The organism is Bradyrhizobium sp. WSM4874, assembly GCF_055811835.1.
In genome coordinates, this window is the sequence record NZ_JBVVPR010000006.1 from 124,191 (window position 1) to 180,232 (window position 56,042).

At 64.3% G+C, this 56,042-nt stretch carries 55 protein-coding genes and 1 riboswitch (2 of these 56 cut by a window edge); of the genes, 29 read left to right on the plus strand and 26 right to left on the minus strand.

What is annotated here, in order from left to right:
• From murI to AC0L3P_RS08685, 6 genes are all read left to right on the plus strand, one after another.
• Positions 1-688, plus strand: the 3' portion of a protein-coding gene (murI, locus tag AC0L3P_RS08660; protein WP_354208504.1) for a glutamate racemase. The gene continues 110 nt to the left of window position 1, outside the view; the window shows 688 of its 798 coding nt (coding positions 111-798); the start codon falls outside the window, past its left edge; its stop codon occupies positions 686-688.
• A gap of 61 nt (positions 689-749) precedes the next feature.
• The gene (locus AC0L3P_RS08665) at positions 750-1,523 is read left to right on the plus strand and encodes an HpcH/HpaI aldolase family protein (RefSeq protein WP_354208503.1); all 774 of its coding nucleotides are present in this window, start codon (positions 750-752) and stop codon (positions 1,521-1,523) included.
• Between the two features lie 74 nt (positions 1,524-1,597).
• Entirely contained in the window at positions 1,598-1,981 is a 384-nt protein-coding gene (locus AC0L3P_RS08670) for a cupin domain-containing protein (protein ID WP_354208502.1), read from the plus strand.
• Between the two features lie 105 nt (positions 1,982-2,086).
• Positions 2,087-2,854 (plus strand): acyltransferase, encoded by a 768-nt coding sequence (locus tag AC0L3P_RS08675; protein ID WP_354058271.1) that lies wholly within the window; start codon positions 2,087-2,089, stop codon positions 2,852-2,854.
• A 196-nt stretch (positions 2,855-3,050) separates the two neighbouring features.
• A complete protein-coding gene (rpsD, locus tag AC0L3P_RS08680) occupies positions 3,051-3,668 on the plus strand; it encodes a 30S ribosomal protein S4 (protein WP_007612106.1) in 618 nt (205 codons plus the stop codon).
• A gap of 88 nt (positions 3,669-3,756) precedes the next feature.
• The gene (locus AC0L3P_RS08685) at positions 3,757-4,824 is read left to right on the plus strand and encodes a threonine aldolase family protein (protein WP_354208501.1); all 1,068 of its coding nucleotides are present in this window, start codon (positions 3,757-3,759) and stop codon (positions 4,822-4,824) included.
• Between the two features lie 114 nt (positions 4,825-4,938).
• On the opposite strand, the gene AC0L3P_RS08690 is transcribed toward AC0L3P_RS08685, so the two are convergent.
• Genes AC0L3P_RS08690 through grxD form a run of 4 tightly spaced genes read right to left on the minus strand, consistent with a single transcriptional unit; the run spans position 4,939 to position 8,417 of the window.
• Positions 4,939-6,201 carry a serine hydrolase domain-containing protein gene (locus AC0L3P_RS08690; protein WP_275170079.1) on the minus strand — a complete coding sequence of 421 codons (1,263 nt, stop codon included), beginning with the start codon at positions 6,199-6,201 and terminating at the stop codon, positions 4,939-4,941.
• A 1-nt stretch (position 6,202) separates the two neighbouring features.
• On the minus strand, positions 6,203-7,489 hold the full coding sequence (locus AC0L3P_RS08695; RefSeq protein WP_275170078.1) for a serine hydrolase domain-containing protein: 1,287 nt from the start codon (positions 7,487-7,489) through the stop codon (positions 6,203-6,205).
• 43 nt (positions 7,490-7,532) lie between these two features.
• Positions 7,533-8,087 (minus strand): O-acetyl-ADP-ribose deacetylase, encoded by a 555-nt coding sequence (locus AC0L3P_RS08700; RefSeq protein ID WP_473301612.1) that lies wholly within the window; start codon positions 8,085-8,087, stop codon positions 7,533-7,535.
• A 3-nt stretch (positions 8,088-8,090) separates the two neighbouring features.
• Positions 8,091-8,417: a Grx4 family monothiol glutaredoxin gene (grxD, locus tag AC0L3P_RS08705; protein WP_063995769.1), complete on the minus strand. Its 327-nt coding sequence runs from the start codon at positions 8,415-8,417 to the stop codon at positions 8,091-8,093.
• Between the two features lie 241 nt (positions 8,418-8,658).
• Here grxD and egtB point away from each other — a divergent pair, with 241 nt between their 5' ends.
• Both egtB and egtD read left to right on the plus strand, forming a co-directional pair.
• Positions 8,659-9,951 (plus strand): ergothioneine biosynthesis protein EgtB, encoded by a 1,293-nt coding sequence (gene egtB / locus AC0L3P_RS08710; protein WP_473301613.1) that lies wholly within the window; start codon positions 8,659-8,661, stop codon positions 9,949-9,951.
• Positions 9,952-10,003: 52 nt separating this feature from the next.
• The gene (gene egtD / locus AC0L3P_RS08715) at positions 10,004-10,975 is read left to right on the plus strand and encodes an L-histidine N(alpha)-methyltransferase (RefSeq protein ID WP_275170075.1); all 972 of its coding nucleotides are present in this window, start codon (positions 10,004-10,006) and stop codon (positions 10,973-10,975) included.
• A gap of 25 nt (positions 10,976-11,000) precedes the next feature.
• Here egtD and AC0L3P_RS08720 read toward each other — a convergent pair whose 3' ends face one another.
• Together AC0L3P_RS08720 and AC0L3P_RS08725 are read right to left on the minus strand one after the other, a co-directional pair.
• The gene (locus AC0L3P_RS08720) at positions 11,001-12,194 is read right to left on the minus strand and encodes a low temperature requirement protein A (protein ID WP_473301614.1); all 1,194 of its coding nucleotides are present in this window, start codon (positions 12,192-12,194) and stop codon (positions 11,001-11,003) included.
• 24 nt (positions 12,195-12,218) lie between these two features.
• Complete coding sequence (locus AC0L3P_RS08725) at positions 12,219-12,455, minus strand: BolA family protein (protein ID WP_018316584.1); 237 nt, start codon at positions 12,453-12,455, stop codon at positions 12,219-12,221.
• A 210-nt stretch (positions 12,456-12,665) separates the two neighbouring features.
• Here AC0L3P_RS08725 and AC0L3P_RS08730 point away from each other — a divergent pair, with 210 nt between their 5' ends.
• Positions 12,666-13,025: a DUF427 domain-containing protein gene (locus AC0L3P_RS08730; RefSeq protein ID WP_275170074.1), complete on the plus strand. Its 360-nt coding sequence runs from the start codon at positions 12,666-12,668 to the stop codon at positions 13,023-13,025.
• A 161-nt stretch (positions 13,026-13,186) separates the two neighbouring features.
• Here AC0L3P_RS08730 and AC0L3P_RS08735 read toward each other — a convergent pair whose 3' ends face one another.
• The gene (locus tag AC0L3P_RS08735; RefSeq protein ID WP_007612121.1) at positions 13,187-13,360 is read right to left on the minus strand and encodes a DUF1328 domain-containing protein; all 174 of its coding nucleotides are present in this window, start codon (positions 13,358-13,360) and stop codon (positions 13,187-13,189) included.
• 190 nt (positions 13,361-13,550) lie between these two features.
• On the opposite strand from AC0L3P_RS08735, the gene AC0L3P_RS08740 reads away from it, so the two are divergent.
• The gene (locus AC0L3P_RS08740; RefSeq protein ID WP_473301671.1) at positions 13,551-14,729 is read left to right on the plus strand and encodes an acyltransferase family protein; all 1,179 of its coding nucleotides are present in this window, start codon (positions 13,551-13,553) and stop codon (positions 14,727-14,729) included.
• A gap of 121 nt (positions 14,730-14,850) precedes the next feature.
• On the opposite strand, the gene purL is transcribed toward AC0L3P_RS08740, so the two are convergent.
• Complete coding sequence (purL, locus tag AC0L3P_RS08745) at positions 14,851-17,061, minus strand: phosphoribosylformylglycinamidine synthase subunit PurL (protein WP_473301615.1); 2,211 nt, start codon at positions 17,059-17,061, stop codon at positions 14,851-14,853.
• A gap of 182 nt (positions 17,062-17,243) precedes the next feature.
• Here purL and AC0L3P_RS08750 point away from each other — a divergent pair, with 182 nt between their 5' ends.
• Positions 17,244-17,723: a PaaI family thioesterase gene (locus AC0L3P_RS08750; RefSeq protein ID WP_275170072.1), complete on the plus strand. Its 480-nt coding sequence runs from the start codon at positions 17,244-17,246 to the stop codon at positions 17,721-17,723.
• Positions 17,724-17,798: 75 nt separating this feature from the next.
• Positions 17,799-18,755, plus strand: coding sequence for a DMT family transporter (locus tag AC0L3P_RS08755; RefSeq protein WP_473301616.1), 957 nt, complete (start codon positions 17,799-17,801; stop codon positions 18,753-18,755).
• Here AC0L3P_RS08755 and AC0L3P_RS08760 read toward each other — a convergent pair whose 3' ends face one another.
• Complete coding sequence (locus AC0L3P_RS08760) at positions 18,756-19,730, minus strand: tripartite tricarboxylate transporter substrate binding protein BugD (RefSeq protein ID WP_473301617.1); 975 nt, start codon at positions 19,728-19,730, stop codon at positions 18,756-18,758. It lies immediately after the preceding gene.
• Positions 19,727-20,428 (minus strand): phosphoribosylformylglycinamidine synthase subunit PurQ, encoded by a 702-nt coding sequence (gene purQ, locus AC0L3P_RS08765; protein ID WP_247362452.1) that lies wholly within the window; start codon positions 20,426-20,428, stop codon positions 19,727-19,729. Before purQ ends, AC0L3P_RS08760 begins: the two co-directional genes overlap by 4 nt.
• A 164-nt stretch (positions 20,429-20,592) precedes the next feature.
• Here purQ and AC0L3P_RS08770 point away from each other — a divergent pair, with 164 nt between their 5' ends.
• Positions 20,593-21,609, plus strand: coding sequence for a magnesium and cobalt transport protein CorA (locus tag AC0L3P_RS08770; RefSeq protein WP_354208491.1), 1,017 nt, complete (start codon positions 20,593-20,595; stop codon positions 21,607-21,609).
• A gap of 10 nt (positions 21,610-21,619) precedes the next feature.
• Here AC0L3P_RS08770 and purS read toward each other — a convergent pair whose 3' ends face one another.
• The gene (purS, locus tag AC0L3P_RS08775; RefSeq protein ID WP_007602264.1) at positions 21,620-21,862 is read right to left on the minus strand and encodes a phosphoribosylformylglycinamidine synthase subunit PurS; all 243 of its coding nucleotides are present in this window, start codon (positions 21,860-21,862) and stop codon (positions 21,620-21,622) included.
• A gap of 12 nt (positions 21,863-21,874) precedes the next feature.
• Positions 21,875-22,642 (minus strand): phosphoribosylaminoimidazolesuccinocarboxamide synthase, encoded by a 768-nt coding sequence (gene purC, locus AC0L3P_RS08780; RefSeq protein ID WP_171944915.1) that lies wholly within the window; start codon positions 22,640-22,642, stop codon positions 21,875-21,877.
• Positions 22,643-22,951: 309 nt separating this feature from the next.
• Between purC and AC0L3P_RS08785 the strand changes: the two genes are divergently transcribed.
• Positions 22,952-23,275, plus strand: a complete 324-nt coding sequence (locus tag AC0L3P_RS08785; protein ID WP_007602260.1) for a DUF1476 domain-containing protein — start codon at positions 22,952-22,954, stop codon at positions 23,273-23,275.
• 114 nt (positions 23,276-23,389) lie between these two features.
• On the opposite strand, the gene cynS is transcribed toward AC0L3P_RS08785, so the two are convergent.
• From cynS to AC0L3P_RS08805, 4 genes are all read right to left on the minus strand, one after another.
• Complete coding sequence (gene cynS, locus AC0L3P_RS08790) at positions 23,390-23,872, minus strand: cyanase (RefSeq protein WP_007612142.1); 483 nt, start codon at positions 23,870-23,872, stop codon at positions 23,390-23,392.
• A 65-nt stretch (positions 23,873-23,937) separates the two neighbouring features.
• The gene (locus AC0L3P_RS08795) at positions 23,938-24,870 is read right to left on the minus strand and encodes an ABC transporter ATP-binding protein (RefSeq protein ID WP_473301618.1); all 933 of its coding nucleotides are present in this window, start codon (positions 24,868-24,870) and stop codon (positions 23,938-23,940) included.
• 4 nt (positions 24,871-24,874) lie between these two features.
• Positions 24,875-25,714 (minus strand): nitrate ABC transporter permease, encoded by an 840-nt coding sequence (ntrB, locus tag AC0L3P_RS08800; protein ID WP_354208489.1) that lies wholly within the window; start codon positions 25,712-25,714, stop codon positions 24,875-24,877.
• Positions 25,715-25,883: 169 nt separating this feature from the next.
• Positions 25,884-27,263, minus strand: coding sequence for a CmpA/NrtA family ABC transporter substrate-binding protein (locus AC0L3P_RS08805; RefSeq protein WP_473301619.1), 1,380 nt, complete (start codon positions 27,261-27,263; stop codon positions 25,884-25,886).
• Positions 27,264-27,423: 160 nt separating this feature from the next.
• Between AC0L3P_RS08805 and AC0L3P_RS08810 the strand changes: the two genes are divergently transcribed.
• Positions 27,424-29,352 carry a sigma-54 interaction domain-containing protein gene (locus AC0L3P_RS08810; protein ID WP_473301620.1) on the plus strand — a complete coding sequence of 643 codons (1,929 nt, stop codon included), beginning with the start codon at positions 27,424-27,426 and terminating at the stop codon, positions 29,350-29,352.
• A 6-nt stretch (positions 29,353-29,358) separates the two neighbouring features.
• On the opposite strand, the gene AC0L3P_RS08815 is transcribed toward AC0L3P_RS08810, so the two are convergent.
• The 3 genes from AC0L3P_RS08815 to AC0L3P_RS08825 are packed head-to-tail and all read right to left on the minus strand — an operon-like array spanning position 29,359 to position 31,994.
• A complete protein-coding gene (locus AC0L3P_RS08815) occupies positions 29,359-30,237 on the minus strand; it encodes a sulfurtransferase (protein ID WP_354058237.1) in 879 nt (292 codons plus the stop codon).
• Positions 30,238-30,283: 46 nt separating this feature from the next.
• Positions 30,284-31,417 (minus strand): acyl-CoA dehydrogenase family protein, encoded by a 1,134-nt coding sequence (locus tag AC0L3P_RS08820; protein ID WP_473301621.1) that lies wholly within the window; start codon positions 31,415-31,417, stop codon positions 30,284-30,286.
• 34 nt (positions 31,418-31,451) lie between these two features.
• Entirely contained in the window at positions 31,452-31,994 is a 543-nt protein-coding gene (locus AC0L3P_RS08825; protein ID WP_354058233.1) for an OsmC family protein, read from the minus strand.
• Positions 31,995-32,240: 246 nt separating this feature from the next.
• Here AC0L3P_RS08825 and AC0L3P_RS08830 point away from each other — a divergent pair, with 246 nt between their 5' ends.
• Positions 32,241-32,918, plus strand: a complete 678-nt coding sequence (locus AC0L3P_RS08830) for a TetR/AcrR family transcriptional regulator (RefSeq protein ID WP_473301622.1) — start codon at positions 32,241-32,243, stop codon at positions 32,916-32,918.
• Positions 32,919-32,988: 70 nt separating this feature from the next.
• Here the strand turns inward: AC0L3P_RS08830 and AC0L3P_RS08835 are convergent, their stop codons facing one another.
• Positions 32,989-34,557: a bifunctional AfsR/SARP family transcriptional regulator/alpha/beta hydrolase gene (locus AC0L3P_RS08835; protein ID WP_473301623.1), complete on the minus strand. Its 1,569-nt coding sequence runs from the start codon at positions 34,555-34,557 to the stop codon at positions 32,989-32,991.
• A gap of 148 nt (positions 34,558-34,705) precedes the next feature.
• Here AC0L3P_RS08835 and mddA point away from each other — a divergent pair, with 148 nt between their 5' ends.
• The 5 genes from mddA (at position 34,706) to AC0L3P_RS08860 (ending at position 39,807) form a co-directional block, all read left to right on the plus strand.
• Positions 34,706-35,497, plus strand: coding sequence for a methanethiol S-methyltransferase (gene mddA / locus AC0L3P_RS08840; protein ID WP_473301624.1), 792 nt, complete (start codon positions 34,706-34,708; stop codon positions 35,495-35,497).
• Positions 35,498-35,562: 65 nt separating this feature from the next.
• Positions 35,563-36,195 carry a helix-turn-helix transcriptional regulator gene (locus AC0L3P_RS08845; RefSeq protein WP_473301625.1) on the plus strand — a complete coding sequence of 211 codons (633 nt, stop codon included), beginning with the start codon at positions 35,563-35,565 and terminating at the stop codon, positions 36,193-36,195.
• Positions 36,192-37,169: an NADPH:quinone oxidoreductase family protein gene (locus AC0L3P_RS08850; protein WP_473301626.1), complete on the plus strand. Its 978-nt coding sequence runs from the start codon at positions 36,192-36,194 to the stop codon at positions 37,167-37,169. Before AC0L3P_RS08845 ends, AC0L3P_RS08850 begins: the two co-directional genes overlap by 4 nt.
• Before the next feature lie 28 nt (positions 37,170-37,197).
• Complete coding sequence (locus tag AC0L3P_RS08855; RefSeq protein WP_473301627.1) at positions 37,198-37,947, plus strand: PaaI family thioesterase; 750 nt, start codon at positions 37,198-37,200, stop codon at positions 37,945-37,947.
• A gap of 156 nt (positions 37,948-38,103) precedes the next feature.
• On the plus strand, positions 38,104-39,807 hold the full coding sequence (locus AC0L3P_RS08860) for an amidohydrolase (protein WP_473301672.1): 1,704 nt from the start codon (positions 38,104-38,106) through the stop codon (positions 39,805-39,807).
• Positions 39,808-39,867: 60 nt separating this feature from the next.
• Here the strand turns inward: AC0L3P_RS08860 and AC0L3P_RS08865 are convergent, their stop codons facing one another.
• Positions 39,868-41,067, minus strand: coding sequence for a TrmJ/YjtD family RNA methyltransferase (locus tag AC0L3P_RS08865; protein WP_473301628.1), 1,200 nt, complete (start codon positions 41,065-41,067; stop codon positions 39,868-39,870).
• A 356-nt stretch (positions 41,068-41,423) separates the two neighbouring features.
• On the opposite strand from AC0L3P_RS08865, the gene AC0L3P_RS08870 reads away from it, so the two are divergent.
• Both AC0L3P_RS08870 and AC0L3P_RS08875 read left to right on the plus strand, forming a co-directional pair.
• Entirely contained in the window at positions 41,424-42,638 is a 1,215-nt protein-coding gene (locus tag AC0L3P_RS08870; protein WP_473301629.1) for an NADP-dependent isocitrate dehydrogenase, read from the plus strand.
• Positions 42,639-42,737: 99 nt separating this feature from the next.
• Positions 42,738-43,232 (plus strand): DUF3455 domain-containing protein, encoded by a 495-nt coding sequence (locus AC0L3P_RS08875; protein WP_473301630.1) that lies wholly within the window; start codon positions 42,738-42,740, stop codon positions 43,230-43,232.
• 4 nt (positions 43,233-43,236) lie between these two features.
• Here the strand turns inward: AC0L3P_RS08875 and AC0L3P_RS08880 are convergent, their stop codons facing one another.
• Together AC0L3P_RS08880 and alaS are read right to left on the minus strand one after the other, a co-directional pair.
• A complete protein-coding gene (locus tag AC0L3P_RS08880; RefSeq protein ID WP_275170052.1) occupies positions 43,237-44,463 on the minus strand; it encodes a cyclic nucleotide-gated ion channel in 1,227 nt (408 codons plus the stop codon).
• 4 nt (positions 44,464-44,467) lie between these two features.
• On the minus strand, positions 44,468-47,161 hold the full coding sequence (gene alaS / locus AC0L3P_RS08885; protein ID WP_473301631.1) for an alanine--tRNA ligase: 2,694 nt from the start codon (positions 47,159-47,161) through the stop codon (positions 44,468-44,470).
• 222 nt (positions 47,162-47,383) lie between these two features.
• Positions 47,384-47,473: riboswitch (glycine riboswitch) on the plus strand.
• A gap of 144 nt (positions 47,474-47,617) precedes the next feature.
• Between alaS and gcvT the strand changes: the two genes are divergently transcribed.
• The 3 genes from gcvT (at position 47,618) to gcvP (ending at position 52,267) form a co-directional block, all read left to right on the plus strand.
• A complete protein-coding gene (gene gcvT / locus AC0L3P_RS08890; protein ID WP_473301632.1) occupies positions 47,618-48,766 on the plus strand; it encodes a glycine cleavage system aminomethyltransferase GcvT in 1,149 nt (382 codons plus the stop codon).
• 11 nt (positions 48,767-48,777) lie between these two features.
• Entirely contained in the window at positions 48,778-49,146 is a 369-nt protein-coding gene (gene gcvH, locus AC0L3P_RS08895) for a glycine cleavage system protein GcvH (protein ID WP_473301633.1), read from the plus strand.
• 256 nt (positions 49,147-49,402) lie between these two features.
• Positions 49,403-52,267: an aminomethyl-transferring glycine dehydrogenase gene (gene gcvP / locus AC0L3P_RS08900; RefSeq protein ID WP_473301673.1), complete on the plus strand. Its 2,865-nt coding sequence runs from the start codon at positions 49,403-49,405 to the stop codon at positions 52,265-52,267.
• 191 nt (positions 52,268-52,458) lie between these two features.
• Here gcvP and recA read toward each other — a convergent pair whose 3' ends face one another.
• Positions 52,459-53,547, minus strand: a complete 1,089-nt coding sequence (recA, locus tag AC0L3P_RS08905; RefSeq protein WP_026233157.1) for a recombinase RecA — start codon at positions 53,545-53,547, stop codon at positions 52,459-52,461.
• Between the two features lie 250 nt (positions 53,548-53,797).
• Between recA and AC0L3P_RS08910 the strand changes: the two genes are divergently transcribed.
• Positions 53,798-53,965, plus strand: a complete 168-nt coding sequence (locus AC0L3P_RS08910; RefSeq protein WP_354208471.1) for a hypothetical protein — start codon at positions 53,798-53,800, stop codon at positions 53,963-53,965.
• 702 nt (positions 53,966-54,667) lie between these two features.
• Here AC0L3P_RS08910 and AC0L3P_RS08915 read toward each other — a convergent pair.
• Positions 54,668-54,925, minus strand: a complete 258-nt coding sequence (locus AC0L3P_RS08915; RefSeq protein WP_354058206.1) for a DUF2798 domain-containing protein — start codon at positions 54,923-54,925, stop codon at positions 54,668-54,670.
• 268 nt (positions 54,926-55,193) lie between these two features.
• Between AC0L3P_RS08915 and AC0L3P_RS08920 the strand changes: the two genes are divergently transcribed.
• Together AC0L3P_RS08920 and AC0L3P_RS08925 are read left to right on the plus strand one after the other, a co-directional pair.
• Positions 55,194-55,400 (plus strand): hypothetical protein, encoded by a 207-nt coding sequence (locus tag AC0L3P_RS08920; protein WP_473301676.1) that lies wholly within the window; start codon positions 55,194-55,196, stop codon positions 55,398-55,400.
• A gap of 186 nt (positions 55,401-55,586) precedes the next feature.
• Complete coding sequence (locus AC0L3P_RS08925; protein ID WP_354208470.1) at positions 55,587-55,820, plus strand: DUF6894 family protein; 234 nt, start codon at positions 55,587-55,589, stop codon at positions 55,818-55,820.
• An 8-nt stretch (positions 55,821-55,828) separates the two neighbouring features.
• Here AC0L3P_RS08925 and AC0L3P_RS08930 read toward each other — a convergent pair whose 3' ends face one another.
• Positions 55,829-56,042, minus strand: the 3' portion of a protein-coding gene (locus AC0L3P_RS08930; RefSeq protein ID WP_354208469.1) for a hypothetical protein. The gene runs 41 nt beyond the window's last position; 214 of the gene's 255 nt are visible here — the last part of the coding sequence; its start codon lies beyond the right edge, outside the window; it ends in the stop codon at positions 55,829-55,831.

Below are 56,042 nucleotides of genomic sequence, written 5' to 3' on the forward strand. Positions count from 1 at the left end.
CGACGCCTTCTTCCCCTACGGCCACCATAGCGAGGACGCGATCATCGCCCGCGTGGTGCCGCTGATGGGGGAATTGATCGGCACGCACGATCCTGACCTCGTCGTCATCGCCTGCAACACGGCGTCCACCTTGGTCCTATCGCATCTGCGCGCCGCTTATTCCCTGCCCTTCGTCGGCACGGTGCCGGCGATCAAGCCAGCCTGCGCGCAGTCGAGGAGCCGGCGGGTGTCGGTGCTCGGCACCAAGGGCACGGTGAAGCGCGAATACACCAAGGCGCTGATCCGCGATTTCGCGCAAGGCTGCGAGGTGACGCTGGTCGGTTCGCCCGAGCTGGCGGCGCTGGCCGAAGCAGAGCTCAACGGCTCTCCCGTCAGCGACGACGCCATCCTCGCCGAGCTCGCCCCGTGTTTCGTCGGCGATGCCGGCGACGCAGGCGCACGCACCGACACCGTGGTGCTCGCCTGCACGCATTACCCGCTGCTGCTCGACCGGCTGAGAAAGCTGGCCCCCTGGCCGGTCGACTGGATCGATCCGGCGCCCGCGATCGCCCGCCGCGTCTCGGATCTGCTCGGCCCGCACACCGATGGTATCGCGCAATCCGGCGCCGAGATGATCTTCACCTCGAACCGCGTGCATGGCCTTTCGGCCGTGCTGATGCCGTTCTTCGGCGGCCGCATTCCAGCCTGACCTTGCGCCTCGACGGCGCGCTGCTAGGCTCCGCCGTCGTCGTTTCCTGCAGGTTCTTCCCATGTCGGTCTCCGCAACGCCGCTCAACCGTCTCCGCCAGCTCTGGCGCGAGGGTCGCCCCGCCTTCGGTGCGATCGCGACGATCCCGAGCGTGCAGACCGTGCAGATCATGGCGCGCTCGCTCGACTGGATCATCGTCGATCTCGAGCACGGCCCGATTGGACTGACCGAAGCACATGCGATGATCGCGGCCACCACCGGCACACCGTGCACGCCGCTGGTGCGGATCGCGGCGAACGAGCCATGGCTTGCGAAGGCACCGATGGACATCGGCGCCTTCGGCATCAATTTCCCGATGATCACCAATCGCGCGGAGGCTGAGAAAGCGGTGCGCAGCGTGCGCTATCCGCCACGCGGCGATCGGCTCTGGGGTCCGTTCCATGCGCCATTCCGCTGGGGCCAGTCGATGCCGGACTATATGGCGAGCGCGGATGACGAGATGATCTGCATGATCACCATCGAGCACGTCGACGCCGTCAACCGCATCGACGAGATCATGGCGACGCCCGGCATCGACGTCGCTGTGATCGGCCCCGGCGATCTCGCCACCTCCATCAACAAGCGCGGCCAGATGGACGATCCGGAATTGCTGGAGCTGGTGGCGCGGGCCGAGGCCGGCATCCTCAGAAGCGGCGTGCCGATTGGCGGCGTGGCGCGTACCGCAGACCAGGCCAACGCTCTGGTCGACCGCGGCTACCGCGCGATCGCGCTCGGCTTCGACTGGTCGTTGTTCCAGCGCGGCATCATGGCGGCGTTCGACGGAATCAAGGGCTAGCCATTGAGTCTTGCCGGGAGTTTTGCCGGGAACCACCGCGCTGCTAGGGTCGGTCGTTCCAGGGAGGAAAAACCATGTTCAAAAAGACTTTGCTCGCTCTTGCCTTCACCGGCCTTGCCGTTGCCGCCTTCGCCCAGCAGCCCGGCATCAAGCGCACCCCGCTCCAGAAGGTCGAATTTCCGGATGGCTACAACACCATCACGGCCATCGCGGAAGTCCCGGCGGGCGGCGCGGCCGGTCGCCATACCCATCCTGGCATCGAGACCGGCTACGTGCTCGAAGGCGAGCTCAATCTCCTCATCGACGGGCAGCCGGAAAAGACGCTGAAGGCCGGCGATTCCTACCAGATCCCGGCAGGTGTCGTGCATGACGCCAAAGCCCACGGCGACAAGGCTATGAAAGTGCTCGGAGTTTACGTCGTCGACAAGACCAAGCCGCTGGCCTCGCCGGCGCCCTGATGCGGCGAACCGACCGGCCCCACGCGGGTTGGTTCGTGCTAGAGCAGGCGGCGGGCGGGAACTCCGCTCGCTGCACAAACTTTAATCAGGGGAAACCAAAGAGCGATGCGCGGGACGTCCAAGACCATTTCGCTGCCGCGTCGCCTGATTGTCGACCTCATGCACGCCTCGATGGGCGTGCCCTTCGTGTCCCTGTCCCGTTCGCTCGATATCGGCCGCCTGCTGGAGGCCCGCGCGGGCGCGATGGCGCCAGCCGGCTGGGCGGCCATGTTCGTCAAGGCTTTTGCCCTCGTCGCCAGGGACGAGCCGGTCCTGCGTACCGTCTATGCCAAATGGCCCTGGCCGTCGCTCTACGAGCTGCCGAAGAGCGTCGCGTCGGTGGCCATTGCCCGGGTCGAGGGCGGCGAGGAATGCGTGATCCCGCAGCGAATCGTGGCTCCCGAGGCCATGACGCTGGCTGCGGTCGACGCCGAGATCCGGCGCGCCAAGACCGCCCCGATCGACGAAATTCCCATGTTCCGCAAGATCATGCGGGTGACCCGCCTGCCGCTGCCGCTGCGGCGGCTGTCCTGGGCTATCGGGCTGAAATTCGGCCGGCAGCGCGGCAATTGGTTCGGCAGCTTCGCGGTGAGCTCGGTGGCAGCCTATGGCGGCGGCGAGCTTCACCCCATCACGCCCGGCCCCTTCATCGTCAGCTATGGGGTGGTCGGGCCCGACCAGACCATCCATGTCGTGATTCGCTGGGATCACCGGGTGACCGACGCCGCCCCGATCGCCCGGGTCCTGACCCGGCTGGAACAGGTCCTGAACACTGAAATTGCTGCCGAATTACGGGCGGCCGGGTCGAAGCCGATCCGGGCAGTCGGGACGTGATTCCGGGCCATTCGCATTGACAGCGAGCCCCAAATCCTCCTAAAAGCCGCTTGCTCGCGGGCCGATTTCGGCCCGCGATGCGTTTCGCGACCCGTGGTCCTGTCCCTCAAGCTTTGGGATCGGACCTGTCAGTGCCGGCCTAGCCCGTCACACAGGAGGGCGCGTTTCCTCAAACCATGTACCTGAAGAGGACGCGATGACTAAGCGCAGTGAGGCGAAGTACAAGCTCGATCGCCGTATGGGCCAGAACATCTGGGGCCGCCCGAAGAGCCCCGTGAACCGCCGCGAATACGGCCCCGGCCAGCACGGCCAGCGCCGCAAGGGTAAGCTCTCCGACTTCGGCGTGCAGCTGCGCGCTAAGCAGAAGCTGAAGGGCTATTACGCCAACATCTCCGAGCGTCAGTTCCACAGCATCTATGTCGAGGCCAGCCGCCTCAAGGGTGATACCGGCGAGAACCTGATCGGCCTGCTCGAGCGCCGTCTCGACGCGGTTGTGTACCGCGCCAAGTTCGTCTCGACGATCTTCGCCGCGCGCCAGTTCATCAACCACGGCCACGTCAAGGTGAACGGCCGCAAGGTCAACATCTCGAGCTATCTGGTCAAGATCGGCGACGTGATCGAGGTCAAGGAAGCCTCCAAGCAGCTCGCCCACGTCCTCGAAGCCAGCCAGCTCTCCGAGCGTGACACCCCCGACTATCTCGAAGTCGACCACGGCAAGATGACCGCCAAATATATTCGCATCCCGCACCTCTCGGACGTGCCGTTCCCGGTGCAGATGGAGCCGCATCTGGTCGTCGAATTCTATTCGCGCTAAGATCTGAATATCGAAAGGCCCCGGTTCGCCGGGGCCTTTTTGCTTAAGAGCCACACTTCATTGGCCGTTTGCCTTCAGGAGGCGTCGCATGCTCTACACCCCTCCCCCGATCGACCCCAAGGCGCCGCCGGTGCGCATCAATCTGCTCTCGGACACGCAGACAAAGCCGACACCTGCGATGCGCGAGGCGATGGCGCGCGCGGAGGTCGGCGACGAGCAGGTCGGCGATGATCCGACCGTGAACGCGCTATGCGAGCGCGTCGCCGAGTTGCTCGGCAAGGAAGCCGCCGTGTACATGCCCTCCGGCACGATGTGCAACGTCACCGCGACGCTGGTGCATTGCCGTCCCGGGGACGAGATCCTCGCGCATGAGAGCGCCCACATTATCGCGCGCGAAGGCGGCGCGCATGCTGCGATCGGCGGCTTCCAGGTCACGCAGCTGAAGGGACCCGACGGCCAGTTCACGCCGGAGACGTTCCGCAAAGCGCTGCATCCACGCACCCGCTATCAGCCGCCGCAGACGGTGGTCAGCGTCGAGCAGACCGCCAATATCGGCGGCGGCACAATCTGGAAGAAAGCCGCGCTCGACGAGATCGTCGCGATCGCGAAACAACATGGCCTCGTCACTCACATGGACGGCGCGCGTCTGCTCAACGCCACTGTCGCGAGCGGCATCTCCCCGCGTGACATGACCGCGGGGTGGGATTCGGCCTGGATCGACTTCTCGAAAGGCTTGGGCGCGCCGATCGGCGGTGTGCTGGCGGGATCGCGCGCCTTCATCGATGCGGTCTGGCAGTGGAAGCAGCGGCTCGGCGGCTCGATGCGGCAGGCCGGAATTTGCGCGGCGGCCTGCATCTACGCGCTCGACCATCACGTCGACCGGCTCGCCGACGATCACGCCAACGCGCGCGCGCTCGCCCGCGGTCTGTCGCAGATCCCTGGCGTCGAAGTGCAGGAGCCCGAGACCAACCTGGTGTTCTTCAAGCCCGATGGAGCCGGCATTCCCGGCGACAAGATGGTCGCGGCACTGCGCCAGCGCGGCGTGACGCTTGCGATGATGGACGGCCGCATTCGCGCCTGCACGCATCTCGACGTCAATGCGAGCCAGATCGAGGAGACGATCGGCTACGTGCGCGAGATCGCGCGCGGAGCGTAAGTCCTGTAGCCCCGTAGCCCGGATGGAGCGCAGCGAAATCCGGGGCGACATCGGCAGCGGTCCGGATTGCGCTTCGCTCCATCCGGGCTACCACAGCGGGGCTAGACGAAAAGGCTACCGCCCCATCGCCTGGTAGATCAGCGTCTTCAGTGCCAGTTGAATCCGGCCGCGCTGCGTCGGGGTCTGCACCATGAAGATTCCGAACAGATCGTCCTCGGGATCGATGAAGAAGAACGTGCCGCCGACGCCGTCCCAGCGATATTCGCCGAGCGGCCACGCCGTTCCAGGGGGAACCGAGGTGCGCACGGCGAAGCCAAGACCGAAGCCGGAAGATCCGCCCGGATAATAGTTCTGGTCGCGCGCGATCTTCGTCTCCGACCCGATATGATCCGAGGCCATCAGCGCGATGGTCTCTGGCTTGAGATAGCGCCGGCCCTCATACGTGCCGCCGTTGAGCAGCATCTGGGCGAAGCGGGCGTAGTCGCCGACGGTACCGACCATGCCGCCGCCGCCCGATTCCCATGTCGCCGGCCGCCTGATGTCGCGGAGCTGCGTCGATGGATTGATGTAGCGATCCTCCGGTATCGGCTCGGCGATGCGCGGGAATTTGGCGGGATCGGCGACGAAGAAAGCCGTCTCGGTCATGCCGAGCGGATCGAGCAGCCGCTCCTTCTCGAACTGCAGCAGCGTCTTTCCCGTGATGATTTCGACGACGCGGCCGAGCACGTCGGTGGAATAGCCGTAATCCCACACCGTGCCGGGCTGCTCGACCAGCGGCAGCGTGGCGATCTTGGCGGCGAATTCGGCGTTGGTCAGATTGCTGTTGAAGAGATTGGCGTCCGCATAGAGCTCGCGCACCATACCGCCGCCGTAATAGCCGTAAGGCAGCCCTGAGGTGTGGCGCAGCAGATCCTTGATCGTGATGGGTCGCTCCAGCGGCTCCAGCGCCAGGGCGACTTTGCCGTCCTCGGCCTTTTTCTCGATACCGACCTTCATGCCGGAAAAAGCCGGAATGTATTTCGAGACGGGATCGTCGAGCGAAAGCCTGCCCTCCTCGACCAGCATCATCGCCATCACGGAGGTGATCGGTTTCGACATCGAGTAGAGGCGGAAGATCGTGTCCGCGCTCATCGAGAGTTCGGTCGCGACGTCGCGGACGCCGAAATTCTGGGAATACACCGGCTTGCCGTGCTGCTGAAGCAGCAGGATGGCGCCGGGGATCTTGCCGGTGGCGACCTCGTTGCGGATGTAGTCGGAAACCTTCGCCAGCCCCGCGGGCGAGAGCGTGCGGACGACAGGTCTCTCCGAGCCTGCCTCCGCAACGATGCCGCCGGCGAGAAGGACGAGCGCCGCGATCAATGCGCGGCGCCCGACCATGTCAATTCTCCATTGCTTCATAAACCAGCTGCTTCAATGTTCGCTGCACGCGCTGGCGCTCGGTCGGGGTCTGCTCCAGCAGCACGAAGAACATGTCCTGCTTGGGGTCGATCACGAAATAGCAGCCGGAGGCGCCGTCCCATTTCAATTCGCCGAGATCGCCGGGCGGCGGCGGTTTTGCGTTGCCGGGATCGGTGCGGACCGCAAGTCCGAGACCGAAGCCGAAACCATCGCCGGGGAAGTAGAAATAATCGCGATCGACACCCGACTTGGGTCCGATCTGGTCGGTCGCCATCAGCTTGAACGTCTCGGGCTTGAGAATCGTCTTGCCGTCGAGGCTGCCGCCGTTGAGCAGCATCTGCGTAAAGCGCTCATAATCCGCCATGGTCGTAACCATACCGCCGCTGGCAAACTGGATTTTCTTGGCGACCGTCGGATCGTTGATCCGTCCGACCCGGAAATCGCTGTCGTTCGGCACCGGCTGCGCCAGCAGCTTCTGCTTCTCGGGATCGGTGACGAAGAAGCCGGTATCGACCATGCCGAGCGGATCGAGCAGCTTCTCCCGTTCGATCTCGATGAGCGGCTTGCCGGCCGCGACTTCCATGACCCGGGCCAGGATATCGGTGGAATGGCCGTATTGCCACAGCGCGCCCGGCTGGTTGTGCAGCGGCAGTCTTGCGATGCGCTCGGCGAACTCCGCGAGGTCGAAATCGCCGGCATAGATGTTGGCCTCGCGATAGGCCTTGCGGACCAGACTGTCGCCGTAGAAGCCGTAGGTGACGCCCGAGGTGTGCGTCATCAAATCGTGCACCGTCATCGGCCGGTTCGGCGGCACGAGCTCGAGCGATTTGGTGCCGTCCTCGGCCTTCTTCTCGACGCCGACTTTCACGTTGGCGAAGGACGGAATGTATTTCGAGACGGGATCGTCGAGCTTGATCGTACCTTCCTCGATCAACTTCACTGCGACCACGGACGTGATCGCCTTGCTCATCGAGAACAGGCGGAAGATCGTCTTGTCGGTGATCGGCGCCTTACTGACCACGTCCTGCACGCCGAAGACTTCGTGGTAGACCGGCTTGCCATGTTGCTTGATGAGCACGTTTGCGCCGGCGATCTTGCCGGTCGCGACCTCGTTCTTGAAGAACTCGGTGATCCTGGCGAGCTTGTCCTTGTTGAAATGCGCGCCGGCCGGAATCTCGTAGGTGCCCTCCGCCCGCGCGAACGACGTCGTACCCAACGACACAAGCGCGGCGCAGACCAGCGCACGCAGTCCAGACTGTGAAATCATATCCCCTCCCCGGAACATGGCCCGGCGGAGTGTACTGACCACGTCAGTCGGCACAAGGGCTGCTGTGCCGCGCCAAAGCGTCCGCGTGCAGAACCGCGCTCTTTTCCGAGAAACAACAAAATATGACCTCGACCACCAGCGGCGCGGCCGGCAGGGCTTCAATGGCCGCATGGACCGCAATCGTCGCGGCCTGGTCGGCGGGAAAGCCGTAAACCCCGGTCGAAATCGCGGAGAACGCCACGGAGGTCAGCTGATTAGCCTCACAGAGCTCAAGCGCACGGCGATAGCAGGAGCGCAGCGCCTCAGCCTCACCACGAGTGCCGCCGTGCCAGACCGGACCGACCGCATGGATCACATGACGCGCAGGGAGAAGGTAGCCCGGCGTGATCTTGGCATCGCCGGTCGGGCATCCTCCAAGCCTCCGGCACTCGGCTAGAAGCTCGAGACCGGCAGCGTCATGGATCGCACCATCGACGCCGCCCCCACCAAGGAGCGACGTGTTGGCCGCGTTGACGATGGCGTCAACGCTCAGCGTGGTGATGTCAGCAACGATGACCTTGAGCTCGGCGCCTCCGATCCGGCGCGTCAGCCGGGTCACGTATCAGGCCGCGACAGCGACGCCCTTTTCGGAGAAGAGCTGCTGCAACTCACCGGCCTGGAACATCTCGCGGACAATGTCGCAGCCGCCGACGAACTCGCCCTTCACATAGAGCTGCGGAATGGTCGGCCAGTTCGAAAAGTCCTTGATGCCGTTGCGCAGTTCGGCGGATTCGAGAACATTGAGGCCCTTATAACCGACGCCGATGTGGTCGAGGATCTGGACGACCTGGCCGGAGAACCCGCACTGCGGAAATTGCGGCGTACCCTTCATGAACAGAACCACGTCGTTCGACTTCACTTCGTTAGCGATGAATTCCTCGATGCTCATATCCGTGTCCTTATGGGGCGGAGCCCACTCCAATTGCTTCGGGCTGGCTCAGCCGATTTAACCCGATCCCTCCCCATATATGTAGCCCAAACCGTTGTGCATCCAAAGTAAAATGGCGGCGAGCGGCCCCTGGGCGGACCGCTCTCGGCAGCAGCGGCCCATTGCATGATGGCACGAATATCATCGCCGAGGAGGACTTTCATACCGTCACGGAGCTCCTATCTAGGACGAACCCGGCGTTTTGGAACCCGACAACGCCAACAACGTTCTCTTGTCCTGTCTGGAGAAAAACGTGACGAAACAAGGCTCCGCTACGGCCCCCGCCCCGTCACCGTCGGCCGATTTGGGCGGCCTTGCCCAGAGGCTGGAAGACGCGTTTCTCGCCGTCCGCCACGAGACCGAGCGCCGGGCCGCGCCGCTGTCGCCGGAGGACCAGCAGATCCAGTCCATGCCGGACGCGAGCCCGACGAAATGGCACCGGGCGCACACCACCTGGTTCTGGGAGCAGTTCGTGCTCGGCGAGCACTGTGCGGGCTACCAGCCCTTTCATCCCGACTTCGCCTTCCTGTTCAATTCCTATTACGTCAGCGCCGGCCCGCGCCATTCCCGCAATCACCGCGGCGATATCACCCGTCCGAGCGCCGATCAGGTCGGCGCCTATCGAAAACATGTCGACGCTGCCGTCGTGAAATTCTTCGGCGACGCCGGCGAGGACAAGCTTCGCGAGATCGCGCCACTGGTCGAGGTCGGCCTCAATCACGAGCAGCAGCATCAGGAATTGATGTTCACCGACATCCTGCACGCCTTCGCGCAGAATCCGATCCCGCCGGCCTATGATCCGGACTGGCGCTTCCCGACCGCGGCGCCGGCCGGCGACGATTGGCTGACGCTGAACGAAGGCATCCACACCGTCGGTCATGTCGACGACAGTTTTCATTTCGACAACGAGAAGCCGGCCCATCGTGCCCTCGTTGGCCCGGTCAAGCTCGCACGCAATCTCGTCACCAATGGCGAATGGCTCGCCTTCATGCGCGACGGCGGCTACCGGACCGCAACGCTGTGGCTGATGGACGGTTTTGCCGCCGCCAGCAAGGACGACTGGCAGGCACCGGGCCATTGGCGCGAGATCGACGGCCAATGGCATGTGATGACGCTGGCCGGCCTCAAGCCGGTCGATCCCGACGCGCCGGTCTGCCACGTCAGCTATTACGAGGCCGACGCCTTCGCGCGCTGGACGGGAAAACATCTGCCGACCGAGATGGAGTGGGAGGTCGCGGCTCGCGCCGGCCAGCTCAACGATGCCTTCGGCATCGTCTGGCAGTGGACCCGCAGCTCGTATTCGCCCTACCCCGGCTATCGCGCCATCGAAGGCGCCCTCGGCGAATACAACGGGAAGTTCATGGTCAACCAGCTGGTGCTGCGCGGCTCTTCGCTTGCAACCCCGGAAGGGCACAGCCGTATCACCTATCGCAACTTCTTTTATCCGCACCACCGCTGGCAATTCACGGGACTGCGGCTCGCCGACTACGAGTAAAATTCTCATCCGACGACAAATGCGCGCCGGACAGCGCGTTCAGGAGAGTATCATGAATGTGCACGCCAGCGCCTTGGCCGAAGCCCATCTTCCCGACGAGCAGACCACCGCCTTTGCCCGGGAGGCCATCGGGGACCTCTCGCAGCAGCCGAAAAAGCTGTCGCCGAAATATTTCTACGATGCGGCCGGATCGGAATTGTTCGAAGCGATCACACGGCTGCCGGAATATTATCCGACACGCACGGAGCTTGCGATCCTGAAGGAGCGCGGCAGCGAGATCGCAAAGATCATTCCGGAGCACGCGGCCCTCGTCGAATTCGGCGCGGGCGCGACCACAAAGGTCCGGCTGCTGCTCAACCACTGCAAGTTCGCGGCCTATGTGCCCGTCGATATCTCCGGCGACTTCCTGACGGCGCAGGCGAACGGCCTGAAGCGGGATTTTCCGTCACTCGGCATCTACCCGGTGGCGGCCGACTTCACCACGCCCTTCGAGCTGCCCAAGGCAGTGGCGACCATGCCCAAGGTCGGGTTCTTCCCGGGCTCGACCATCGGCAATTTCGAGCCGCATGAAGCGCAGGCCTTCCTGAAGAGCGCGCGCGCCATCCTGGGCCGCGGCGCGCAGATGATCATCGGCGCCGACCTCGAGAAGGAGGAGCGCCTGCTCCACGACGCCTATAATGATGCCGCCGGCGTCACCGCACGTTTCAACCTCAATGTGCTGGTGCGGATCAACCGCGAGCTCGGCGGCAATTTCGACCTCTCCGCCTTCACCCACCGCGCGATCTACAATCGCGAGCGGCACCGCATCGAGATGCACCTGATCAGCAAAAAGAGCCAGACCGTGCGCCTGCTCGGCACCAGCTTCTCGTTCCGCGCGGGGGAGAGCATCCACACCGAGAACAGCTACAAATACAGCCTCGAGCGTTTTGCCGCGCTGGCGCAAGGCGCGGGCTGGCGAGTGCGCGAGAGCTGGACGGATGCGGCGAAGATGTTCTCGGTGCACGCGCTGGAGGCGGCGGAGTAAAGGCTCCGGGCCAATTGGCGCCGGCTCAATGCTCTTCGGCCTCTTGCGGCGTCGATCCCAGTGAGACCGACTCCCATACCGCGACAACGATCATGATCACTGTCGCGGCGACCGACAGCCATAGCGGCGAGAGCTCCGCGGCGAACCACGACAGCACCAGAAGCAGGATGATGCCAATCCCGTGCGAGAGCTGGAGGAAGCCGCGGATCGCGTGCTTGAACAGGATGGTGCCGACCAGGAACAGCAAGGGACCGCCGATCGTGCTGACGATGGTCCTGATATCGGAATGCCCGACCGGATGCTTCAGCACCAGCTCGTCGGAGACCGCGGTCAGGATGATGCCGGCGACGATCGGCATGTGCAGATAGGTATAGGCGAGCCGCGCCAACCGGCCGGATTCAGCGGATTTCGAGATGCGCTCGGCGCCGGCCTCGGCGCCCTTGTGGAAATAGACCCACCACATCGCGATGCTGCCGACCAGCGCGGAGACGAAGGCCGAAATGTTGTCCGCGGTCCAATCCAGCTCGGCAAAGGTCGCGCCGTTGACGACGACGGCCTCGCCAAGCGCGATGATGACGAAGAGCGAGCAGCGCTCGGCCATGTGGCCGCCCTCGACGGCCCAGGCCTCGACCGACGAGAAGCCCAGCTTCGGGACCCAGAAGCGCACCGCCGGCGAGACGTATTCGATCGACAACGCCCCGATCCAGAACCATAGCCGCGCCTCGTCATGGGCGAGGCCGCCGAGGATCCAGAAGATCGCGGAGACCGAGAGCCACGTCAGGATGCGGATCGCATTGTGCCGGACCGCCATTCGATGCCGCGGCGTTGCAAACATCCAGAAGGCGGTGCGCCCGACCTGCATCGTTGCGTAGGCGATCGCAAACCACAGGCCCCGCCCCTCGAAAGCGGTCGGGATCGTCGTCGACAGCACGAGGCCGCCCAGCATCATCAGGAAGATGAGGATCCGGACCGGCGTCAGCTCGGGATCGAGCCAGTTGGTGACCCAGGCGGTGTAGACCCACACCCACCATACCGCGAGAAACAGCACCGCGACGTGCACCGCACCGAGCGGCGTGAAATGGTGCAGCAGCGTGTGCGAGACCTGCGTGATCGCGAAAACGAAAACCAGGTCGAAGAACAGCTCGGCATTGGTGACGCGGCTGTGCTGGTTCGGCAGGATGACGCGAAACATCGCGCCGCGCGGATTGTCCGCAGCCATCGTCATCCCCTCGTCACGATCAGATTAAGCGCCCGGGACACCGGTTTGTAGCGCCAGCGCATGCAGCACGCCGCCCATCTGGCCGCGCAGGGACTGATAGACGATCTGGTGCTGCTGGACGCGGGACTTGCCGCGGAAGGATTCCGAGATCACGGTCGCGGCATAGTGATCGCCGTCCCCGGCGAGGTCACGGATGGTCACCTCGGCATCGGGGATCGCCGCCTTGATCATCGCCTCGATATCGTGGGCGTCCATTGGCATTCGGGTCGTGCTCCTGTCTCGGCTGCAATCAGCCTTGTCGTCGAATCGCTGCCGGGGTCCGGATCCGCAAAGCCAATCTTGCCGGCGGGGCCAAACTTAGCGTGAACGGCCTTCTACGTCACGCCTTGAGGCACTATATCCGTGATCCCATTGCGATAAAGCCACGACAAAGTGCCGCGCGCGGCAGACTGATCGAAAAGGCATGAAATCATGAAGCTTCCAGGGCCCGACCACCCCATCACCATCACCCCAAATCCCCGACGCGTCCGCGTCACGGCCGGCGATATCGTGATCGCCGAGACCACCAAGGCGCTGACGCTGAAAGAGGCGAAATATCCGGCGGTACAATATGTGCCGCGACAGGACGCCAACATGGCGCTGCTGGAGCGCACCGACCGGGTCACCCATTGCCCTTACAAGGGCGATGCCAGCTATTACAGCGTCAAGGCCGACGGCCAGACGCTGGACAACGCGATCTGGACCTATGAGGCGCCCTTCCCCGCCATGACCGAGATTTCCGGTCATCTCGCCTTCTATCCGGATAAGGTGAAGATCGAGGAAGTGGGGTAGCCGCTGAGAGTTCGTCATGCCCGGGCTTGTCCCGCCTGCGCGGCCGAAGCCGCTTCGGCGAGGCGAAGGCCCGGGCATCCACGTTCTTGGTCATGCGCGGATGGCCTGGATGGCCGGGACGAGCCCGGCCATGACGGCAGCGATGGCTGACGCGAGCCCCGCTACGCCCTGAAGATCGTGAGCCCCAGGATCAGCAGCACCAGGAAAATCACGACGAACACGTAGAACAGGAAGCGGGCGATGTCGGCGGAGGCGGCCGAGATGCCGGTGAAGCCGAGCACGCCGGCCACGATCGAGACCAGTAAGAAGATCAGCGCCCATTTCAGGATCGTCATCGCCAGCTCCGAAATTGTACCGCCTTGCCACGGCCCTCAAGCCGTTTTGGCGAACGCTAACTTCGTCGCAGGGAACTGGTTCCTAGGGGTGTCGGGACCTGCAGACGTGTCAAACGACCCTTGCTGAATCCGGTTCCCGGCGGCAAAGTCCGGCCGGGATAGAAGCGCGACCGGGGCGGCCACGATGACGATGTCACATTCAGCGACGATCGGGGCAGAGGTGCACGCGGCGCCGAGGGCCAAGGCGCGCAATCTGTCGCTCGATCGTGCCCGCACCTTCCTCACGCTGGTGGTGCTGCTGCACCACGCCGTCATTCCCTACACCTATTTCGGTCACACCGATCCGGCCTTCTGGGCCGGTTTCGACATCGTCGTGCTGGCCACCGACAGCTTCTTCATGGCCATGTTCTTCTTCCTGTCAGGACTGTTCACCTGGCCGGGCATCGCGCGCAAGGCGCCGTCGGTCTTTCTCCGTGACCGCCTGTTACGGCTCGGGCTGCCGTTCGCGATCGCGGCGTTCACGGTCATCCCGCTCGCCTATTACGCAATCGCGCTGCGGCACGATCCGGGCCTGGGCTTCACGGCGTTCTGGTGGAAGACGATCACGGTCGGCCCGTGGCCCAGCGGCCCGATCTGGTTCGTGTGGGTGCTGCTGGCGTTCGATCTGACCGCGAGCCTGCTCTACCGGGTCTCCGCGCATCTGGTCGATCCCGGCAACCGCGTGTCGCTGCGCGGATTCGACCAGCCGGCCGTATTCTGGCTGCTGCTCGTGATCGTCGCGACAATCGCCTACGTGCCGGCGCTGCTCTATTTCGGCGGCAGCAAATGGTTCGAGTTCGGGCCGTTTTCGGTGCAGGCGAGCCGCGTCCTGCTCTACTTCGCCTATTTCTTCATCGGCGTCAGTGTTGGAGCTGCGAATTTCGATCGCGGTATCCTCAGCGCCGGCGGCCAGTTGCCGAAACAGCGCTGGCTGTGGGTGCTCGCCACGCTGATCCCCTACTGCCTGATGTGGGGCATGATCTACATCAAGCGCGAGATCCTCGGTAATCCCGACCCACAGCCGCACTGGTACCAGGCGATCTACGGCACGTTGTTCGTGCTGTTTTCGGCCGGGATCCTGCTCGCGATCCTCGCCTTCTTCCTGCACCAGAAGTCGCCGGGCCCGAACCTGCTCGACCGCATGCAGGCGGATGCCTACGGCATCTTCCTGGTGCACTACCCGATCGCGTTGTGGATCCAGTACGCGCTGTTCGATTACAGCTGGCCGGCGATCGTCAAGGCCACGATCGGCTTCGTGCTCACGGTGATCCTGAGCTGGGGACTGACGGCGGCCCTGCGGAAAATTCCGGGGGCCTCGCACGTGTTGTGAGGCCGAGCTCTTTCCATTGTCATTGCGAGGAGCTCTTGCGACCAAGCAATCCAGACTGCTTCGGCCGTGAGACTCTGGATTGCTTCGCTGCGCTCGCAATGACGGAGTCTGCGGACGCGCCCTACGCCGCCTTGCCGCCCATATATTCCGGCAGCCAGCGCTCGAACGAGGTCCGCAGCGCCTCGATCATTACCGGCGCTTCGCCCGCGATCGCGACGGCGTCGCCGCCGGTGGTGCCGATCCGCACGCAGGGCACCTCGCAGCCGCGCATCTTGGCGAGCACGCGGCCGGCCTCGGTCTCAGGCACAGTGACGAGATAGCGCGCCTGGTCCTCGCCGAACCAATAGGCCTGCGGCACCAGCGCGGTCGGCGCCGCGAGCAGTTTTGCGCCGATGCCGCTCGCCATCGCCATCTCGGCAAGCGCGATCAGCAGGCCGCCGTCGGAGAGATCGTGCACGGCGGTCGCGGTGCCCGCATGGATCATGCCGCGCACGCAGTCGCCGTTTCGCTTCTCCGCCGCGAGGTCGACCGGCGGGGGCGCACCCTCCTCGCGACCGCAGATGTCGCGCAGATAAACGGACTGACCGAGCCAGCCGTGAGTCTCGCCGATCAGGAGGATCGCCTCGCCCTCAGCCTTGAAGGCGAGCGAGGCTGACTTGGTGAAATCGTCGAGCAGGCCGACGCCGCCGATCGAGGGCGTCGGCAGGATCGCGCGGCCGTTGGTCTCGTTGTAGAGCGAGACGTTGCCGGACACGACCGGGAAGTCCAGCGTGCGGCAGGCTTCCGAGATGCCCTTCAGGCAGCCGACGAACTGGCCCATGATCTCGGGCCGCTCTGGATTGCCGAAATTGAGATTGTCGGTGATCGCAAGCGGCTTGCCGCCGACCGCGGTGATGTTGCGCCAGGCTTCCGCCACGGCCTGCATGCCGCCCTGATAGGGATCGGCCTCGCAATAGCGCGGCGTCACGTCGACGGTCAGCGCCAGGCCCTTCGGACCGTCCTGCACGCGCACCACGGCGGCATCGCCGCCGGGACGCTGCATGGTGTTGCCGAGAATGACGTGGTCGTACTGCTCCCAGACCCAGCGCTTGCTGCACATGTCGGGCGTGCCGATCAGCTTTTCGAGCGCGTCACCGAGACCCATCGGAGCCGGCACCTCGCGCGCATGCACGACCGCCAAGGCGGCGGAGGGGACATGCGGACGGTCATAGAGCGGCGCCTCGTCGCCGAGCTCCTTGATCGGCAAATCGGCCATGACGTCACCGCCATGCTTGACCACAAAGCGCTTGCTCGGCGTGGTGTAGCCGACCACGGCGAAATCCAGGCCCCACTTCTTGAAGATCGCCTCGGCCTCTTTCTCCTTCTCGGGCTTGAGCACCATGAGCATGCGCTCCTGGCTCTCAGAGAGCATCATCTCGTAAGCGCTCATGCCGATCTCGCGCGTCGGCACCGCATCGAGATCGAGATCGACGCCGAGGTCGCCCTTGGCGCCCATCTCGACCGCCGAACAGGTCAGCCCCGCCGCGCCCATGTCCTGGATCGCGATGACGCAGCCCTTCTCCATGATCTCGAGACAGGCCTCCAGCAGCAGCTTTTCGGCAAAGGGATCGCCGACCTGGACGGTCGGACGCTTCTCTTCGGATTTGTCGTCGAACTCGGCCGAGGCCATCGAGGCGCCGTGGATGCCGTCGCGCCCGGTCTTGGAGCCGAGATAGACGATCGGCATGTTCACGCCGGAGGCGGCCGCATAGAATATCTTGTCGGTATCGGCGAGGCCGACCGCCATCGCGTTGACGAGGATGTTGCCGTCATAGCGGGTGTGGAAGCGGACCTGGCCGCCGACCGTCGGCACGCCGAAGGAATTGCCATAGCCGCCGACGCCGGCGACGACACCCGAAACGAGGTGCCGCGTCCTGGCATGCTCCGGTGCGCCGAAGCTCAGCGCGTTGAGGCAGGCGATCGGCCGCGCGCCCATGGTGAAGACGTCGCGCAAGATGCCGCCGACGCCGGTGGTGGCGCCCTGGTACGGCTCGATGTAGCTCGGGTGGTTATGGCTCTCCATCTTGAAGACCACGGCCTGGCCGTCACCGATGTCGATCACGCCGGCATTCTCGCCCGGGCCCTGGATCACCCAGGGCGCCTTGGTCGGCAAGCCCTTCAGATGGAGGCGCGAGGACTTGTATGAGCAGTGCTCGTTCCACATCGCCGAGAAGATGCCGAGCTCGGTGAAGGTCGGCTCCCGCCCGATCAGCTTCAGGATGCGCTCATACTCGTCGGGCTTGAGCCCGTGGGCGGCAATCAGCTCGGGGGTGATCTTGGGTTCGTTCTTCATGGATTTGAGGCTTTCGACGGCGGTTGGCCGTTCTTAGGAACATCGGACGGGTTGGAAAAGCCCTTTATGGCGCATTTTCCCGCTGTCCACGTTTTGCGGCCGGGGGCTGCGGGAACAGGAATTGCACAGCGCGGACAGATCGGATTTAAGGGCAAAAGACCCGCAATTGAAGGCCCATTTCCTTGCATGAATTGACCAAAGCGCCCCCGCCTCGCCGCCCCGACCTCCACGTCGCCACCGACGGGGAATTCCAGGGCTGGCGGACCTGGATTCGCGACAGTTTTGAGAGCCATATCGGCCCGTTCTGGCACAAGATCGAGGACGACGGCAGCGTCCGCTCGGCGTTCCGGGTCGAGAAGAAGCACCTCAACGGCTCCGGAAACGTCCATGGCGGCTGCTTCATGGCATTTTCCGACTATTGCCTGTTCGCGATCGCCACCCACGAACTGGATGGGCCGGCCGTGACCACCAATTTCGCCTGCGACTTCCTCGATGCGGCGCGCGAAGGCGAGCTGATCGAATGCGTCGGCGAAGTCTCCCGCGCCGGGGGCTCGCTGATCTTCCTGCGCGGCAAGCTGACGTCAGGCGGGCGGCCCCTGTTCACATTCTCCGGCACGATCAAGCGGGTGAAGCGGAAGCCGGCACTGCAGCCAAACGCATAGCTCGCCGCCTTCCCTTTTGGTGCCCCCTCGCCCAGACTTGTGTCCAGCGCTGTCGCGCCGGGGAGCAACATCAAGGTGCCGCAGAGCACACCGCCGACGGCTCGCGCCACGGCCTCGCAATTGCCATCCATGCCCGCCGCCGGCGCGCGCAACTGGCGCGACTATGCGCTGCTCGTCGCGCTCGCCTGCTGCTGGAGCTCAACCTATCCGCTGGCCAAGCTCGCGCTGGACACGATCCCGCCCATCACCTTCATCTCAGCGCGGTCGCTGATCGCGGCCGCGTTCCTGTTCGCGATCCTGTGGATGCGCGGCGTCAGGATCCCGACCGACGGGAAGGCTTGGAAGCTGTTCGCAACCCAGCAATTGATCAACTCGACCTTTCCGTTCCTGATCATCACCTGGTCGCAGCAATATGTGCCGGCGTCGAACACGGTGGTGTTGGCTTCGACCACGCCGATCTTCGCCTTTCTGATCACCTCGCTGATCACGCGTCACGAGCCGGCAACGCTGCTGAAGTTCGCGGGCGCGCTCCTCGGCCTTGCCGGCACCATCGTCATCGTGGGCCTGGATGCGCTGCGCGGCTTCGGCAGCGAGATCGTGGCCGAGATCGCCATCCTGCTCGCCACCATCTCGTTCGCCTGCGCCACGATCTTCGGCCTGCGGCTGTCCGAATACGACCCGATGGTGGTGGCGGCCGGCTCACTCCTATTCGGCGGCCTCGTGCTGCTGCCGCCCTCGCTGATCATCGACCAGCCCTGGACGCTGCACCCGACGCCGACCGCGATCACAGCCACCATCGTCATGGGCATCGTCTCCAGCGCCCTGGGGCTCATGCTGTTCTACATGTGCCTGGGACGGCTCGGCACGCTGACGACGAATGCGCAGGGCTATCTGCGCATTCCGATCGGCGTGGGCCTCTCCGTGCTGCTGCTCGGCGAGAGCGTGCCCTCGAACCTGGCGCTGGGACTGGTGCTGGTCATGGCGGGCGTCGCCGCGATGACGGTGCCGGCGGAGCGGCTGAAGAGGCGCTAGCTATGGCTTGGCGTCGTCCGCCAGCATCTTGCGGTACTTCTCGACGTCGCGCGTCACGAGCTTCTGGAGCACCTCGGGCGTGTGCTCGTTGGCATCGGGGGCCACGGTCGAGAGGTCGGCAAAGCGCTTCTTCACCGCGTCGGTTTCCACCGCCGTGCGTGCAGCTGCATTCAGCTTGGCGATGATTGCCGGAGGCGTGCCCTTGGGCGCGAACAGGCCGTTCCAGCCCTGCGCTTCGAATTCGGGCAGGCCGGCTTCGGCTGACGTCGGCAGGTCGGGCACTGTGGCGAGCCGGACGGTCGAGCCGACCACGAGCCCGCGCGCCAGCTTCTCGTTGATCGACTGCGAGACCGAGGCTGCCGCATCGCAGACGCCGTCGATCTGGCCGCCGATCGCATCGGTGAGCGCGGGCGCGGCGCCGCGATAGCCGACCAGCGTCGCGTCGATGCCGGCGGCCGTGATGAAGCTCTTGCAGATCAGGTAATTCGAAGAGCCGACGCCGGCATGGCCGAGATTGATCTTGCCCGGGTTGGCCTTGGCGTAGGCGATGAACTCTTTCAGGTCCTTTGCCGGAAAATCCTTGCGCACGGCGATGATGCCGAACGTCTTCGCCACCATGGCGATCGGCACGAAGGAGTCCGGCGTGAACGGCAGTTTTGGATAGATCGTATAGGTCGCGGCGTTGGTGCCTGCATTGCCGATTGCAATGGTGTAGCCGTCAGGCTCGGCACGCGAGGCGCGCGCCAGTGCGGTCGAGCCGCCGGCGCCGGCGACGTTCTCGATCACGATGGTCTGGCCGAGCGCGATGCCCATCTGCTCGGCAACCGTGCGCGCGATCACGTCGGACGTGCCGCCGGCCGCGAACGGCACGATCATGGTGACCGGACGCTTGGGGAAGTCCTGCGCGAACGCGGCCGTCGCGAACACAACGACGGCGACAGCGGCCGACAGCCGCTTCAGCACGGACCTAATCACGCGGCCTTTTCCAGATGCGCGGTGAGGCCGGCGAACAGGCCGCGGCCGTCGGTGCAGCCCATGATGTCTTCGACGTGGTTTTCCGGATGCGGCATCATGCCGAGCACGTTGCCCTTGTCGTTGACGATGCCGGCGATGGATTGCGCGGCGCCATTGATGTTGCTGATATCGTCGATCGCGCCGTCGGCCGAGCAATAGCGGTAAAGCACGCGACCGTCACCTTCGAGCCGCTTGATGGTCTCCGCGTCCGCCGCATAATTGCCCTCGCCATGCGCGATGGGCACGCGGATCACCTGCCCTGCATTGTAGCCGCGCGTGAACGGCGTGTCGGAGCGCTCGACGCGGAGATGCACGTCGTGGCAGATGAATTTCAGCCGCGCATTGCGCATCAGGACGCCGGGCAAGAGGCCGGACTCGCAGAGGATCTGAAAGCCGTTGCAGACGCCGAGCACAAGGCCGCCCTTGGCCGCATAGTCGCGCACCGCATCCATCACCGGTGCCCGCGCCGCAATCGCGCCGCAGCGCAGATAATCGCCATAGGAGAACCCACCGGGCACCACCACGAGGTCGGTGCCGTCAGGCAGCGACGTCTCGGCATGCCAGACCATCGCGGGCTCGCTGCCCGAGATCAGCCTCAAGGCGCGCGCCATGTCGCGCTCACGGTTGATTCCGGGAAAGACGAGGATGGCGGCTTTCATGGCAGAGGTTCCGAACGAGGATTGGAATGGGGCTGGCACGGCTGCCAAATCGCCAGCAGACATATCCATTTGACGGGGATTTTACCAGTGCTAGCCTCGGCAGCGAGCGTTGTGCACAGGCCATAGCCCGCCATTGGCCGATCGATTCGCCCGGGATTAAAGCCATGAATGTCCCGTCGCTGCCCACATTCCCCTCCGAGCCGGTGTCCACCGAGGGCGTCATCGCCGCCGGTGCCTATGTCGACGGCCGGCGCGTCGCCAATATCGCCATCAGCGAAGCCTCGAGCTGGCGGGCGAAGCCCGGCCACGTGGTCTGGATCGGGCTGCACGAGCCCGACATGGCGCTGCTCAGCGCGGTGCAGAAGCAGTTCGACCTGCACGAGCTCGCCATCGAGGACGCCAACCACGCCCATCAGCGACCGAAGATCGAGCAATATGGCGAGGCCCTGTTCATCGTAGCGCGGACCGCGCAACTGATCGAGGGCCGGATCGCCTTCGGCGAGACGCACATCTTCGTCGGCGAAGGCTATCTGGTCTCGGTGCGCCACGGCGCGTCGACGTCCTACACGCCGGTGCGCGAACGCTGCGAAAGCTGCCCGCGAGCGCTCGCGCGCGGCGAGGACTACATTCTCTACGCCATCCTCGATTTTATCGTCGACAACTACTCGCCCGTGCTCGAGAGCATTCACGAAGAAGTCGAGAGCATTGAGGATGACGTGCTCTCCAAGGCGATCAGCAAGGCGCAGATCGAACGGCTCTATATGCTGCGCCGCGACCTCTTGCGGCTCCGAACCGCGATCGGCCCTCTGGTCGAGGTCTGCCGCCGGCTCGAGCATGACGAGCTGGCGATGGTGCGCGCGACGATGCAGCCGCTGTTCCGCGACGTCACCGACCACGTCAGGAATATCCAGGAACGGATCGATTCGATGCGCGAGGTGCTGGCCTTCGCCTTTGAAGCGAGCCTGCTGGTCGGCCAGGCCCAGGAGACGGCGGTCTCCAAGAAGCTTGCCTCCTGGCTCGCGATCATCGCGATCCCAACCGCGCTTGCCGGCATCTACGGCATGAACTTCAAGCACATGCCGGAGCTGGACTGGGAATACGGCTATTACACGCTGCTCGGCGTGATGCTGACGGCGTGCGGCGCGCTGTACTGGCGCTTTCGTCGGGTCGGATGGCTGTGAGCCATCCCGGTCACCCGATCAGCTCGACCCGATAATTCTCGATCACGGTGTTCGCCAAAAGCTTGTCGGCGGCGTCCTTCAACGCCGCCTCCGCCTTCGCCTTGTCTGCGCCCGCGAGCTCGATGTCGAACACCTTGCCCTGGCGAACGCTGGCGACGCCGTCGACGCCGAGCGACTTCAACGCACCCTCGATCGCCTTGCCCTGCGGATCGAGGATGCCCGTTTTCAACGTAACGGTAACACGTGCCTTCACGTCAGATCCCTCTTAGCTCTTCACCAGCACCGGGCCGGAGCCCGCCGGACGCTCGTTCTCCATGAGAATGCCGAGACGCTTGGCGACTTCGGTATAGGCCTCGAGCAGCCCACCGAGATCCCTGCGGAAACGATCCTTGTCGAGCTTCTCATTCGACTTGATGTCCCACAGACGGCAGCTATCCGGCGAGATCTCGTCTGCGACGATGATCCGCATCATATCGTTCTCGAACAGCCGGCCGCACTCCATCTTGAAGTCGACGAGGCGGATGCCGATGCCGAGGAAGAGACCGGTGAGGAAGTCGTTGACACGGATGGCAAGCGCCATGATGTCGTCGATCTCCTGCGGCGTCGCCCAGCCGAAAGCGGTGATGTGCTCTTCCGACACCATGGGGTCGTTGAGCTGGTCGTTCTTGTAGTAGAACTCGATGATCGAGCGGGGCAGCTGCGTGCCCTCCTCGATGCCGAGGCGCTGCGACAGCGAGCCGGCGGCAACGTTCCGCACCACCACTTCCAGCGGCACGATCTCGACTTCGCGAATCAACTGCTCGCGCATGTTGAGGCGGCGGATGAAATGGGTCGGCACCCCGATGTCGTTGAGGTGCTGAAACAGGTACTCCGAGATCCGGTTGTTGAGGACACCCTTGCCCTCGATCACCTGATGCTTTTTCGCATTGAACGCGGTGGCGTCATCCTTGAAGTGCTGGATCAGGGTACCGGGCTCCGGGCCTTCGTAAAGAACCTTTGCCTTGCCTTCATAAATGCGACGCCGACGGCTCATGGGGATGTACCGTGTTTTGTTGAAATCCATGTATTTGGTGTGCTCCGGTTGACGAGACTACGACCCACAGCGGAGCTGCCGTGAACAGCCTGGAACCCGAGAAAACAGAACGGGAACCCAGCCTGAGGCAACCTATCCGATTGGCTCCCCCAGCACAATCGATCCAGCCGTCCGGCATCAAACTTATACCGCCTTGCCTGCGGCTTAACGGCTCGTTGTTTTGCCGATTCGTGCCCCCTATCTAGGCATGCACCGGGGCTCTCGCAACGAGGGCCAGCCGGGTCCAGTCAGCAGGGAATTGGAAAAGGCATGAGCACGTTGGACAAGCGCGAGGAAGGCTTCGAGAAGAAGTTCGCCCTCGATGAGGAGCAGAAATTCAAGGCGGAAGCCCGCCGCAACCGGCTGCTCGGTCTGTGGGCGGCCGAAAAGCTCGGCATCACCGGCGATGCCGCCACGGCCTATGCCAAGGAGGTGGTCGCGGCCGATTTCGAGGAGGCCGGTGACGCCGACGTCCTGCGCAAGGTCATGGCCGATTTCGCCGCCAAGAACGTGGCCATCACCGAACAGGCGATTCGCGCCAAGATGAACGAGCTGATCGCGGTGGCGGCGGCCGAGGTGAAGGCCGGGAAATAAGGCGAAAGAGGCATCCGCACACACTGTCATTCCGGGGCGGTCCACAGGACCGAACCCGGAATCTCGAGATTCCGGATCGCCGCTATCGCGGCGTCCGGAATGACGGAGGGATCGCTATCCCTCCTTGAAGCCATATTCCGGCACATTGCCGCTGGCGCCGTAATATTTGTACGGCAGGAATTTGCCGCTCATGGTGATCTTGACGCGGTCGCCCTTCGGATTGGGCAGGCGCTCCATCACCATGTCGAAATCGATCGCCGACATGATGCCGTCGCCGTACTCCTCCTCGATCAGCGCCTTCCAGGCCGGACCGTTGACCATGACCAGCTCGTAGAAGCGATAGATCAAGGGATCGGTCGGCGGCATCGGCATGCCGCGCATCGGCGTCTCGTTCAGCATCGTGGTTTCGGCCTTCGTCAGGCCGAATAGTTCAGCGGCGTTGGCGGCCTGCGGCTTGGTCAATTTCATTTGGCCGAGGATCGCACCTGTTATCAGCACCTCGGAATAGCCGCCGATCTGCTCGCAGATGTATTTCCAGGTCCAGCCCTTCTCGCGCTTGATGTCGAGCAGCTTCTCGGTGAGGTCTTCGCGTTTCATGTCAGGGTCTCCTTGGCTGTCGTCATGCCCGGGCCTTGTCCCGGGCATCCACGTTCTTGGCTGTACTAGGAAGACGTGGATGGCCGGGCCAAGCCCGGCCACGACGTCTCATTGAGCGGCTCCGACTTGGCGTCAGCCGCGATCGTCAGTCCGGGCTTGCCGATACGCACCACCGGCACATTGCGCGGATCGTGACCAGGCGTCTCGGCGGCGAAAGTCTTGCTGCGCATCACCAGGAAATCAACGATGTGGTTGCGCAGCGCGTAATACAGCGGATGGCGGTGCAAATCGATGCGGCCTCGGTCCCGCGGCAGCGGGTTCTCGACCACTTCCGCGAGCACCGCGCCGGGGCCGTTGGTCATCAGGAAGATCTTGTCGGCGAGATAGATCGCCTCGTCGACGTCATGGGTGATCATGAACGCGGTCTGCCCGGTCTCAAGACAGATGCGCCGCACCTCGTCCTGCAGAGTGCCCCGCGTCAGCGCGTCGAGTGCCGAGAACGGCTCGTCCATCAGCATCATCTTTGGCGTGATGGAGAGCGCACGCGCGATGCCGACGCGCTGCTTCATGCCGCCGGAAAGCTCGGAAGGTCGCTTGTGTTCCGACCCCGTCAGACCGACGAGATCGATAAACGTTTGCGCATGCGCCTTCACCTTGGCGCGATCCCAGCTCCGCCATTTCGAGCTCACGGCGTAGGCAACGTTGCCGAGCACGGTGCGCCAGGGCAGCAACGCATGGCTCTGGAAGATCACGGCGCGGTCGAGGCTCGTCCCTGAAATGGCCTGCCCGTCGACGATCACCGCGCCCTCGCTCGGCGCATCGAGGCCGGCGAGGATGTTGAGCACCGTGGTCTTGCCGCAGCCGGAATGGCCGATCACGCAAGCGAACTCGCCGCGCGCCATCGACAGCCACAGATTCTCGAAGATCGTCGTCGTCACGCCGCCCGCGCCCGGATAGCGCTTGGCGATGGCTTCGATGGAGACGAATTTATCGGTCACAGCCCTACTCCGGAAACGTGACCATGCGCGTGAAACGCGCGAGAATCTGGTCGAGCAGCATGCCGACGACCCCGATCAGCAGGATCGCGATGATGACGTTGGTGATCGAGAGATTATTCCACTCGTTCCAGACGAAATAGCCGATGCCGGTGCCGCCGACGAGCATTTCGGCCGCGACGATCACGAGCCAGGCGATGCCGATCGAAATGCGCATGCCGGTCAAAATCGTCGGCGCCGCTGCCGGCAGGATCACGGTGAAGGCGCGCCTGATCGTGCCGACCTCGAGCGTTCGCGCGACGTTGATCCATTCCTTGCGTACGCTCGCGACCCCGAACACGGTGTTGAGCAGCATCGGCCAGATCGAGCAGATGAAGATGACGAAGATCGCGGAGATCGAGGAATCCTTGATGGTGTAGAGCGCGAGCGGCATCCACGCCAGCGGCGAGATCGGCTTCAGCACCTGGATGAACGGATCGAGCGCTTTGCTGAGCAGCGGCGACATGCCGATGAGAAAGCCGAGCGGAATCGCGACCAGCACCGCCAGCAGATAGCCGGTGCCGACGCGCGCAATGGAATAACCGAGCTGGATGCCGAGCCCCTTGTCGTTCGGCCCGTTGTCGTAGAACGGCCTCTTCAAATGCTCCCAGAGTTTTGCGCCGACATCGAACGGCCCGGGCATGGCGGATTTGCCCTGCGTCGCAGTCAGGCCCATCAGCTTGGCGTATTCCGGGCTCATCGTGGCCACCGGTGCCGTCGAGCGCACGGCGAGATGCCAGACCCCGAGGAACGCGACGAGCAGCACGATTGAGACCAGGCCGGCGCGGAGACGAAGGGAGGCGGTCATGCAGCAAGACCTCTCCACGAGTCGTCCCGGCGAAGGCCGGGACCCATACCGCGGAATCTAGCGGAGTCGAAAGGTCGTAGTACCGAACAACGTATATTCGCCAAACTCCGCCCGGGGGTTATGGGTCCCGGCCTTCGCCGGGACGACAGCGGAGGCACATCGCGGCCCCTCACGACGCCTTCCTGATCTTGAAGCCCGCCAGATAATCCTCCGGCTTGGCCGGATCGAAAGTCTTGCCCATCACCGCAAATGATTTGTAGCTGCCGGCTGGCGGCGCCAGGCCCATCTCTGTCATGAGCTTTCTTGTGTCGGTGGCGAGATAGACCTGCTCGGCGACCGCCTTGTAGTCGACGTCGCCCTTGATCTGGCCCCAGCGCTTCATCTGCGTCAGCATCCACACCGCAAAGGACTGCCAGGGGAACGGGTCGAAATCGACGCGCTTTTCATCCGTCTTCACGCCGCCGAGGCCGTCGGCATAGGTGCCGGTCAGGACCTGTTCCAGCACCGTCACCGGCGCGTTGATGTAGTTCGCCGGCGCGATTGCCTCGGCGATCTGCTTGCGATTCTCCGCCTTCGACGCATAGGCGGTGGCATCGACGATCGCACGCGTCAGCGCCGCAAAGCTGTTCGGTGCCGTCGTGATGAACTCGCGGCTGGCGGCGAAGCTGCAGCAGGGATGCCCGTCCCAGATTTCCTTGGACAAAAGATGCATGAAGCCGACGCCGTCATAGATCGCGCGCTGGCAGATGTTGTCGGGCGCGAGAAAGCCGTCGATGTTGTCGGCGCGCAGGTTTGCCACCATTTCCGGCGGCGGTACCGAACGCAGCTGCACGTCGGTGTCGGGGTCGATGCCGTGTTCGGCGAGATAGTAGCGCAGCAGATAATTGTGCATGGAATAGTCGAAGGGGATGGCGAACTTCATGCCCTTCCAGTCCTTCGGGTCGCGCTTGTCCTTGTGCTTGCTCGCCAGCACGATGCCCTGCCCGTTGATGTTCTCGATCGCAGGTACAGCAAACGGAATGGCGTTGGCACCTAAGCCCAGCGAGATCGCGAGCGGCATCGGCGCCAGCATGTGCGCGGCGTCGTATTCCTTGTTGATGGTCTTGTCGCGGATCACGGCCCAGCCGGCGGTCTTGACCACGTCGACGTTGAGGCCGTGCTTGGCATAGAAGCCCAGCGGCGCCGCCATGATGATCGGCGTCGCGCAGGTGATCGGGATGAAGCCAACCTTGAGGTCCTTCTTTTCCGGCGCGCCGGCTTGCGCAAAGACTTCGGTGGCGGTCTGAAGCGGGAAAAACTGCGACAGCGCCGCCAGCGCGGTGGAGGCCCCGACCGACTTCAGGAATGCGCGCCGCGCCGCGTCCTGAGGAAACATCGCGCGCATCACGGCAGAGGCGACGACGCCCTCGTAGCGCCTCTCTTCGCTCTCGACGGGAGCGCAGCGCAACGCGGTTGCTTGCTCATGCTCCGCTGCGGATTGATGCTGACCACAGGCACAGCCGGCTCGCAGGTTGCGATCGGGATCAAACGGATTGTCGAAAGTGGACATCGGACCTCCTGCGCGTCATTTGCGAGGAGAATTACGCAAGGAGCATGCCACCACCTTCAGGCCGGCCAGTGCCTTGATGACGCAGCACTTTCGCTCGCACTTGGTCATTACGAAAATTCGTGATAAACGAGATTCCGTAGTTGAATAACGAGATTTCGTAATGGCAACGACGCCAATACTCGACCACGACGATGTGGCCCCGACCATCGATCCGCGCGTTGCGGCTTTCGAATCCTCAGTCGAAGCGACGCTGCTGATCGACCCCTTCGGCGACCAGATCGTCGATGCCAATCCCGCCGCCTGCGCCCTGCTCGGCTACGACCGCGCGCTGCTGCGCCAGACCAGGGCGAGCACGCTGCATGACGGCGAGCTTCCGGCACTGACCGTGTTCACCCAGGCCGTGCTGCACAAGGGCGCCTACTGGACCACAGCGCTCAACCCGCGCCATGCCACCGGGCAAAATCTCCGGCTCGAATATGCCGGCTGCGTCCTGCCTCATGACGGGCGCACGCTGGTCCAGCTCACCCTCACCGATCTCGACGCGCGCCGCCGCCGCAATGTCGATGCCGCCGCTGAAGACCACATGCGCAGCGGCATCTCGACCTGGCAGCGGGTCGAGCGCGTGTTCCAGGACATCGAGCGCGAGAACCAGCTGATCCTGCGCGCCGCCGGCGAAGGCATTTACGGCGTCAACGCGGAAGGCAAGACCACCTTCGTGAACCCCGCCGCCGAGCGGATGCTGGGCTGGATGGCCGAGGAGCTGGTCGGCAAGGAAATCCATCCCATCATGCACCACACCCACCATGACGGGCGGCACTATCACAACCATGATTGCCCGATCTACGCGGCGTTCCGCGACGGCGCCGTGCACCAGGTCGACGGCGAGGTGTTCTGGCGCAAGGACGGCTCGCCGGCCTGGGTCGAATACACCTCCACGCCGATCCGCGACCGCGGCGTGGTGGTCGGTGCCGTCGTGGTGTTTCGCGACGTCAGCCAGCGCCGCGAGGCCGACGAGAAGCTGCACGCCGCGCTCGCCGAGGTCGATCGCCTGCGCGAACGTCTCGAGCTCGAAAACGCCTACCTCCAGGAAGAAATCCGCATCGAGACCAATCCGCGCGGCATCATCGGTGGCAGCGAGGCGATCCAGACGACGCTGCGCCAAGTCAAGCTGGTGGCGCCGACCAGCGCGGCGGTGATGATCACCGGCGAGTCCGGCACCGGCAAGGAGCTGATCGCACGCGCCATCCACGAGGACTCTACCCGCAGCGACCGGCCACTGATCCGCGTCAATTGCGCCGCGATCCCGCGGGAATTGTTCGAGAGCGAATTCTTCGGCCATGTCCGCGGCGCCTTCACCGGCGCGACGCGCGACCGCATCGGCCGGTTCGAACTTGCCGATGGCGGCACGCTGTTCCTCGACGAGGTCGGCGAGATCCCGCTCGAGTTGCAAGGCAAGCTGCTGCGCGTATTGCAGGAGGGCAATTTCGAGCGCGTCGGCCAGGAGCGCACCCGCGCGGTCGACGTCCGCGTCATCGCCGCGACCAACCGCGACCTCAAGCAGGAGGTGCAGCGCGGGCGTTTTCGCGAGGACCTCTATTTCCGCCTCAACGTGTTTCCGATCGAGACGGTGCCCCTGCGCGAACGGCGCGAGGACATTGCGCTGCTCGCCCAGCATTTTCTCACCCGCGAGAGCAAGGCGCTGAAATCGAATCTGCGCCTGTCGGAAGGCGATGCGCGTCGGCTGACACGCTATGACTGGCCGGGCAATGTCCGCGAACTACAGAACGTAATCGAGCGCGCCGCGATCCTGTCGCAGAACGGCCGTTTGCGGATCGATCTGCCCGACTCCTCCGGCACGCAGGCCCCAGCCGGCGCCGCGCGGCAGAAGGCTGACGCACGGCCCGCTGTGATGACGTCATCCGAAATGCGCGACCACGAGCGCGCCAACATCCTGGCCGCGCTCGAAGGCTGCGCCGGAAAAGTGTTCGGCCCCGGTGGCGCGGCCGAGATGCTGGATATCAAGCCGACCACGCTGGCCTCGCGGATCAAGGCGCTGGGAATCGCGCCCCGTCCGCGGGCCGGCGGTTAGCGGCGATCACGCCGCCTTGGTCGTCACCTCCGATGCGATCGGCAATCCCTGCTCGATCGGCAGCGACGGATCGCGCGACCATTCGTTCCAGGAGCCGAAATACATCCGCACGTCCTTCACGCCGGCGTTCTTGAGCGCCAGGAACGTGTTCGAGGCGCGCGCCCCCTTGAAGCAGTAGAGATAGACCGGCGTGGACGGCGAGATGCCGACAGTGGCGCATTCCGCCAGGATCTCATCCTTGGACTTGAAGCGCGGGCCCTCGGCGGTCGGCTTCATCATGCGATACCACTCCAGCCACACCGCGCCGGGGATGCGGCCCTTGCGCGGGCAGAAATCCTTCCCGTAGGGCGACGAGCTGTCGCCGATCCACTCGTCGACATCGCGCACGTCGAGAATGGCGACGCCCGGCTTGCCGACCGCCCCCAGCATGGTCTTGGCGTCGATCAGGATCTCGCCCGCTTCAGGTACGATCGAGAACGACGCCTTCGCCGGCGCCGGCACATCCTTTGTCACCGGAAGACCCGCGGCCGCCCAGGCATCGAAGCCGCCATGCAGCACCTTGATCTTGGGATAGCCGAGCATGGTGAGCAGGTAATAGCCGCGGCATGACTGGCCGAAGCCCGAGTTCATCGACTGCTCGTAGATCACGGCCGTCTCCTTGCCGGAGAGACCGGCAGCGCCGAACGCATCAGCGAACTTCGTCTTCAGCTCGGCCATGCCCTCCGGCGTCGAGGTCGCAAGAAACGTGAAGATCTCATGCACGTTCACGGCGTTGGGAAGGTGCCCGGCGCCATAGGCGTCGGGGTTGCGCGTGTCGATCACGACACAGGGCTCGGTCTTCAAGAGATCGGCAAGTTCGCTGGCAGAGATCAGAACGTCCGTCATGGGCAGCCTCTCCGTTGAGGTTAGATGGTGGGTGGGCTCGTAAAACTCAGGAATCGGCGAGCATCTTGCGCAGCTGCTTGGTGGCAGGGGTGACGATCGCGACGAAATAGGCCTCGCGCAGGCGGCGCTGCGCGCGGTGGGACTTGAGGTAGCCGCGCGCGCCACAATGCAGCATCGCCGCATGCGCCGCCGCGACGCTGGCCTCGCCGGCGCGAAGCCTGAGCGCAATCACCTTGCGCCAGTAGGTCTCCTCTTCATTGTAGGGATCGCGCGCCAGCATCATGGTCTCGGCCTCGAGTTCGGCGGCCAGATCGCGGAAATGCACCGGCTGCTGCGGCAAATAGCGGTTGATGTGACCGAGCGGGTTGTCGACCTCATCCATGATGTTGATGCAGTCCTTGATGAGCCCCAGCGCCATGCCAGCCTGCAGCAGGATGAAGCCGGCGCGGATCTTCTTCACGAAGGGGCCGGCCGGATCAGCCAGGATCAGCTCATCCGGCACGAAGGCGTCACGGAACTGCACGCCGTAGGTACCGGTGCCGTCCATCGCGAGAAACGGCTTGCACGGCGTCAGCGTGATCGCGGGATCGGAGCAGTCCGCGAGGAACATGACAGTGCCAGGATCGCCGCTTGCGATGCCCGGCTCGTCCTCGCGCTCGAAGATGGTGCCGAAATAATGGCCCGGGCCGAGATTGGAGACCCAGGGCAGCGCGCCGCGCACGATGTAGCCGCCGTCGACCTTGCGCCCCTTCAGCTTGAGCTTTTCGATGCCGAAAAAGCTCTTCATCGGATTGGAAAGCCCGGTGCCGCCGAGCACGCGGCCGGTCGAGAACGCATCGCCGAAGCGCTTTGCCAGCGTCATGTTGGTGGAGTTGGCGGCGTACCAGACCAGTGTGTTCTGGCACCACGCCATGAAGGCGGTGCTGCCGCAGACCTCGCCGATCGCCGACATGGCCTGGATCGCACAGCGCAAGTCCGCGGGCCCCTCGTGCGGCACGTGACTGCCCCAAGCGCCGACCTCGCCGAATTGGCGCAGCACCTCGGCGGGATAGACGGTGCCGGCATCGATGCCGGCGGCGAGCGGCGCGAGCTGCTCCCGCGCAATCCGCGCCACCTCTCCTGCAATGGACGGTGCGGGCTGATCCAAAACTTCGGCCCGTGATAAAGCCAGTGAACCCATGATCGTCTCCCGCACCTTGTCCTGTTGCCGTCTACTAGATGCCGACCTCGAGATTGACCGGGCGGGTGAAGGTGTTGGCGACCGGCGACCATTGCTTCACATGGGCGACCAGCGCATTGATCTCATCCGGCGAGATCCCCTCACATTCCATGTCGACCTTGACGCGCACGTCGGTGAAGCCGACCGGCTTGTCCGAGATGTCGCCGGTGCCCCACACCGCAGTGATGTTAAGATCGCCCTCGAGCTCGAGCTCGAGCTTGTTGACGATCCAGCCGCGATGCACGGCGTTGGCGTGCAGGCCGACGGCGAGGCAGGAGCCCAGCGCGGCGAGCGAGGCTTCGGACGGATTCGGCGCAGTGTCGTCGCCCAAAAGGCCCGGCGGCTCGTCGACGATGTAGGGCGGCAGACTGCGGATGTAGTTGGCGTGGCGGAATTTTCCTTCCGCGACCGTCTTGCACTTCAAGGTCTTGATGACCTTCGGATTGGCCTTGCCGTTGGCGATCAGTTGCTCGAGGCCATTCTTGTCGATGGGCGCGAGGCAACCCGTCAGCACTGTCTTTTGAACGACGGCAGTCATCATCTTCTCCCTGGCAGAAGTGGAAATCGGTAGGATACCGAACGGTCTGTTTCCTTGCATGGAGCGTGCCAGAGCCGGCCAAAATCAAAAGGCGAAGCATTGGAGCCGCTTAGCGGGAGCTGCCTGCGGATTGATCAGGGATCGTTTGCTCAAAGGCGATGCAGACGGGCTTTCCCCTGCGAATCTTTTCAGCGCGGAACAGATGCGGCTTGCTGATGCGGCGCGGCTGCGATTAAGTTGCAGCCCATGGCCAAGCCCTCACTCAACAAGCCCTCACTGAACAAGACGTCTAAGCAGAAGTCTCAGTCGCCGCACGGCACCAGCGACGACGAGTCTGCGCGCGGGCGCCTGCTCAACGCCGCGACGCATCTGTTCTGCAAGAACGGCATCAACGCCACCGGCATCGACGCGATCATCGCGGAAGCCGGCACCGCGAAGACCACGCTCTATAAATTGTTCGGCTCCAAGACCAATCTCGTCAACGCGGTCCTGGAAAGCGAAGGCAAGCAGTGGCGCGAATGGTTCATCGGCGCCATGGAAGAAGGCGGCGGCGACGCGCAAGCCAAGCTCACGCGCATCTTCCCGGCCCTGAAGTGCTGGTTCGCGGAAGAGCGCTTCTACGGCTGCCCCTTCATCAATGCGGTCGGCGAGCACGATAAGGACGCCAAGCAGTTCCGCAACATTGCGATGAAGCACAAGAAGATCGTGCTCGGCCACATCGAGAAGCTCGCCGGCGAGCTCGGATCGAACGAGCCCGTCGTGCTCGCACATCAGCTCGGCCTGTTGATCGACGGCGCGATCGTCGCGGCGATGGTGTCGCGCGATCCGGGCGTGGCCGATACGGCGGCGCTGACCGCGGGCCCCCTGCTCAGCCAGTCAAAGCCAAAGAAGAAGCGCGCGGCGGATCAGTTAGAGGCGGTGTGACCTCGTAGCCCGCATGGAGCGCAGCGGAATGCGGGGACACTGTCCCGGATTGCGCTCCGCTCCATCCGGGCTACAGCACCTTACGGCCCGCTCTCACCCCGCCCGGCAACAGATCTATGAACCTTTTGATCGCCCCCAGCACCGGCTGCTGATCGCCTGCGAAGAACCAATGATCATGGCCGTCGAGCTCGACGAACTGCGCACCTTTGATCCGGCTCGCCACATCGCGGCCGGCCGCGATCCGTACGGCCTTGTCGTCTCGACGATGCAGCACCAATGTCGGCATGGCAATTTGCGGCAAAAGGTGCCGCACGTCGGCGTCGCGAAACGCCTCGAGCACCGCCGAGATGCCGCCGGGACTGGAGGCCGCGCGCAATAGCCCCGCCCACCAGGCGCGTGCCTGAGGGTCGCCGGCAAGGCTGGGCGCGAAGGTTTCAATCTCCACCGGACCTCCCCATTGCGCGATGAGGTGCTTGCTCCAGGCGTCGTACTGGCTGGCGCGCAACGCGTGCGGATAGTCCTGCGACCAGCAGCCCTTGGCCAATGCACCGAACAGGATCAGTCCGGCCACGAGACGCGGCTCGTCGACCGCAAATTTGATGCAGGCCGGCCCGCACTCGGATGCGCCGAACAGCACGACGCGGCGCGCATCCACGGCCCGCAGCACGGTGCCGATATCCTCCGCGGTGACATCGATACCAGGCGCCGATCCAACCCGGTCGGACAACCCGATGCCGCGACGATCGAACACGATCAGACGCCCAAGCTTCATCAGTGAGGCCAGAAACGTCCGGCTCGCGGGATACTCCCAGGCGCGTTCCACATGCGACACGAAGCCGGGCATGACCAGGATATCGAGCGGACCGCTGCCATAGGTCTGATACGCCAGATGCACGCCGGCGCCCTTGACGTAGCGCGTCGCTGGAACGGCGTGTGCCGCCGCAGGACTCATCAGCGCCTCGGTCTCGGCTTCGGGCGTAACACCAAGCTCGTCGCGCAGCCGCTGCGTCAGTGCCGCGTGGTGCCGCTCTGCCGCGCTGCGATCGCCCGCCAGCAGCAGACTGCGGATCAGATGCCGGCCGTAGACTTCGCTCAAAGGATCGAGCTCGACCAGACGGGTCGCATGCGCGGCCGCGGCAAAGTAGTCGCCGCCGCCAGTCTTGTCCTGCACCAGACGCTCCAGCGCATGCATCAGCCGTCCCCGCAGCGCCTCGCGGCGGAAGAACGCCCAGTCGTCGAATTCCGGACAATCCTCCGGCGAGAAGCCTGCGAGGAAATCTCCCCCGTAGATCTGGCAAGCCTCATCAAAATCGCCGCGATCGCAGGCGCTCTCGAACAGGTGTGCATCGACCTTCAGCGCGACTGCCGGAGACCATCGCACGCTGGTCCGGTCGGTCTCGAATACCTTCTGACCGAGTGTCAGCTCGATGCGGTGAAGCAGGCGCCGCAATCGCGCAAGCCCGGTGTCGCGGTCGGCCTCGGGCCACAGCAGCGTGGCCACGATTTCGCGGGCCACGACGCCCTTGGCCTCCGCGAGATAGACCAGCAGCGCGAGGCCCTTGCGTAAGGCCAACTTGATCGGGCGGCCGTCGGCGTGGACCTCCGGGAACCCGAACGTCCCCAGCGAGAATGCCGTCATGAAAGTCCTCCCTCCCCTCGCGGCGCCCCCGGGGGACGCACAGGGGACGGTTCAGCAATAGCAGTCGGGGCAGATCCAGCCTGCTCGCCGGCGAGCAACTCAGGCTCCTGCATGCGGCACGGCTGCATCAGGCACAATAGGAAAAAACATGATCTGGCGCCTCCTGATCCTGCTCTATGCCATCGTGAGCTACGTCATCTTCACGATCTCATTTCTCTATGCGCTCGGTTTCGTCGGCAATTATGTCGTGCCCAAATCGATCGATATGTCGATCGGCGTCGGCGGCTCCGCGAATTGGGGCGAGGCCATCGTCGTCAACCTGCTGCTGATGAGCCTGTTTGCAATCCAGCACAGCGTCATGGCGCGCCCGGCCTTCAAGCGATGGTGGGCCAAATTCCTTCCCGTTGCCTGCCAGCGCAGCACCTACGTGCTGCTCTCCAGCCTGATCCTCCTTTTGCTGTTCTGGCAGTGGCGTCCGATTCCGGCACCGATCTGGCAGACCAGCGGCATTGCGGCCTGGGCACTGATCGGCGTGCATTGGCTTGGTTGGCTGATCGCGTTCGCCTCGACCCACATGATCGATCATTTCGATCTGTTCGGCCTCCGCCAGGCTTTCGTCGCGTTCCGCGGGAGCGAGATACCAGGTCAATCGTTCAGGACGCCGCTGCTCTACAAGATCGTGCGACATCCGCTCATGCTGGGCTTTCTGCTCGCGTTCTGGGCCGCGCCCGAGATGACCGTTGGCCATCTGCTGTTCGCGATTGCGAACACGGCCTACATCCTGGTCGCCCTGCGGTTCGAGGAGCGGGATCTGATCGCCGAGTTCGGCATGACCTATCGGCAATATCGCCGCCGCGTTCCGATGCTGCTGCCGCGGCTTTTCACGCGCCGCCCGGCGGACGAGCGGCAGCCCCCTCGCCCCGCTGGTGCACCCCGATGAGCGCAGTGCCAAGCCGCGCATTTGCAATCGGGCGGGGGCCCGTTCCCGTGGCCGCAAACGCCGCCGTGTTCGCCGATATCCTCGATGGGCTCGACGCCAGCCTCTTTCTCGTCGACACGGACGGACGTCTCATTCATGCCAATACCGCCGGGCAGGCTATGCTCGATGCCTGCAACGTCCTGCTTGAGCTCCGTGGGCAGCTAATGGCCTGCGATACCATGGTCAGCCAGACGTTGCGGCAAGTCTTCGCGGCAGCGGGACGCGGCGACGAGGCCCATGGCATCGACGGACTCGCGATCTCGATGATCGGATTGGACGGAGAACGCCACGTCGCCCATGTCCTGTCGCTAACATCGGGCGTGCGCCGAAATGCGGGTGTCGCCTACAGCGCGGTTGCCGCGTTGTTCGTCCGCAAGGCGGCGCTGACACTATCGCCTCGTTCCGAAGCTCTCCGTAACGCATTCAAACTGGCGCCGACGGAGTTGCGTGTGTTGCTCGCGATTGTCGAACTCGGCGGCGTTCCCGAAGTGGCGGCGGCGCTCGGCGTCGCAGTTACGACGATCAAGACGCATGTCCGTCGCCTGTTTGAGAAGACTGGTGCAGCGCGACAGGCCGATTTCGTCAAGCTCGTCGCAGGATATGCGACGCCGTTGAGAGAACCTGCCGAACATGGACAATCCGCTGGAGCGATACGATGAGAGCAGTTCTATGCAGTTCATTCACCGGACCTGGCGATTTGCGCCTCAGTGAAATCGACGAGCCGAAGCCGGCGCGCGACGAGATTCTGATCGACGTCCACGCCGCCTCGGTCAGTTTCATGGACCAGCTGGTGGTCTCGGGCCTCTACCAGATGCGGCCGCCGACGCCCTTTGTGCCCGGCACGGAAGCATCCGGTGTCGTCGTCGCGGTCGGCGACGAGGTCACGGGATTCGCGCCTGGCGACCGCGTGGCGTGCAGCGCCTGGACCGGCGGGTACGCCGAACGGATGATAGCGAAGGACTCAAAGTGCGTGCTTCTGCCTGAAGGCGTCGCGTTCGAAGCCGCGGCGACGGTCCTGCATAATTATGGCACAGCCTATTATGCGCTGGTCGAACGGGCCCGGGCGCAGCGCGGCGAAACGCTGTTCGTCACCGGTGCTGCTGGCGGAGTTGGCCTTGCCGTGGTCGATCTCGGCCGCCATCTGGGCCTGCGCGTCGTCGCCGGTATCGGCTCCGATGACAAGGCTGCTCTGGTTCGCAATTATGGGGCAAGCGAAATCGTCAACTATCGCAGCGAGGATCTGCGCGACCGCATCAAGTCGATCACGTCGGGAGAAGGCATCGACATCGGCTTCGACAACATCGGCGGCGCGATTTTCGAGCAGATGGCTCGGCTGATGAAATGGGGCGGACGGCTGATGCCGATCGGCTTCACCAGTGGCGATATCCCGTCGCTTCCGATGAACCTTCCGCTGCTGAAGAACTATTCCATCCTCGGGGTCTTCGTCGGCGCCTGGGCGGAGAAATTCTCGCTCGAAGCCGCGCGTATGAACGCCACGCTGATGCAATTACTGGCCGACGGACAAATACGCCCGCACATCGATCGCGTCCTCCCTTTGGAGGAGGCCGGCGAAGCCATGCGTGCGGTGGCCAACCGAACGGTTCAGGGGCGAATTGTCCTCAAGATCAGGTAAAGTACACCGGGCAGAGAGAACAAAACCGATGACACAGATCATCATCGACAAACGCTTTTGCGGTCCTCCCAACTCCGGGAACGGTGGCTATGTCTGCGGCCGGTTGGCCCGCCACATTCCCGGGGCTGCGGAGGTGACGCTGCGCGCACCGCCGCCGCTGGACACGCCGCTCGATGCGGTCGCGACGAACGACGGCACATGGGAGCTTCGCGACGGCGACAAAATCGTCGCGACCGGGCGAGCGGCAAGCGTCGAGCTTGCGCGCATGGAAACAGCCAGCTTCGAGGACGCCTGCGCCGCCGAGCTATCGACGCCGGTGAAGCCGCACGAGCATCCCCTGCCGACATGTTTCGTCTGCGGTCCTGCAAGGACGAAAGGCGACGGCCTGCGCATCTTTGCCGGCTCGCTCCGTAGTCACAGCGCCGTTCTCGCGGCGAGCTGGACGCCGGACAAGAATCTCGCCGCCGAGGACGGCTTGGTCGCCACCGAATTCCTCTGGTCGGCGCTCGACTGCCCCACCGGCTTTGCCTGCAATTGCGATCAGGGAAGCGGCAGCTTCGACAAGGCGCCGCTGCTGCTGGGACGGATGTCGGCGCGGATCGAAGCCCGCCCGCGCCCGGGAGACCGCTGCATCATCACGGCCTGGCCAACCGGCCGCGACGGCCGCAAGCGCATGGCCGAAGCTGCAGCGCATGACGAAACCGGGAAGTTGCTGGCGGTGGCGCGCACGACATGGATTGCGGTGGAGCGCGAGGTGCAGCTCGGGCGTCCTTCGTAGACGGACGTGGGCGGCCGGCCAGCTTTCCGCCTAACAAGGAAGCACTCCACCTGCCCACCGTGCGACGCTGCCAAGCGTCGAGAAGCATTGAACCCCTATTTGATCAAAGATACCCTTGCAGCTGTCGCCAAGCAGAAAGATCCAAAGGGGTACGCAATGGTCCGCAAGTTAAAGGCATTTGCAATCCTTGCTACGGGCATGTTCATCGCTGGCGTCGCAAATGCCGAGGCGCAGCAGCCGGAGCTTAATGCGCCTGACCTGGTCCTCGTTAATGGCAAGGTTCTGACGTTGGACGACCGATCGACCGTCACGGAGGCAGTCGCCGTCGCAGATGGAACGATCATCGCGACCGGAACCAGTGCTTCGATCAAGGCGCTTGCAGGCGCCCGGACCCGCGTGCTCGATGTGGCCGGCAAGACCGTCATCCCCGGATTGATCGATACACACGCTCACTTCAAGGCCGCTGGTCTGGGCGACTATGTCGTAATCCTGGGCCGCGCCAAGACCGTTGCGGACGCGCTCGAGGCCATCAAATCATTCGCCACGAAGAAAAAGCCGGGTGAGTGGATTGTAGGTGGCGCGTGGCATCCGCCCTCACAATTGGCCGAGAAGCGCTATCTGACGAGGCAGGAGATCGATAGCGTTGCTCCGAACAACCCGGTCTATCTTCGCACCGTCGGGCATTTCTCGATGGCGAACACCATGGCTCTACAAGTGGTCGGTGTCGACAAGACCACCGCTGATCCGAGTGGTGGAAAGTTTGAACGCGACGCAACCGGTGAACTGACCGGCGTGCTCGTGGAGACGGCGATCGATCGGGTCGAGAAGGCCGTACCACCCTGGACAGAAGACGACGAAATGCGGCAATTCACCATTGCCGAAGGTGTGCTGAACAGCTTCGGCATCACCAGTGTGATCGAAGGCGCAACAGAGCCACGCGATGTCCGCACGCTGCAGAAGCTTGTCGCAGCCGGGAAAGCCACTTTGCGCACCGGCGTGATGTTTCGACCGGAGCCCCCAGCCGATCTGAGCGCATGGGAAGCGATCATGTCAGGCAATGGAGCCTCATCAGGCTTCGGTGACGATTGGCTCAAATTCGCCGGCATCAAGATCTTTTACGACGGCGGCATGACGCTGAAGACAGCGCTCATGCGTGACGTGTATCCCGATTCACACGACAATTATCACGGCATCGCGCAGCAGACACCCGAGCGGCTGAAGCAACTCATCTCCGTCTGCAACCGTTATGACTGGCGTGTCGGAGTCCACGTCGTCGGCGACCTGGGTGTTGACCAGGTGCTCGATGCCTTCGAGGCCGCGGATAAAGAAAAATCGATCCGCGACCGTCGCTTCGTCCTCATCCACGCCAGCCTGATCCGGCCAGAACAGATGGAGCGTGCGCAAAGACTGGGAGTCCGCATCGATTTCCAGAACGTTTTCATGTGGGACAAGGGAGCGACCGTCGAACGATTTCTCGGGAAAGCGACCGCCGACCGCGCCGTGCCGACCAGGACGTTGATCGAAAAAATGGGGCTCAACAGCCTCGGCGCCGGGACGGATTTTCCGGTCAACCCGATCAACCCCTTCCTCAACATGTACATCATGGTGACCAGGAAGGACCCCAACGGAAACGTCTACGGCTCGGCAGAAGCCATTACGCGCGAGCAGGCCCTACGGCTCTACAGCAGCGCGGCTTCGCGCTACACGTTCGATGAAACGCGCAAAGGGACGATTGAGCCCGGAAAGCTGGCGGACATCGTGGTGCTCTCCGCTGACTATGCGGCCGTGCCGGAGGAGCAGATCAAGGACATCAAGGTGGACCTGACCCTGGTCGGCGGCAAGATCGTCTTCCAGCGCTGAACCGGCGCTGATCGGCCAAGGTGAGCGAGAGCGACAATTCGCTCCGCTTCCCGACGAAATCTACATGCCCTGCGCGATCATCCCCTGCAGCCGCGCCAGCTCCGCCTCCAGATCCCGCTCCACATCCGCCGCCCGCATCTCGATTACCCGATAATCCCGCGCCTCGAGCCACGCCCGCCGGCCCGCGCGGTCGGCAGCGATGGTCTCGCCCTCGCCCGGGTTGACCAGTTCGATCGCGATCCGGTGCGGGAACGAGACGAAGTCCGGGATGTGTCGGCCGACCGGGGTCTGGCGCTTGAACTGGCCGGCGAAACGGCGATCGCGCGTCAGGGCCTGCCAGAGCAGACGCTCGGCATCGGTCGGGTTGCGGCGGAGCAGGCGGGCGAGGCCGCGCACGGTGGAGCCGCTGTCGGGCACCTCGGCGCCCTGCCCGTGCTCCGCCAGCAGCGCGCGCAGGCGCGTGGCCTGCTCGCCGTCGAGCACGCCGCCCTTGGCCGGGCCCTTGCGCCCTTCAGCGATCGCCATCACCACCCCATGCAGGGTGTGCATGTCCTGCTTGGTCGGCTCCATGCGGGTAAAGATGTTGCGCAGGTTCACAAGCATGGTGTCGCGCTTCTCGGCCGGGCGCAGGAATTCGACCCGGTCGAGTTCGCGGATGAGATTGTCGAAGAAGGCCTGCATCTGGTGCTGCGAGGCGCGCTCGGAGCGCTCCGGCATCGCGTGCGGCAGCTCGCCGGAGGTCGCGCGCTTGAACCATTCGTAGCCCACCAAGAGCACGGCCTGGGCAAGGTTGAGCGAGGCAAAGCCCGGATTGACCGGGAAGGTAATGATGCGATTGGCAAGCCCGACCTCCTCATTGGTCAGGCCCCAGCGCTCCCGGCCGAACAGGATACCGGCCTTGCCGCCCGCCGCGACGTGCCCGGAAATCTCGCTAGCTGCGGCTTCCGGCCCCACCACCGGCTTGGCCTGGTCGTGGGGGCGCGCGGTGGTGGCGAACAGCAGGTCGAGGTCGGCGACGGCCTCACCGACCGTGTCGAACAATTCGACCTTATCCAGAATATAGTCGGCCCCGGCCGCGGCGCGCTGGGCGGCGATGTTCGGCCAGCCGTCGCGAGGATTGACGATGCGCAAGGCGCCAAGCGCAAAATTGCCCATGGCGCGCGCGGCCATGCCGATGTTTTCGCCAAGTTGCGGCTCGACCAGGATCACAATGGGACCGTCGAGGGAAAGGCCCGCCTTGCTCTTGTCAGTCCCCGACATCTCGCTTCGCTTTCGCACTGGTTCTCAAGGCCTTGGACAGGCGCTCTTGATGAAATGATTCAAGGCCGGTCCTGACCTGGTCTCGACCACGTCTTGGGCCGGCTGCCCGGCCGCCTGTCGTTTGCCTGTCCTGACGAAATTCTCAAGGGAAATAACGGGTTGGATTCGACTTTTGAATCTCGCCTGAAACCTTATCCCGGCCCCCGCGACGGGGCTCGTCGAACCCCCATCTGCGGGGGCTGGATGAGCTAAAAGTGCATAATCCCTTGGCTTTCGCCGGCCGCGTCCCGGTGCTAAGAGGCGGCGGATATTCCCGTGGCGCGCCAAAGCGCCGTTCCCAAGAGGCTTCCCCGATCATGGCAAAAATCAAGGTGTCCAACCCCGTCGTCGAACTCGATGGCGACGAGATGACCCGGATCATCTGGCAGTACATCAAGGACAAGCTGATCAACCCGTTCCTGGATGTCGAGCTGCTCTATTTCGACCTGGGCATGGAATACCGTGACGAGACCAACGATCAGGTGACGATCGACGCCGCCGAGGCCATCAAGAAGGTTGGCGTCGGCGTCAAGTGCGCCACCATCACCCCGGACGAGGCCCGGGTGAAGGAGTTCAATCTCAAGCAGATGTGGAAGTCGCCGAACGGCACCATCCGCAACATCCTCGGCGGCGTGATCTTCCGCGAACCGATCATCTGCAAGAACGTGCCGCGCCTGGTTCCCGGCTGGACCAAGCCGATCATCATCGGCCGCCACGCCTATGGCGACCAGTACCGCGCCACCGACATCAAGTTCCCCGGCAAGGGCACGCTGACGATGAAGTTCGTCGGCGAGGACGGCACCGTGATCGAGCGGGAGGTGTTCAAGACCCCGGGCGCCGGCGTCGCGATGCAGATGTACAATCTCGACGATTCCATCATCGACTTCGCCCGCGCTTCGTTGAACTACGGCCTGCTGCGCAACTACCCGGTCTATCTCTCGACCAAGAACACGATCATGAAGGTCTATGACGGCCGCTTCAAAGACATCTTCCAGGATATCTACGAGCGCGAGTTCAAGAAGGAATTCGACGCCAAGGGCCTGACCTACGAGCACCGCTTGATCGACGACATGGTCGCTTCGGCGCTGAAATGGTCCGGCGGCTATGTCTGGGCCTGCAAGAACTACGACGGCGACGTGCAGTCCGACACGGTGGCGCAGGGCTACGGCTCGCTCGGCCTGATGACCTCGGTCCTCCTCACCCCCGACGGCAAGACGGTGGAAGCCGAAGCCGCCCATGGCACGGTGACCCGCCATTACCGCGAGCACCAGAAGGGCAAGGAGACCTCGACCAACTCGATCGCGTCGATCTTCGCCTGGACACGCGGCCTGTCGCACCGCGCCAAGCTCGACAACAATGCGGAGCTCGCCAAGTTCGCCAACACCCTGGAGAAGGTCTGCGTCGACACTGTCGAGGAAGGCTACATGACCAAGGACCTCGCGCTGTTGGTCGGCGCCGACCAGCGCTGGCTCTCGACCACTGGATTCCTCGACAAGGTCGCCGAGAACCTCGGGAAGGCGCTGGCGGCGTAAGCCGTCCGCAATTTCGCCCGACTGGGTCGGACATCATTACGGGCCGCGTCGCAAGCGCGGCCCGTTCGCTTTTTTGGACCTTTGCGCGGAGATGCGACCATGTCGATCAAGCTAGCCGTCCCCTGCCTGTTGCTGCTCGCTGGACCGGCTGTGGCCGCCGACCCGCTCCCCGACGCAATCGCGGCCCCCGGCGAGAGCATCGTGCTCAGCGTCCACGCCGAGGGCGCGCAGGTCTATGAGTGCAAGGCCGGCACCGACGGCAAGCTCGCCTGGACGTTCCGCGAGCCGATCGCGACGCTGCTGTCCGAGGGCAAGACGATCGGCCGGCACTATGCCGGGCCGAACTGGGAGCATGCCGACGGCAGCGCCGTCGCCGCCAAGGCCGCCGGCAATGCGCCGGGTACCACCGCGGCCGATATTCCCTGGCTGAAGCTGGAAGTGACCGCCCACCGCGGCAGCGGCGTCCTCGCACCCGTTACGACGGTTCAGCGCATCAACACCCATGGCGGCAAGCTCGAGGGTTCTTGCGACAAGGCCGGCGATTTCAAGAGCGCGCCCTATTCGGCCGACTACGTCTTCCTGAAGAAGGGCTGAGCCCTCAGCGGTCGGTGCCTTCGCGCTCCGCCTGCGCCAGCTCCGCCACCGCAAGGTCACCGCTGCCCTCCAGCCGCGCCTTCGCGGTCTTGTGGACGTGCGCGGCGAGCGTCGGCATGCGTTCGATCAGGGCGTGAAAGTCCTGGGCGTCGAGCACCAGCAGCCGGGTCTTGCGCGTTGCCGTCACCGTCCCGCTGCGTTTGGTTTTGTGCAGCAGCGCGATCTCCCCGAAGAAGGTGCCATCCGCGAGCCGCACCTGCTGGTTCGGCAGCGCGATCTCGACCTCGCCGGCGGTGATGAAATACATCGACGAAGCCGCATCGCCCCGCCGCACCAGGATCTCGCCCTGCTCGATCGTGCGCGCCCGAAGCAGCCGCATGATGTCGGCGATCTCGGATGCGCTGAGATGCGAGAACAGCGGCACCCGCGCCAGCATGCCCCAGGTCACGACAAAGTCGCGCCGCTTCACCTCTTCCGCAAAGGCCGTCGATATGATCGCGACCGGCAGCGCGATCATGGCAAATCCGCTGATGATCGTGAAGACGGAAATGAACTTGCCGAGCGCCGTCACCGGCACGACGTCGCCGTAGCCGACGGTGCCGAGCGTCACGATCGCCCACCACATCGCCTGCGGAATGGTGCCGAGCTTGTCGGGCTGCACGTCGCGCTCGATGGCGTAGAGCAGCGAGGCAAACGTCAGAACCGCGCCGATCAGGATGACGATGCAGCCAATCAGCGCCCGTCGCTCGGCATGGACGGCGGCGAGCAGCGAACGCATCGCCGGCGAATAGCGCACCAGCTTGAAGAACGGCAGCACGCCGAGCGCCGCCAGCGTCGCATGGCGGCCAGTAGCGAGCACGACCGCAGCCGGCAGGAACGCGAGGAGATCGATGATGCCGAGTGCGGAGAAGACATAACTGAGCCGGTCGGACAGCGCGGACGCCGGGCGCTGGGTATGGCCCGCCACCGTCCACAGCCGCGCGGCATATTCCAGCGCAAACACGATCACGGCGAGGATGGAGATGCCTGCGAACAGCGCACCGAATTGCGCGTCCAGCTCCGGCACCGAGGCAAGGATCATCGCGGCGACGTCGAGCACGATGACGCCAATGATCAGCTGGATGAAGCGCGACCCGACCGAGTAGGCCAGCGGATCGTGCTCCAGCAATTCGTAGAGGCGATCCCTCAGATTGGGATCGGTTGAGCCACGTCCTCGCGGAACGGGGCGCACCTGCTTACGCGCCGGCCGATTTTTGTTCGGTCATGGCTTTTTCGATCGCCGTGAGCGCTGCGGCCGCATTCGCGCCATCGGGGCCGCCGGCCTGAGCCATGTCGGGCCGCCCGCCGCCGCCCTTGCCGCCGAGCGCTTCGGAGGCGACCTTCACCAGATTGACCGCATTGAAGCGCGAGGTGAGGTCAGCGGTGACGCCGACCACGACGCCGGCCTTGCCATCCTCGGTGACGCCGACGATGGCGACGACGCCGGAGCCGATCTGCTTCTTGCCGTCGTCGGCAAGGCTCTTGAGATCCTTCATCTCGATGCCCTCGACCGCGCGCGCCATCAGCTTGACGTCGCCGACCTCGCGCACGCCGGAGGCCGCGCCGTTGCTCGAAGCTGCACCGCCGCCCATCGCCAGCTTCTTGCGGGCGTCGGAGAGTTCGCGCTCGAGCTTCTTGCGCTCTTCCATCAGCGCGGCAATGCGCGCCGGAACGTCGTCGATCGACGTGCGCAGCTCGTGCGCGGCGGTCTTCGCCAGCGCCATGGTGTCGTTGGCGTGTTTTCGCGCGTAGTTGCCGGTCAGCGCTTCGATGCGGCGCACGCCGGAGGCGACCGCGCTCTCGCCCGTCAGCGTGATCAGCCCGATGTCGCCGGTGCGCCTGACATGGGTGCCGCCGCACAGTTCGACCGACCAGCCGAGTGCGTTGGCGCCGCGCTCGCGCGCGGTGCGGCCCATCGAGACGACGCGAACCTCATCGCCGTATTTCTCGCCGAACAGCGCGCGTGCGCCGGCCTCACGGGCCTCGTCCACGCCCATGACGCGGGTCGAGACTTCGTCATTCTCCAGCACCACGTCGTTGGCGATGTCCTCGACGCGCGCAAGCTCCTCTGCCGTGATCGGCTTCGGATGCACGAAGTCGAAACGTAAACGGTCCGGCGCGACCATCGAGCCGCGCTGGGCAATGTGGTCGCCGAGCACCTGGCGCAGCGCCTCGTGGATGAGATGCGTGGCCGAGTGATGCGCGCGGATCGAAAAGCGCCTGCCGTGATCCACTTCGAGCTGCAGCGCGGTGCCGAGCTTCAGCTCGCCGCTCTCGACCGTGCCGACGTGAACGAAGAAATCGCCGAGCTTTTTCTGCGTGTCGGTGACGCGGAATTTGATGCCGCCCTCGCCGGTCAATACGCCGGTGTCGCCGACCTGCCCGCCGGACTCCGCGTAGAACGGCGTCTGGTTCAGCACGATCGCGCCGGTGTCGCCGGCCTTGAGGCTCGCGGCGTCCTTGCCGTCCTTGACCAGCGCGGTCACCACGCCTTCGGCGCTCTCGGTCTCATAACCCAGGAATTCGGTCGCGCCGAGCTTCTCACGCAGCGGGAACCAGATCGCCTCGGAAGCAGCTTCGCCAGACCCCTTCCAGGACTCGCGTGCCTTGGCCTTCTGACGCTCCATCGCGTCGGTGAACGAGGCCTGATCGACGCTGATGCCGCGCGACTTCAGCGCGTCCTGCGTCAGGTCGAGCGGAAAGCCGTAAGTGTCGTACAGCGTGAAGGCGACGTCGCCGTCGAACATGTCGCCCTTCTTTAAGGACGCGCTCTTCTCGTCGAGAATGGCGAGGCCGCGTGTCAGCGTCTTGCGGAAGCGGGTCTCTTCCAGGCGCAGCGTTTCCTCGATCAAATTTTCCGCGCGCATCAAATCCGGATAGGCCTGGCCCATCTCGCGCACCAGCGCCCAGACCAGCCGATGCATCAGCGGTTCTTTCGCACCTAACAACTGCGCATGGCGCATCGCGCGGCGCATGATCCGGCGCAGCACATAGCCGCGGCCCTCGTTCGAGGGCAGCACGCCGTCGGCGACGAGGAAGGCCGACGAACGCAGATGGTCGGCGATGACGCGGAACGAGGCCACGGTCTTCTCATCCGGTCCGCTGCCGAGCGCGGACGCCGTCGCATCGATCAAATGACGGAACAGGTCGGTCTCGAACACGCTGTCGACGCCCTGCATGATGCAGGCCATGCGCTCCAGCCCCATGCCAGTGTCGATCGAGGGACGCGGCAGCGCCACGCGCTCCTCCTTCGTCACCTGCTCGTACTGCATGAAGACGAGATTCCAGAATTCGAGGAAGCGATCGCCATCCTCCTCCGGGGAGCCCGGCGGCCCGCCCCAGATGTGATCGCCGCGATCGATGAAGATCTCCGAGCACGGGCCGCACGGGCCGGTGTCGCCCATCGCCCAGAAATTGTCCGAGGTCGGGATGCGGATGATGCGATCCTCGGAGAAGCCCGCGATCTTCTTCCACAGTCCGGCCGCCTCATCGTCGGTGTGGTAGACCGTGACGAGTAGCTTGTCCTTCTTCAGACCGAATTCCTTCGTGATCAGCGTCCAGGCCAGCTCGATCGCGCGCTCCTTGAAATAGTCGCCGAACGAGAAGTTGCCGAGCATCTCGAAGAAGGTGAGATGGCGCGCGGTGTAGCCGACATTGTCGAGGTCGTTGTGCTTGCCGCCGGCGCGCACGCATTTCTGCGAGGTGGTGGCGCGCTGATAGGGCCGCTTCTCGACGCCGGTGAAGACGTTCTTGAACTGCACCATGCCGGCATTGGTGAACATCAACGTCGGATCGTTGCGCGGCACCAATGGCGAGGACGACACGATCTCGTGGCCGTTCTCGGCAAAGAAGTTCAGAAAGGTCGACCTGATCTCGTTGACGCCGCTCATGTTCATCCAATCGGGTGTGCTTGCACCCGCCTTCAAGCCATCCAAACCGCGAGTTTGGGCTGATATCTGCGGGTCAAAGCGCTTTTAGACAAGGCCAGCTTCGCTGTCCAGAAACTGTGCAGACAGATCAAGGCGTTGCCGCAGTCGCGTAATCCGTTGGAAAGCCGCCGATGCCGCGTTGACAGGCTTGGCCGGCCTGTGGTCTTTACCCATCTGTATCGTACGGCCACGTCGGGAGAGACCGGCACTGGTAGCCGGCGCCGAAGGAGCAACCGCCCCGGAAACTCTCAGGCAAAAGGACCGCGTGGCTTTGACAGCATCTGGAAAGAGGCGCCGACGGGCTTAAGTCCCGGACAGCGTCCGCCGACGGGATAATACTCTCAGGCACAGCGACAGATGGGGCTTCGACTGGTGTCCACGGGAAATCCTTCCCGGGGAACCGCCGAGGGCCCCCCGATGCTTGCGCGTGACGACAAAGAATCCCTGAAACGCACCCCCCTTTACGACCTGCATGTCTCGCTCGGCGGCAAGATGGTGCCGTTCGCGGGCTATGACATGCCCGTGCAATATCCGGCCGGAGTCCTGAAGGAGCACCTTCATACCCGCAATGCGGCCGGCCTGTTCGACGTCTCCCACATGGGCCAGCTCGCACTCAGGCCGAAGTCGGGCAAGGTCGAGGACGCCGCCTGCGCGCTGGAACGGCTGGTGCCGCAGGATATTTTGGCGATTGCGCCGGGCCGGCAGCGCTACGCCCAGTTCACCGATGCCGGGGGTGGGATTCTGGACGATCTGATGGTCGCCAATTTCGGCGATCACCTCTTCCTGGTCGTCAACGCCGCCTGCAAGGCCGAGGACGAGGCGCATCTGCGTGCGAATCTCTCGGACACCTGCGTCATCGATTCGCTGGCCGACCGCGCGCTGATCGCGCTGCAAGGGCCGAAGGCGGAATCCGCGCTGGCGAAATTATGTGCAGAGGCGCCCGCCATGAAGTTCATGGATTCCGACCCGCACAAGGTCGCCGGCCTCGACTGCTTCGTCTCGCGCTCCGGCTATACCGGCGAAGACGGCTTCGAGATTTCGGTTCCTGCAGGCGATGCCGAATGGCTCGCCAGGGCCCTGCTGGACAATCCCGACGTCATGCCGATCGGGCTCGGCGCCCGTGACAGCCTGCGGCTCGAAGGCGGGCTTTGTCTTTACGGCCACGACATCGATACCGCGACCACGCCGGTCGAGGCCGCACTGGAATGGTCGGTGCAGAAGAGCCGCCGCACCGGCGGCGCACGCGCCGGCGGCTTCCCGGGCGCGGCAAAGATTCTGGCCCATTTCGATCACGGCGCATCCCGCCGCCGTGTCGGCCTGCGCACCGAGGGCCGCGCGCCGGTGCGCGAGGGCGCGCTGCTGTTTGCGGACGCGACCTCCGGCGAGCCGATCGGAAAGGTCACCTCGGGCGGTTTCGGCCCGAGCCTGAATGCGCCGGTCGCGATGGGCTACGTGCCCACCGCATCGAGCGCGATCGACACAAAGCTCTTCGCCGAGGTGCGCGGCCAACGCCTGGCCGTGCAAATCGCCGCCATGCCCTTCGTGAAAAACACCTACAAACGCTGAGGACTAAGAAAATGACCACGACGCTCTACTCCTCTGACCACGAATGGCTCGCGATCGACGGCGATGTCGCGACCGTCGGCATCACCGACTACGCGCAGTCGCAGCTCGGCGACGTCGTGTTCGTCGAATTGCCCAAGCTCGGCCGCACGCTGAAGAAGGCGGAAGCCGCCGCCGTCGTGGAATCGGTCAAGGCCGCATCGGACGTCTACGCGCCCGTGACGGGCGAAGTGCTCGAGACTAACGCTGCGCTCGCCGCCGAGCCCGCGCTGGTGAACTCGGCTGCGCAAGGCGCGGCCTGGTTCTTCAAGATCAAGATTGCCGACAAGAGCGAGCTCGGCGGCCTCATGGACGAGGCGGCGTACAAGGCCCACACGGCGTGAGGAGGCGAGCCATCTCCACACACTCACCTGTCATGCCCCGCGAAGGCGCAGGGCTACCGCATGAGAGTGTACGCGATGTTTCCACAACGTCATGGCCGGGCTTGTCCCGGCCATCCACGGCCTTCGCGCGGCACCAAGAACGTGGATGCCCGGGACAAGCCCGGGCATGACGAGTTTGTGGCACGGACGTGCCATGCGATTACCCCCGCGCCTGCGGGGCACGACGACGACAGATGACCTGAAGCGAGGACCCATGATGACCGCGCACCGCAAATCCAACGGCGACACCACCAGCTTCGTTCGCCGCCACATCGGCCCCTCGGCACGCGACGTCACCGCGATGCTCGAGGCGGTCGGCGCGAACAGCGTCGATGCGCTGATGGCGCAGACGCTGCCGGCCTCGATCCGGCAGGCCGCCCCGCTCGATCTCGGCAAGCCGCTCAGCGAAACCGAGGCGATCGCGCATATGGGCGAGCTCGCCGCCCAGAACGAGGTCTTCACCTCCCTGATTGGCCAAGGCTATTCCGGCACGATCTTGCCTGCGGTGATCCAGCGCAACATCTTGGAGAACCCGGCCTGGTACACAGCCTACACGCCCTACCAGCCCGAGATCAGCCAGGGCCGGCTCGAGGCGCTGCTCAACTTCCAGACCATGATCTGCGATCTCACCGGGCTCGACGTCGCCAACGCCTCGCTGCTCGACGAAGCCACCGCGGCGGCGGAAGCGATGGCGCTCGCGGAGCGGCACTCGAAAGTTGAAGCAAAAGCCTTCTTCGTCGACAAGGACGTGCATCCGCAGACGCTCGCGGTGATGCGCACCCGCGCGGAGCCCCTGGGCTGGACCCTGGTCGTCGGCGATCCCCTCACCGATCTCGACAAGACGGACGTGCTTGGCGCGCTGCTGCAATATCCGGGCAGTTCAGGCGCTGTGCGCGACCTCAGGCCTGCGATCGCCAGCCTGAAGGCCAAGGGCGCGCTCGCGATCATCGCCGCCGATCTCCTCGCCCTGACACTGCTCGCCTCGCCCGGCGAGCTCGGCGCCGACATCGCGATCGGCTCTGCCCAGCGCTTCGGCGTGCCGATGGGTTATGGCGGGCCGCACGCGGCCTACATGGCGGTGCGCGATGCGCTGAAGCGTTCGCTGCCCGGCCGCATCGTCGGCCTCTCCGTGGATTCGCGCGGGATGCCTGCCTATCGCCTCGCGCTGCAGACCCGCGAGCAGCACATCCGCCGCGAGAAGGCGACCTCCAACATCTGCACCGCGCAGGTGCTGCTCGCGGTGATCGCCTCGATGTATGCGGTCTATCACGGCCCCGAAGGCTTGACGCAGATCGCGCGCAATGTGCATCGCCGCACGGCCGTGCTGGCTGCAGGCCTGCGCAAGCTCGGCTTTGCGCTGCAGTCCGACAGCTTCTTCGACACACTAAGCGTGGACGCCGGCGCGAAGCGTGCCGAGATCGTCGCGCGCGCGGCCGCCGAGAAGATCAATCTCGGTATTGGTGAGAGCGCTCTGCGCATCGCGCTCGACGAGACCACCACGCCTGCGACGGTGGAAGCGGTATGGCGCGCCTTCGGCGGCCAGCTCGCGTATGCCGAGATCGACGCGACCACGCGCGAGGCGCTGCCGGAAGCGCTGAAGCGCGCGACCTCCTTCCTCACCCACCCGGTCTTCCATGCGCATCGCTCGGAGACCGAGATGCTGCGCTATATGCGCAAGCTCAGCGATCGCGACCTCGCGCTCGACCGCGCGATGATTCCGCTCGGCTCGTGCACCATGAAGCTGAACGCGACCACCGAGATGATGCCGCTGACCTGGCCGGAATTCGGCAGCCTGCACCCGTTCGCCCCGCGCGAGCAGGCGAAGGGTTACTACGCGCTGTTCGCGCGGCTGGAAAAATGGCTGTGCGACATCACCGGCTATGACGCGATCTCGCTGCAGCCGAATTCGGGCGCGCAAGGCGAATATGCCGGGCTGCTCGCGATCCGCGGCTATCACGCGGCGCGTGGCGAGACGCATCGCAAGATCTGCCTGATCCCCTCCTCCGCCCACGGCACCAATCCGGCCTCGGCCGCGATGGTCGGCATGGACGTGGTGGTGGTCGCCTGCGAGAAGAACGGCGACGTCGACGTTAACGATCTCCGCGCCAAGGCCGAGAAGCATTCGAACGACCTCGCCGCTGTCATGATCACCTATCCCTCGACCCATGGCGTGTTCGAGGAGCATATCCGCGAGATCTGCGACATCGTGCATGGCCATGGCGGCCAGGTCTATCTCGACGGCGCCAACCTCAATGCGCAGGTCGGCCTTAGCAGGCCCGGCGATTACGGCGCCGATGTCAGCCATCTCAACCTGCACAAGACCTTCTGCATCCCGCATGGCGGCGGCGGCCCGGGCATGGGCCCGATTGGCGTCAAGGCGCATCTCGCCCCGTTCCTGCCGGGGCATCCAGCGGCGAACGGGGATGTGCCGGTCGGCCCAGTCTCGGCAGCGCCGTTCGGCTCAGCCTCGATCCTGACCATCTCCTACATCTACATCCTGATGATGGGCGGCGAAGGCCTCAAGCGCGCCACCGAGATCGCGATCCTCAACGCCAACTACGTCGCGGCACGGCTCGATGCGCACTTCCCGGTGCTCTACAAGAACGAGAAAGGCCGCGTCGCGCATGAGTGCATCGTCGATCCCCGCGCGCTGAAGACGACCTCAGGCGTCACCGTCGACGACATCGCAAAGCGCCTGATCGACTACGGCTTCCATGCGCCGACCATGAGCTTCCCGGTGCCGGGCACGCTGATGATCGAGCCGACCGAATCGGAATCCAAGGCGGAGCTCGATCGTTTCTGCGATGCCATGATCGCGATCCGGAAGGAAATCGCCGAGGTCGAGGCCGGCCGCTTCAAGATCGAGGCGTCGCCCTTGCGCCACGCCCCGCACACCGTGCACGACATCGCGGACGACGATTGGAAGCGCGCCTACACCCGCGCCGAAGGCTGCTTCCCCGCGGGCACCTCGCGCACCGACAAATACTGGAGCCCGGTCGGCCGCGTCGACAACGTCTATGGCGACCGCAATCTGGTGTGCTCGTGCCCGCCGGTGAGCGATTACGCGGAAGCGGCGGAGTAGGAATAGGGCGCGACCAATGAGCGGCTCTCGCGATCCCATCGCCACAGCCGCTCGTTTGTCAGTTCAGCTTCTTAGGATGGGTAGAGCGAAGTGAAACCCATCACCCCACACAAAACGAAACAGGCGCCGAAGACGTCGGCAACTCAACGTCCTCAGCGCCCGCTCCTCGCGAAAAACTTTACTGTTGAAGTTTACTCGTCCGCCGGCTCCTCGCCGTCGGCATCACGCTCGGGGCTGCCGGCGAGAATCTGCTCGGCGATCAGGCCGGAGTTCTGGCGGATCGAGGTTTCGATCTTGGCGGTAATGTCGGGGTTGGCCTTCAGGAACGCTTTCGAATTCTCGCGACCCTGGCCAAGGCGCTGGCTGTCATAGGAGAACCAGGCGCCGGATTTTTCGACGATGCCGGCCTTGACGCCGAGATCGAGGATCTCGCCCATCTTGGAAACGCCCTCGCCGTACATGATGTCGAACTCGACCTGCTTGAAGGGCGGCGCCAGCTTGTTCTTGACGACCTTGACGCGGGTGGTGTTGCCGACCACTTCGTCGCGCTCCTTGATCGCGCCGATGCGGCGGATGTCGAGGCGGACGGAGGCATAGAACTTCAGCGCGTTGCCGCCGGTGGTGGTTTCCGGCGAGCCGTACATCACACCGATCTTCATGCGGATCTGGTTGATGAAGATCACCATGGTATTGGACTTGTTGATGGAGGCCGTCAGCTTGCGCAGCGCCTGGCTCATCAGCCGAGCCTGCAGACCCGGCAGCGCATCGCCCATCTCGCCCTCGAGTTCGGCCTTCGGCACCAGCGCCGCAACCGAATCGATCACCAGCACGTCGACCGCGCCGGAGCGCACCAGCGTGTCGCAGATTTCCAGCGCCTGCTCGCCGGTGTCCGGCTGCGAGATCAGGAGTTCGTCGATGTTGACGCCCAGCTTGCGCGCATAGACCGGGTCGAGCGCGTGCTCGGCGTCGATGAAGGCGCAGATGCCGCCCTTCTTCTGCCCTTCCGCCACCGTGTGCAGCGCCAGCGTGGTTTTGCCCGAGGATTCCGGCCCGTAGATCTCCACGACGCGCCCCTTCGGCAGGCCGCCGATCCCGAGCGCGATATCGAGCCCGAGCGAACCCGAGGAGACCGCCTCGACATCCATCGAACGGTCGTTCTTGCCGAGCTTCATCACCGAGCCCTTGCCGAACTGCCGCTCGATCTGGGAAAGCGCGGCGGCCAGAGCTTTACTCTTGTCCATGGAAGATCCTTCGACGATACGCAGGGCAGTGGTGGACATTGGGTCGTGCTCCTTATGGCGAGGATTCGCTAGAGGGACAAACGGCTGGCGAGGCGGCGCGGCGATAAAATCAATGTACCCTATTTGTTCTAGGTTCGCAATATGTTCTTTTGCGGATTTTGGTGCTGCCTGACGCGCATCAAAGACGGATGATCCGCGCGCCGTCAGAATTCCGTAATCCTGCGGCACCGAACCTTTCGCGGCCTGCGGTCTTCTCTTGGATGGGACCGCAACTCTGGGGACCTTAGTCATGACGAACAACACGCATCACGATACGAACCGGCGCAATCCGCTGCTGGAGGCGGCGCGGGAAGAGATGATCAAGTTCGAGCGCAAGGAAAACGAGTTCCGCAAGAAAGATCGCCAGGAGCGTGCCGCCGAGCTCCATTTGCCGCTGGACGCGATCAAGGTTCATTAGGCAACCACGACGAGGGCTTTAGGGGCTGACCGAGGCCGCCTGCCGGCTCGGGCAGGTGGTGGCGGGTTCGCCAGCGGCAACGCGCCGGTGACGATGCCGAAGCGTCCGCCCGCTGATCTCAAGGAATCGGTACGGGAATCGGGATTCGCATGGCCTGTGGAGGCGGGTCCGAGCTCGTATGGTATCCCAATACTACCAGTAAATCGTTGATTGGACGATGGAATTTGTAGGCGGGCTACTGTGCATGGGGTTGTTTTCGCGTTTTTGAAAGGCGCGCATGGGCCTTTCGACCCCGAGCCGTGTCCCGGCACCCAACACCGCCTACAGCAGAACCAGCAACCCGATGCCGATCACCAGCACTACGAAGCCAGCCGCCGTCGCGGCGGCGAATGACCGCTCTACGTTGTCCATGATGCCACCCCGTTGCCGGCACGCCACGTTTCCCCCATGGCAGCACCGTCGCTGCGGAATCTCGCCTGCGGTTGTGTCCTGAGTTGTGCGAACGGATGTCGAAATTGGGACCGGTGCAGGACCAGTGTGCGGCCCCGAGCTCTGGGCCTTCGCTGCCGCCGTCGCCTTGTCAGGCTGTCGTAAGCTGAGCCGGCTATGGTCCCCCGGCTATGGTGTTGCAGCCCAGCACCTCAGCCTCCAATAACCTTTTCCCCGCTTGGCTCTCCAAGCGGGGTTTTTTCATGCCGGTTTTCATGCCGGCCGGCCGGTTTGCGAACCGCCCTCCTCCTGCGTCAGCCGCAGCGAGAAGGCGCGGATTGCAGGCGCCGCCAGCAGCACGATCGGCAGCATCGCCGCCCATGCGATCAGCCACGACACCAGCCAATGCGCGAGGAACTCCAGCGCGTTCCCTGCGGGAAGGCTGGCGATGCCCGCGGCGACCAGCGAGGTCAGTCCGGACTGGATGATTCCGAACACGAAATGAGAATAGCGGCGGGGAATGCCCAGCATGATGCGCCCATGTTCCTTAGCCTCATCGGGCCAAGCAAGGCACATGCCGCCGCGCGCCGGACGACGCCGTTGCCCGGTCCAGGAACTCTGTTCATGGCCGGAGAACCACGGGAGAGGCCTCGCGCCGCCGCCGGGCGGCCGGCGCTTTTCGAATTTCGATTTCGTATGTTTCGGAGCGCGTGCGCTCGCGAGATAGCCGTGAGCGATCCGGGGCTTACCGACAGATTTAGCTTCCCCTGGAATATTATGCCGCCCAGCATTGTTTGCAGTGATGGAAGTGAATCGTGGGAGAGGCCATGAATCACAGGGGCGTCGAGTTCACCGTCGCCAAGACGGCACTTGGCAGTGGCAGTTCCGGATCGGCGAGCAGATCAAGACCGGCAGGACCGAGACCAAGATCGATCTCTTGGCGATCCGGCGGGTGCAGCTCCGCATCGATCGGGAGCTGAAGGCGATCGGGCGCGAAACCGCCTGAACGGCCGGACCGAGATCGTCGGCGGGATGGCGCCCCTGCGCGCTGCAGCCGCCATGACAGCAGGGCGCGCGGCGTCCATGGGGGCTATTCCGTAGCCGCCCGGAATTGATCTGCCGATGGTTTGGGATTGGACTGCCGCGATTATGGCCGTGGGGACTGAGCCATCAGGCGCGATCGGTGCGAACCATGCCGCTCTACTTTTTTCGAATCCGGAACGGCAGCTATTCCGGCTGTGCCGACCAGGCGTCGGAATTTGCAAATCGCGATTTGGCCTGGAAGGAGATGACCAGCGTCTGCGCCGACATGGCCGCCGGCATCGCCCGCAAGCTCCAGGAAAATTCCGAATGGCACATGGAGCTGCTGGACGAGGCTAAGGAGCCCGTGTTCCGGATCCGCATCACATCCGAAACCTTCGAATAGGGGCCGGCCTAATCCGCGCTGGGCAGGCGCCGCATCGTGAATTCGATGTCGCCGCCGGGCAGCTCGCGCCAAGTCTCGACCGCGCTCATATAGCCGGCCTTGGGGTAGCGGGCGAAGAAAGCCTGCGCCCTCTCCCGCGCCGCCGCGCGCGGCAGCGTGAAGGTCTCGCGCAGATAGCCGTCGCCGGCCGTCGCGCCGGGCTTGCCGCCCATCTTGCGCCGG

Bases quoted from the DNA above. Each gene is read 5' to 3' on its own strand.
- AC0L3P_RS08665 (WP_354208503.1), top strand. From the start codon at position 750: ATGTCGGTCTCCGCAACGCCGCTCAACCGTCTCCGCCAGCTCTGGCGC.
- AC0L3P_RS08670 (WP_354208502.1), top strand. From the start codon at position 1,598: ATGTTCAAAAAGACTTTGCTCGCTCTTGCCTTCACCGGCCTTGCCGTT.
- AC0L3P_RS08675 (WP_354058271.1), top strand. From the start codon at position 2,087: ATGCGCGGGACGTCCAAGACCATTTCGCTGCCGCGTCGCCTGATTGTC.
- rpsD (WP_007612106.1), top strand. From the start codon at position 3,051: ATGACTAAGCGCAGTGAGGCGAAGTACAAGCTCGATCGCCGTATGGGC.
- AC0L3P_RS08685 (WP_354208501.1), top strand. From the start codon at position 3,757: ATGCTCTACACCCCTCCCCCGATCGACCCCAAGGCGCCGCCGGTGCGC.
- AC0L3P_RS08690 (WP_275170079.1), bottom strand. From the start codon at position 6,201: ATGGTCGGGCGCCGCGCATTGATCGCGGCGCTCGTCCTTCTCGCCGGC.
- AC0L3P_RS08695 (WP_275170078.1), bottom strand. From the start codon at position 7,489: ATGATTTCACAGTCTGGACTGCGTGCGCTGGTCTGCGCCGCGCTTGTG.
- grxD (WP_063995769.1), bottom strand. From the start codon at position 8,417: ATGAGCATCGAGGAATTCATCGCTAACGAAGTGAAGTCGAACGACGTG.
- egtD (WP_275170075.1), top strand. From the start codon at position 10,004: ATGAATGTGCACGCCAGCGCCTTGGCCGAAGCCCATCTTCCCGACGAG.
- AC0L3P_RS08720 (WP_473301614.1), bottom strand. From the start codon at position 12,194: ATGGCTGCGGACAATCCGCGCGGCGCGATGTTTCGCGTCATCCTGCCG.
- AC0L3P_RS08725 (WP_018316584.1), bottom strand. From the start codon at position 12,455: ATGCCAATGGACGCCCACGATATCGAGGCGATGATCAAGGCGGCGATC.
- AC0L3P_RS08730 (WP_275170074.1), top strand. From the start codon at position 12,666: ATGAAGCTTCCAGGGCCCGACCACCCCATCACCATCACCCCAAATCCC.
- AC0L3P_RS08735 (WP_007612121.1), bottom strand. From the start codon at position 13,360: ATGACGATCCTGAAATGGGCGCTGATCTTCTTACTGGTCTCGATCGTG.
- AC0L3P_RS08740 (WP_473301671.1), top strand. From the start codon at position 13,551: ATGTCACATTCAGCGACGATCGGGGCAGAGGTGCACGCGGCGCCGAGG.
- purL (WP_473301615.1), bottom strand. From the start codon at position 17,061: ATGAAGAACGAACCCAAGATCACCCCCGAGCTGATTGCCGCCCACGGG.
- purQ (WP_247362452.1), bottom strand. From the start codon at position 20,428: ATGAAAGCCGCCATCCTCGTCTTTCCCGGAATCAACCGTGAGCGCGAC.
- AC0L3P_RS08770 (WP_354208491.1), top strand. From the start codon at position 20,593: ATGAATGTCCCGTCGCTGCCCACATTCCCCTCCGAGCCGGTGTCCACC.
- purC (WP_171944915.1), bottom strand. From the start codon at position 22,642: ATGAGCCGTCGGCGTCGCATTTATGAAGGCAAGGCAAAGGTTCTTTAC.
- AC0L3P_RS08785 (WP_007602260.1), top strand. From the start codon at position 22,952: ATGAGCACGTTGGACAAGCGCGAGGAAGGCTTCGAGAAGAAGTTCGCC.
- cynS (WP_007612142.1), bottom strand. From the start codon at position 23,872: ATGAAACGCGAAGACCTCACCGAGAAGCTGCTCGACATCAAGCGCGAG.
- ntrB (WP_354208489.1), bottom strand. From the start codon at position 25,714: ATGACCGCCTCCCTTCGTCTCCGCGCCGGCCTGGTCTCAATCGTGCTG.
- AC0L3P_RS08805 (WP_473301619.1), bottom strand. From the start codon at position 27,263: ATGTCCACTTTCGACAATCCGTTTGATCCCGATCGCAACCTGCGAGCC.
- AC0L3P_RS08810 (WP_473301620.1), top strand. From the start codon at position 27,424: ATGGCAACGACGCCAATACTCGACCACGACGATGTGGCCCCGACCATC.
- AC0L3P_RS08815 (WP_354058237.1), bottom strand. From the start codon at position 30,237: ATGACGGACGTTCTGATCTCTGCCAGCGAACTTGCCGATCTCTTGAAG.
- AC0L3P_RS08820 (WP_473301621.1), bottom strand. From the start codon at position 31,417: ATGGGTTCACTGGCTTTATCACGGGCCGAAGTTTTGGATCAGCCCGCA.
- AC0L3P_RS08825 (WP_354058233.1), bottom strand. From the start codon at position 31,994: ATGACTGCCGTCGTTCAAAAGACAGTGCTGACGGGTTGCCTCGCGCCC.
- AC0L3P_RS08830 (WP_473301622.1), top strand. From the start codon at position 32,241: ATGGCCAAGCCCTCACTCAACAAGCCCTCACTGAACAAGACGTCTAAG.
- AC0L3P_RS08835 (WP_473301623.1), bottom strand. From the start codon at position 34,557: ATGACGGCATTCTCGCTGGGGACGTTCGGGTTCCCGGAGGTCCACGCC.
- mddA (WP_473301624.1), top strand. From the start codon at position 34,706: ATGATCTGGCGCCTCCTGATCCTGCTCTATGCCATCGTGAGCTACGTC.
- AC0L3P_RS08850 (WP_473301626.1), top strand. From the start codon at position 36,192: ATGAGAGCAGTTCTATGCAGTTCATTCACCGGACCTGGCGATTTGCGC.
- AC0L3P_RS08855 (WP_473301627.1), top strand. From the start codon at position 37,198: ATGACACAGATCATCATCGACAAACGCTTTTGCGGTCCTCCCAACTCC.
- AC0L3P_RS08860 (WP_473301672.1), top strand. From the start codon at position 38,104: ATGGTCCGCAAGTTAAAGGCATTTGCAATCCTTGCTACGGGCATGTTC.
- AC0L3P_RS08865 (WP_473301628.1), bottom strand. From the start codon at position 41,067: ATGTCGGGGACTGACAAGAGCAAGGCGGGCCTTTCCCTCGACGGTCCC.
- AC0L3P_RS08870 (WP_473301629.1), top strand. From the start codon at position 41,424: ATGGCAAAAATCAAGGTGTCCAACCCCGTCGTCGAACTCGATGGCGAC.
- AC0L3P_RS08875 (WP_473301630.1), top strand. From the start codon at position 42,738: ATGTCGATCAAGCTAGCCGTCCCCTGCCTGTTGCTGCTCGCTGGACCG.
- alaS (WP_473301631.1), bottom strand. From the start codon at position 47,161: ATGAGCGGCGTCAACGAGATCAGGTCGACCTTTCTGAACTTCTTTGCC.
- gcvT (WP_473301632.1), top strand. From the start codon at position 47,618: ATGCTTGCGCGTGACGACAAAGAATCCCTGAAACGCACCCCCCTTTAC.
- gcvH (WP_473301633.1), top strand. From the start codon at position 48,778: ATGACCACGACGCTCTACTCCTCTGACCACGAATGGCTCGCGATCGAC.
- gcvP (WP_473301673.1), top strand. From the start codon at position 49,403: ATGACCGCGCACCGCAAATCCAACGGCGACACCACCAGCTTCGTTCGC.
- recA (WP_026233157.1), bottom strand. From the start codon at position 53,547: ATGTCCACCACTGCCCTGCGTATCGTCGAAGGATCTTCCATGGACAAG.
- AC0L3P_RS08910 (WP_354208471.1), top strand. From the start codon at position 53,798: ATGACGAACAACACGCATCACGATACGAACCGGCGCAATCCGCTGCTG.
- AC0L3P_RS08915 (WP_354058206.1), bottom strand. From the start codon at position 54,925: ATGCTGGGCATTCCCCGCCGCTATTCTCATTTCGTGTTCGGAATCATC.
- AC0L3P_RS08925 (WP_354208470.1), top strand. From the start codon at position 55,587: ATGCCGCTCTACTTTTTTCGAATCCGGAACGGCAGCTATTCCGGCTGT.